The sequence below is a fragment of the Neoasaia chiangmaiensis genome (assembly GCF_002005465.1).
GTDB lineage: Bacteria > Pseudomonadota > Alphaproteobacteria > Acetobacterales > Acetobacteraceae > Neoasaia > Neoasaia chiangmaiensis.
The window spans coordinates 2,157,322-2,214,992 of the sequence record NZ_CP014691.1; the positions used below are offsets into that span (position 1 = coordinate 2,157,322).

56 protein-coding genes (2 of these 56 only partly in view) are annotated in these 57,671 nt (G+C 63.0%); 41 read left to right on the forward strand and 15 right to left on the reverse strand.

The annotated features are described in order from the left end of the window. The 33 genes from A0U93_RS10430 to A0U93_RS16220 all read left to right on the forward strand — a co-directional run. Positions 1-1,425 carry the 3' portion of a phage portal protein gene (locus A0U93_RS10430; RefSeq protein WP_245824816.1) on the forward strand. Its footprint begins 219 nt before the window's first position, so the window shows 1,425 of its 1,644 coding nt (coding positions 220-1,644); its start codon lies beyond the left edge, outside the window; it ends in the stop codon at positions 1,423-1,425. Positions 1,426-1,496: 71 nt separating this feature from the next. Then, entirely contained in the window at positions 1,497-2,285 is a 789-nt protein-coding gene (locus A0U93_RS10435) for a S49 family peptidase (protein ID WP_245824819.1), read from the forward strand. Positions 2,286-2,324: 39 nt separating this feature from the next. Further along, on the forward strand, positions 2,325-2,975 hold the full coding sequence (locus A0U93_RS10440) for a hypothetical protein (RefSeq protein WP_077807285.1): 651 nt from the start codon (positions 2,325-2,327) through the stop codon (positions 2,973-2,975). A 28-nt stretch (positions 2,976-3,003) separates the two neighbouring features. Beyond that, the gene (locus tag A0U93_RS10445; RefSeq protein WP_077807286.1) at positions 3,004-3,660 is read left to right on the forward strand and encodes a head decoration protein; all 657 of its coding nucleotides are present in this window, start codon (positions 3,004-3,006) and stop codon (positions 3,658-3,660) included. A gap of 98 nt (positions 3,661-3,758) precedes the next feature. Further along, positions 3,759-4,796 (forward strand): major capsid protein, encoded by a 1,038-nt coding sequence (locus A0U93_RS10450; protein WP_077807287.1) that lies wholly within the window; start codon positions 3,759-3,761, stop codon positions 4,794-4,796. Positions 4,797-4,800: 4 nt separating this feature from the next. Next, positions 4,801-5,214, forward strand: coding sequence for a head-tail joining protein (locus tag A0U93_RS16215; protein WP_147150833.1), 414 nt, complete (start codon positions 4,801-4,803; stop codon positions 5,212-5,214). After that, on the forward strand, positions 5,156-5,680 hold the full coding sequence (locus A0U93_RS10460; protein ID WP_077807289.1) for a hypothetical protein: 525 nt from the start codon (positions 5,156-5,158) through the stop codon (positions 5,678-5,680). Before A0U93_RS16215 ends, A0U93_RS10460 begins: the two co-directional genes overlap by 59 nt. Before the next feature lie 8 nt (positions 5,681-5,688). Next, positions 5,689-5,883, forward strand: coding sequence for a DUF2635 domain-containing protein (locus A0U93_RS10465; protein ID WP_077807290.1), 195 nt, complete (start codon positions 5,689-5,691; stop codon positions 5,881-5,883). Further along, entirely contained in the window at positions 5,880-7,370 is a 1,491-nt protein-coding gene (locus tag A0U93_RS10470) for a phage tail sheath subtilisin-like domain-containing protein (RefSeq protein ID WP_077807291.1), read from the forward strand. Before A0U93_RS10465 ends, A0U93_RS10470 begins: the two co-directional genes overlap by 4 nt. Before the next feature lie 10 nt (positions 7,371-7,380). Next, a complete protein-coding gene (locus A0U93_RS10475) occupies positions 7,381-7,764 on the forward strand; it encodes a phage tail tube protein (protein ID WP_077807292.1) in 384 nt (127 codons plus the stop codon). Then, a complete protein-coding gene (locus A0U93_RS10480) occupies positions 7,764-8,426 on the forward strand; it encodes a phage tail assembly protein (protein ID WP_077807293.1) in 663 nt (220 codons plus the stop codon). The genes A0U93_RS10475 and A0U93_RS10480 overlap by 1 nt, the downstream gene beginning before the upstream one ends. A 117-nt stretch (positions 8,427-8,543) precedes the next feature. Then, positions 8,544-10,433: a phage tail tip lysozyme gene (locus A0U93_RS10485; protein WP_077807294.1), complete on the forward strand. Its 1,890-nt coding sequence runs from the start codon at positions 8,544-8,546 to the stop codon at positions 10,431-10,433. 2 nt (positions 10,434-10,435) lie between these two features. Beyond that, complete coding sequence (locus A0U93_RS10490) at positions 10,436-11,734, forward strand: DNA circularization protein (RefSeq protein ID WP_077807295.1); 1,299 nt, start codon at positions 10,436-10,438, stop codon at positions 11,732-11,734. Further along, positions 11,731-12,876: a phage baseplate assembly protein gene (locus A0U93_RS10495; RefSeq protein ID WP_077807296.1), complete on the forward strand. Its 1,146-nt coding sequence runs from the start codon at positions 11,731-11,733 to the stop codon at positions 12,874-12,876. Before A0U93_RS10490 ends, A0U93_RS10495 begins: the two co-directional genes overlap by 4 nt. 8 nt (positions 12,877-12,884) lie before the next feature. Then, positions 12,885-13,382: a phage baseplate assembly protein domain-containing protein gene (locus A0U93_RS10500; RefSeq protein ID WP_077807297.1), complete on the forward strand. Its 498-nt coding sequence runs from the start codon at positions 12,885-12,887 to the stop codon at positions 13,380-13,382. A 10-nt stretch (positions 13,383-13,392) separates the two neighbouring features. Further along, positions 13,393-13,890, forward strand: coding sequence for a phage GP46 family protein (locus A0U93_RS10505; RefSeq protein WP_077807298.1), 498 nt, complete (start codon positions 13,393-13,395; stop codon positions 13,888-13,890). Continuing rightward, entirely contained in the window at positions 13,891-15,006 is a 1,116-nt protein-coding gene (locus A0U93_RS10510; RefSeq protein WP_077807299.1) for a baseplate J/gp47 family protein, read from the forward strand. A 3-nt stretch (positions 15,007-15,009) separates the two neighbouring features. Continuing rightward, positions 15,010-15,663, forward strand: a complete 654-nt coding sequence (locus A0U93_RS10515; protein ID WP_077807300.1) for a YmfQ family protein — start codon at positions 15,010-15,012, stop codon at positions 15,661-15,663. Next, positions 15,660-17,330, forward strand: coding sequence for a hypothetical protein (locus tag A0U93_RS10520; protein ID WP_077807301.1), 1,671 nt, complete (start codon positions 15,660-15,662; stop codon positions 17,328-17,330). The genes A0U93_RS10515 and A0U93_RS10520 overlap by 4 nt, the downstream gene beginning before the upstream one ends. Further along, positions 17,327-17,653 carry a hypothetical protein gene (locus A0U93_RS10525; RefSeq protein WP_077807302.1) on the forward strand — a complete coding sequence of 109 codons (327 nt, stop codon included), beginning with the start codon at positions 17,327-17,329 and terminating at the stop codon, positions 17,651-17,653. The genes A0U93_RS10520 and A0U93_RS10525 overlap by 4 nt, the downstream gene beginning before the upstream one ends. A 13-nt stretch (positions 17,654-17,666) precedes the next feature. Then, positions 17,667-18,041 (forward strand): hypothetical protein, encoded by a 375-nt coding sequence (locus A0U93_RS10530; protein WP_077807303.1) that lies wholly within the window; start codon positions 17,667-17,669, stop codon positions 18,039-18,041. Positions 18,042-18,053: 12 nt separating this feature from the next. Beyond that, on the forward strand, positions 18,054-19,007 hold the full coding sequence (locus A0U93_RS10535; RefSeq protein ID WP_077807304.1) for a hypothetical protein: 954 nt from the start codon (positions 18,054-18,056) through the stop codon (positions 19,005-19,007). Continuing rightward, positions 19,004-19,525, forward strand: a complete 522-nt coding sequence (locus tag A0U93_RS10540; protein WP_077807305.1) for a phage fiber-tail adaptor protein — start codon at positions 19,004-19,006, stop codon at positions 19,523-19,525. Before A0U93_RS10535 ends, A0U93_RS10540 begins: the two co-directional genes overlap by 4 nt. A 6-nt stretch (positions 19,526-19,531) precedes the next feature. Continuing rightward, on the forward strand, positions 19,532-20,119 hold the full coding sequence (locus A0U93_RS10545) for a hypothetical protein (protein ID WP_077807306.1): 588 nt from the start codon (positions 19,532-19,534) through the stop codon (positions 20,117-20,119). Next, the gene (locus tag A0U93_RS10550) at positions 20,116-22,530 is read left to right on the forward strand and encodes a hypothetical protein (RefSeq protein ID WP_077807307.1); all 2,415 of its coding nucleotides are present in this window, start codon (positions 20,116-20,118) and stop codon (positions 22,528-22,530) included. Before A0U93_RS10545 ends, A0U93_RS10550 begins: the two co-directional genes overlap by 4 nt. A gap of 74 nt (positions 22,531-22,604) precedes the next feature. After that, positions 22,605-23,021: a hypothetical protein gene (locus A0U93_RS10555; RefSeq protein ID WP_077807308.1), complete on the forward strand. Its 417-nt coding sequence runs from the start codon at positions 22,605-22,607 to the stop codon at positions 23,019-23,021. Position 23,022: 1 nt separating this feature from the next. After that, complete coding sequence (locus A0U93_RS10560) at positions 23,023-23,349, forward strand: hypothetical protein (protein ID WP_077807309.1); 327 nt, start codon at positions 23,023-23,025, stop codon at positions 23,347-23,349. Then, complete coding sequence (locus A0U93_RS10565; RefSeq protein WP_077807310.1) at positions 23,346-23,828, forward strand: hypothetical protein; 483 nt, start codon at positions 23,346-23,348, stop codon at positions 23,826-23,828. Before A0U93_RS10560 ends, A0U93_RS10565 begins: the two co-directional genes overlap by 4 nt. Positions 23,829-23,915: 87 nt before the next feature. Continuing rightward, a complete protein-coding gene (locus A0U93_RS10570; protein WP_077807311.1) occupies positions 23,916-24,359 on the forward strand; it encodes a hypothetical protein in 444 nt (147 codons plus the stop codon). A gap of 76 nt (positions 24,360-24,435) precedes the next feature. Next, positions 24,436-24,942 (forward strand): hypothetical protein, encoded by a 507-nt coding sequence (locus A0U93_RS10575; protein WP_077807312.1) that lies wholly within the window; start codon positions 24,436-24,438, stop codon positions 24,940-24,942. Between the two features lie 73 nt (positions 24,943-25,015). Next, entirely contained in the window at positions 25,016-25,765 is a 750-nt protein-coding gene (locus tag A0U93_RS10580; protein ID WP_077807313.1) for a hypothetical protein, read from the forward strand. Continuing rightward, entirely contained in the window at positions 25,762-26,397 is a 636-nt protein-coding gene (locus A0U93_RS10585; RefSeq protein ID WP_077807314.1) for a hypothetical protein, read from the forward strand. Before A0U93_RS10580 ends, A0U93_RS10585 begins: the two co-directional genes overlap by 4 nt. A gap of 61 nt (positions 26,398-26,458) precedes the next feature. Continuing rightward, positions 26,459-26,728 (forward strand): hypothetical protein, encoded by a 270-nt coding sequence (locus tag A0U93_RS16220; RefSeq protein WP_147150829.1) that lies wholly within the window; start codon positions 26,459-26,461, stop codon positions 26,726-26,728. Here A0U93_RS16220 and A0U93_RS10590 read toward each other — a convergent pair whose 3' ends face one another. From A0U93_RS10590 to gmk, 6 genes are all read right to left on the reverse strand, one after another. Next, a complete protein-coding gene (locus A0U93_RS10590; RefSeq protein ID WP_149026877.1) occupies positions 26,729-27,325 on the reverse strand; it encodes a hypothetical protein in 597 nt (198 codons plus the stop codon). Positions 27,326-27,489: 164 nt separating this feature from the next. After that, entirely contained in the window at positions 27,490-28,749 is a 1,260-nt protein-coding gene (locus tag A0U93_RS10595; RefSeq protein WP_077807316.1) for a Y-family DNA polymerase, read from the reverse strand. Further along, complete coding sequence (locus tag A0U93_RS10600; protein WP_245824821.1) at positions 28,749-29,135, reverse strand: LexA family protein; 387 nt, start codon at positions 29,133-29,135, stop codon at positions 28,749-28,751. The genes A0U93_RS10595 and A0U93_RS10600 overlap by 1 nt, the downstream gene beginning before the upstream one ends. A 314-nt stretch (positions 29,136-29,449) precedes the next feature. Continuing rightward, the gene (locus A0U93_RS10605; protein WP_077807317.1) at positions 29,450-30,196 is read right to left on the reverse strand and encodes a DNA/RNA non-specific endonuclease; all 747 of its coding nucleotides are present in this window, start codon (positions 30,194-30,196) and stop codon (positions 29,450-29,452) included. Between the two features lie 5 nt (positions 30,197-30,201). Continuing rightward, the gene (rfaE1, locus tag A0U93_RS10610; protein WP_077807318.1) at positions 30,202-31,650 is read right to left on the reverse strand and encodes a D-glycero-beta-D-manno-heptose-7-phosphate kinase; all 1,449 of its coding nucleotides are present in this window, start codon (positions 31,648-31,650) and stop codon (positions 30,202-30,204) included. A 5-nt stretch (positions 31,651-31,655) separates the two neighbouring features. After that, positions 31,656-32,300 carry a guanylate kinase gene (gmk, locus tag A0U93_RS10615; RefSeq protein ID WP_077807319.1) on the reverse strand — a complete coding sequence of 215 codons (645 nt, stop codon included), beginning with the start codon at positions 32,298-32,300 and terminating at the stop codon, positions 31,656-31,658. A gap of 246 nt (positions 32,301-32,546) precedes the next feature. Here gmk and A0U93_RS10620 point away from each other — a divergent pair, with 246 nt between their 5' ends. The 4 genes from A0U93_RS10620 to A0U93_RS10635 all read left to right on the forward strand — a co-directional run bounded on the left by A0U93_RS10620 (position 32,547) and on the right by A0U93_RS10635 (position 40,538). After that, positions 32,547-34,295, forward strand: coding sequence for a putative bifunctional diguanylate cyclase/phosphodiesterase (locus A0U93_RS10620; RefSeq protein WP_077807320.1), 1,749 nt, complete (start codon positions 32,547-32,549; stop codon positions 34,293-34,295). 49 nt (positions 34,296-34,344) lie between these two features. Then, a complete protein-coding gene (locus tag A0U93_RS10625) occupies positions 34,345-35,169 on the forward strand; it encodes an SDR family NAD(P)-dependent oxidoreductase (protein WP_077807321.1) in 825 nt (274 codons plus the stop codon). An 80-nt stretch (positions 35,170-35,249) separates the two neighbouring features. Then, complete coding sequence (locus A0U93_RS10630; RefSeq protein WP_077807322.1) at positions 35,250-38,549, forward strand: efflux RND transporter permease subunit; 3,300 nt, start codon at positions 35,250-35,252, stop codon at positions 38,547-38,549. 12 nt (positions 38,550-38,561) lie between these two features. After that, the gene (locus tag A0U93_RS10635) at positions 38,562-40,538 is read left to right on the forward strand and encodes an alpha/beta hydrolase family protein (RefSeq protein ID WP_077807323.1); all 1,977 of its coding nucleotides are present in this window, start codon (positions 38,562-38,564) and stop codon (positions 40,536-40,538) included. Positions 40,539-40,581: 43 nt separating this feature from the next. On the opposite strand, the gene A0U93_RS10640 is transcribed toward A0U93_RS10635, so the two are convergent. Continuing rightward, the gene (locus A0U93_RS10640) at positions 40,582-41,817 is read right to left on the reverse strand and encodes an NAD(P)/FAD-dependent oxidoreductase (protein WP_077807324.1); all 1,236 of its coding nucleotides are present in this window, start codon (positions 41,815-41,817) and stop codon (positions 40,582-40,584) included. A gap of 69 nt (positions 41,818-41,886) precedes the next feature. Beyond that, a complete protein-coding gene (locus A0U93_RS10645) occupies positions 41,887-42,807 on the reverse strand; it encodes a glutaminase (RefSeq protein ID WP_077808466.1) in 921 nt (306 codons plus the stop codon). A gap of 220 nt (positions 42,808-43,027) precedes the next feature. Between A0U93_RS10645 and A0U93_RS10650 the strand changes: the two genes are divergently transcribed. Beyond that, positions 43,028-43,558 (forward strand): DUF4142 domain-containing protein, encoded by a 531-nt coding sequence (locus A0U93_RS10650; RefSeq protein ID WP_077807325.1) that lies wholly within the window; start codon positions 43,028-43,030, stop codon positions 43,556-43,558. Positions 43,559-43,583: 25 nt separating this feature from the next. On the opposite strand, the gene A0U93_RS10655 is transcribed toward A0U93_RS10650, so the two are convergent. Next, positions 43,584-44,528: a nucleoside hydrolase gene (locus A0U93_RS10655; protein ID WP_077807326.1), complete on the reverse strand. Its 945-nt coding sequence runs from the start codon at positions 44,526-44,528 to the stop codon at positions 43,584-43,586. A gap of 19 nt (positions 44,529-44,547) precedes the next feature. Then, complete coding sequence (locus tag A0U93_RS10660) at positions 44,548-44,811, reverse strand: DUF3297 family protein (RefSeq protein ID WP_077807327.1); 264 nt, start codon at positions 44,809-44,811, stop codon at positions 44,548-44,550. A 132-nt stretch (positions 44,812-44,943) separates the two neighbouring features. Between A0U93_RS10660 and A0U93_RS10665 the strand changes: the two genes are divergently transcribed. From A0U93_RS10665 to A0U93_RS10675, 3 genes are all read left to right on the forward strand, one after another. Next, complete coding sequence (locus A0U93_RS10665; protein ID WP_077807328.1) at positions 44,944-48,300, forward strand: S41 family peptidase; 3,357 nt, start codon at positions 44,944-44,946, stop codon at positions 48,298-48,300. A gap of 380 nt (positions 48,301-48,680) precedes the next feature. Further along, entirely contained in the window at positions 48,681-49,835 is a 1,155-nt protein-coding gene (locus A0U93_RS10670) for a lipase family protein (RefSeq protein WP_147150827.1), read from the forward strand. 27 nt (positions 49,836-49,862) lie between these two features. Next, on the forward strand, positions 49,863-51,050 hold the full coding sequence (locus tag A0U93_RS10675; RefSeq protein WP_077807329.1) for an alpha/beta hydrolase family protein: 1,188 nt from the start codon (positions 49,863-49,865) through the stop codon (positions 51,048-51,050). 10 nt (positions 51,051-51,060) lie between these two features. Here the strand turns inward: A0U93_RS10675 and A0U93_RS10680 are convergent, their stop codons facing one another. The 5 genes from A0U93_RS10680 to ribB form a co-directional block, all read right to left on the reverse strand. Next, a complete protein-coding gene (locus A0U93_RS10680; RefSeq protein ID WP_077807330.1) occupies positions 51,061-51,594 on the reverse strand; it encodes a VOC family protein in 534 nt (177 codons plus the stop codon). A gap of 74 nt (positions 51,595-51,668) precedes the next feature. Then, entirely contained in the window at positions 51,669-53,132 is a 1,464-nt protein-coding gene (locus A0U93_RS10685) for a carbohydrate porin (RefSeq protein ID WP_077807331.1), read from the reverse strand. Between the two features lie 124 nt (positions 53,133-53,256). Next, on the reverse strand, positions 53,257-55,851 hold the full coding sequence (locus tag A0U93_RS10690; RefSeq protein WP_077807332.1) for an MMPL family transporter: 2,595 nt from the start codon (positions 55,849-55,851) through the stop codon (positions 53,257-53,259). Between the two features lie 125 nt (positions 55,852-55,976). Next, positions 55,977-56,456, reverse strand: coding sequence for a 6,7-dimethyl-8-ribityllumazine synthase (gene ribH / locus A0U93_RS10695; protein WP_077807333.1), 480 nt, complete (start codon positions 56,454-56,456; stop codon positions 55,977-55,979). Further along, positions 56,453-57,671 carry the 3' portion of a 3,4-dihydroxy-2-butanone-4-phosphate synthase gene (ribB, locus tag A0U93_RS10700; RefSeq protein ID WP_077807334.1) on the reverse strand. 86 nt of this gene lie beyond the right edge of the window, so only the last 1,219 of its 1,305 coding nucleotides appear in the window; its start codon lies beyond the right edge, outside the window — the gene reads right to left on this strand; it ends in the stop codon at positions 56,453-56,455. Before ribB ends, ribH begins: the two co-directional genes overlap by 4 nt.

The following is a 57,671-nucleotide window of genomic DNA, read 5'->3' on the forward strand; positions in this document are numbered from 1 at the left end:
GCGCGGTCACGAGACCTTTTCCGCAATGACGGCTGGGCTCGGGGGAGTGTTACGCGCATCACGGATAACGTGGTGGGCGCGCAATTTCGCTTGGTTTCCAATCCGGATTATCGTGCGCTTCGTTTCCGACACGGATCGGCATTTGATGCCGTGTGGGCGAAAGAGTTCCGACAAGCCATGGAAGCCGAGTGGCGGATGTGGTCGGAAAACAGCCAGTTGTTTTGCGACGCGGCCCAGAAGCTTACCGTGACGCAGATGTTTCGACTGGCGTTCATGCATCAGATGAAAGACGGCGAAGCCCTCGCCGTTTTGCGCTGGATGCCGGAAAATATCGAGATGGGCGCAGATTATGCGACCACGCTGCAGCTGATCCATCCGGATCGCCTATCAAATCCCTTCCAGCAGATGGACACCCACAGTCTGCGCGGAGGGGTCGAGATCAACAATGATGGTGCCCCGATTGCGTATCACGTTCGGCAGGCTCATCAGTTTGACTATTTCGACGCCATCCAGAGCATGACGTGGGATCGTCTGCCACGGTTCACCCCATGGGGGCGACCGGTCGTCGTCCACTCCTACGATTTCGACGACGCCGGGCAGCATCGTGGCCTGAGTGCATTCATCCCCGTACTCAGCCGTTTCAAAATGCTGGCCAATTACGACAAGGCAGAACTGCAACAAGCTCTGATTCAGACGATTTTCGCGACCTTCATCCAGAGCCCGTATGACCCGGAAGACGTGGAAAACGCTCTCAGTGACGGGGAATTGTCTCAATATCAGAAAATGCGTCAGGAGTGGCATTCGGAGAATAAGCTCACCCTGGGCGGCGCGCGTATCCCGGTCATGCCACCTGGGGAAGAAGTCAAAACGGTTTCTGCCACGCGGCCCAACAGCGGGTTCGACGCATTCCAAGGGACGTTCTTACGAAACCTTGCGGCAGGAATCGGAACGTCTGCCGAGCAGCTGAGCATGGATTATAGCAAGACGAATTACAGTTCGTCCCGCTCCTCCATGCTGGAAATCTGGAAAACGATGCATCGTCGCCGCAACGATTTCGCGGTCAGCTTGGCGAATCCGATCTATTCCGGTTTTGCCGAAGAGGTATTTGACCAAAAGCGCGTTCCGTTGCCGCGTAATGCGCCTGACTTCCTGGATGGCAAAACCGCATACACGCGCTGCTCGTGGATCGGACCTGGCCGCGGATGGGTCGACCCGGTGTCCGAACGTCAGGGTGCCGTCATCGGTCTCGACGCCGGGTTCAACACTCTCGAACGTGAATGCGCCGAACAGGGACTGGATTACGAAGAGGTCCTCGATCAGCGCCAGGTTGAACGCCAGATGATGGCGGAGCGAAACCTTCCTTATCCCCAATGGGCCATGGGTTCCCCCATGAACCAGGCCACAAAGAAACCGGACGCCGAATGAGCAGGTTACCCCATCTCGCACAGCGTCTCTTCAATACGCCGATCGCGATCCAGCCTCAGAAGGCCGAGATCGTGGTGGCGGCATTGGCGGATCGACTGGGCGTTACCCACATGTTCCGTGACGGATCCATGCGCGCTCTGTCACAGTCGTCGATGCTTCTGGCTGACGAGGACCGCGCCCCTGATCGTGCCTACCAGGTCGTGGCTGGCGTCGCGATTATTCCTGTAACGGGAACGCTCGTTCAGAAACTCGGTACGCTTCGGCCGTTTTCGGGAATGACTGGCTATGACGGCATCCGCATCAACTTTCTTGCTGCGTTGAACGATCCCGATGTCGAAGCCATCGTGCTCGATATCGATAGCCCAGGCGGCGAAGTAGCAGGGTGCTTTGATCTTGCCGACGCTATTTACAGCGCGCGCGGGCAGAAGCCGATTCACGCGGTTCTGAACGAGAGCGCTTATAGCGCCGCGTATGCGATTGCGTCTGCTGCTGACCGAATCACTGTGCCGCGCACTGGCGGAACTGGGTCGATCGGCGTGATCTGCATGCATGTGGATCTGACGAAGGCGCTTTCCGAAAGCGGTGTCGTCGTTACCATGATCCGATACGGCGCCTATAAAGCCGAAGGATCCGAGTTTGAGGCCCTGTCGAAAGATGCGCTTGCTCGGATGCAGGCAGACATCGATGAGATGGGCGAACTGTTCTGCGACACGGTTGCGCGGAATCGCTCGATCAAAGCCTCAACTGTCCGTGGCTTTGAAGCCCGGACATTTCTCGGCGCTTCAGGCGTCGATGCGAAGCTCGCGGATGCCGTTGCGGCACCGGATGCAGCATTCGCCGAGCTGCTTGGCTCGCTCTGATTTGTTGCGGCATCGCCGCATTTCTCAAAAGGACATTCCATGGCACGCACCCGCGATGCTTTGCTGGGCTCGAGTGTGAGCTTTGCCCATCTGATCGGCACCGGCGCAAGAGCCGCTCGTCGCGCGAAGCGCGCCGAGGACCGGGACGACGATCAGGAAGATGACGATGCCCCTGGCGCTGACGACGATGACGACGGCACCGACGCGAAGAGCGCCAAGGGCAAGCGCGCGAAAGAGGGTGATGAAACCAGCGACGATGACGCTGATGATGATGGCAGTGACGATGAGCCCAAAAGCCGGAAAACGGCCAGGGGAAAGCGCGCTGACGACGACGGCGATGATGCTGACGACGATGACGCTGATGATGAAGAGGATCCGAAAGCGCGTGCCGCCCGCAAGCGCGAGCGCGCCCGCTGCGCCGCGATTTTCGGCAGCAAGTCGGCCGGCAAGCGGCCTGACCTTGCTGCGCATCTTGCGTTCAACACGAGCCTACCGCGTCGCGAAGCCGTCAGCTTGCTGAAGGCAGCTGCTGCTGGCGAAGAGCCAAAGAAAACCGGTCTGTCCGCGCGGATGGAATCCTTCGGAGACTTCCGTGTCTCGGGATCGGCACCTTCGCCGAACCGGCGGCAGGCTGTCACCAGCTCCTGGGACGCTGCGGCGGCCAGCGCCGGCATCAAAACGCGCCGGTAATTTCATCTGACAGCAAAAGGATCTGACGATGGTCAGCCCTGTTCTGAACGAACATTTTTATACTGGCGCGTTCCTCGTCCGCGAAGCCAATGGCTTTCTGTCGCGCGACGAAGGCGTCCTGGTCAACGAGACATCTGCACCGATCTCCTTTGAAGGTGGTTTGATTCTCAGCTCTGCGACCTCCGTCACCGGTGAGTTTACCTTCAATGAAGGCAACACGGGCAACGGGACGATCGGCGCGATCTCTGTCGCAACCGGGACGGCGCCAGCCAATTATAGCATCGAATTTACCGATGCGACCGACTTCACCGTCACGGCGCCCGATGGGAGTGTCATCGGCACTGGCACGGCCGGGACAGCGTTTTCGGGCGGCGGCCTTGGGTTTACGGTGACGGCAGGCAGCACGCCTTTTGTCGCGGGTGACGGCTTCACCATTGTCGTCGTGGCGACGAGCGAGCCACAGTATGTGCCCTATACCGGTGCTGCAAACGCGGTGGGAGTCTTGTTCAATCGCCGGATCGTTGAAGCCGAAAGCGCCAGCAAGGTGACGGTAATCTCCCGCATGGCCGAGGTGAACGGCGCCGAACTGGAATGGGACGCCTCTGTGGAGGCCGCGGCGAATGCCGCGACGTTGCAGGCGCAGGCGCTTGCTCAGCTCAAGGCGCAGGGCATCGTCGCCCGCTAATCCCGTTGCCGCTTAGCGGTCAAGGATTTCCATAATAATTGGTCACCCGCCCACCTTCTTAGTGTGGCGGGCGTCGCACTGTACGCCCCAGGACGAACATGAGCGTTTTAGACGTATTCAATCAGGACCCTTTCACGAGCATGGAACTCACCACGTTCGTGGACCGGGTGCCGTTCCAGCCGACCGGCATCGGCGATCTTAATATCTTTGAGGATAAGCCGATCCGCACGACCGCGCTGATGGTCGAGGAACGTAACCAGAAGCTCGTCGTGATTCCGACCAGCGCACGTGGTTCGGCGGCAACCGAGCGTCAGACCGAGAAGCGCACAGCGCGTTACTTCGAAACTCCCCGCCTGTCGCATGGTGATACCATTTACGCGACTGAGCTCCAGAACGTGCGTCAGTTTGGCGAACAGTCTGTGCTGATGCAGGTGCAGACTGAAGTTGCGCGCCGACTTGCAGGACCGACCGGCCTGACCTCCAATATGGAATATACCTGGGAGCTGCATCGCCTATCGGCGATTCAGGGCCAGCTCCTCGATGCCGATGGCTCAGTGCTTTTCGACTGGTTTGATGAATTCGGCATCAAGCGGCCGACCGAAATTGGTTTCAACCTGAGTGCAGCAACGCCCAAGGACGGTGCGCTTCGTATCCTCATCAACCAGAAGGTCGTGCGTCCCATGATGCGGGCGGCGCAGGGCGCCTGGACGCCGTCCACGAAGATCTACGCCATGTGTGGCGATGAATTCTGGGACGCGTTGATTACTCACCCGGATGTGTTGAAAACATACTTCAACTGGGAAGCTGCCAAAGAACTTCGCAAGGGAACGGCCTTCGAAGCCATGGATTTCGGCGGCGTGAGCTGGTTCAACTATCGCGGTTCAAACGATAATTCGACTATCGCCGTGCCGACAGACAAGGCGAAGTTCTTCCCGGTTAATGCGCCTGGCGTCTTCCAGCGGGCACTGGCACCGGGCGAATCCGTTGAATGGGTCAATACGCCGGGCAAGCCGATGTATGTGATCCCGATTTTCGATCGTGATCGCAATTTCTGGTGGCGCCAGGAAGTCTATTCCTACCCGCTGCACATTTGCACACGACCGGAAATCCTCCAATCCGGCCGCCTGGGGAGCTGATTCGATGCCATTGGATTGGGACAAACTCGTCATTGGACCCTGTCAGCAGATTTTCAGTGACGATCCGATCCAATGGCAGTCATCGCTCTTGGGAGGTCTGATTCCCATCAGCGGAATCTTCGATGAAGGGTTTCTGGCGCTTCAGCCTCTTGGTGGGGAGGAAGACGGGCTGACCCCCGTACACGTATCCAGTGCCAAGCCTATTGTTGGCATACAGCTGTCGCAGTTCGTCCAATACGGCGTTGAACCGCAACAGGGCGATATTCTGATTATCAGAAAGCAAACCTACCGGATTCAGGAGGTGCGGTCTGATAGCCATGGTTCAGCAACGCTCATCCTGAACGATGCGGAAAGAGAAAATGACCCTTTACCGTTCGGACCTCCGCGAAATGGCGGCGCAGGCTTTGCGGGACGCTGACACGCTCGCCGGTGAGAATGTCTTTACCGCCCGGTCCTGGCCAGTGACCCCTGCCGCCCTCCCCACTATTCAACTTCAGGTTCCTGAAGATGACGGCGAGAGTATGGGGCGCTCTGCGCAAGGCTTCACTCGCGTTGCAAATCTTGCCATTCGAGCCAAGGTTCTTGGCGGAACGCCTGAGAAAGCAGAACTGACCGCTGAGGTAATTGGCGAGCAGATCGAAATGGCGCTGATGTGCAGCGCGGCTCTTCAAGAGGCGATTCAGCAGGTCACGCATCTTCGATCGAGCCTCGTTATTGATAGCTCGGGCAGGAATCATATCGCTGAGCTCAGGATCCTGATGGGCCTGGAATATTCCGAGTATTTTCCGCCTCCAGGCACACCGCTGGCCGAGATCAAGGGCCAGATGCAGGCCGAGGGCAATCCCGATTTCGCCGATATGGCGGTCCCATTTCCACAGAATTGAGGTTTTCCATGTTGGTGAAACCGGCACTGGGCCGCGCTGTGCGCTGGCCCGGCACGCGGCGTTTGCTCGCCGAGAGCGGGCAGGACGTTCCTGAAACGAGTTTCTGGCTTCTGGCCCTGCACAATGGCGATGTCGAGAAGGTCGATCCTTCTCCCGTCAAGGCGGTGTCGCCTCCTATCGAGACGCATGAGGTGTCGGCATGAGCGGGACCATCACAGTGCCGGGCTATAACGCTGCCAATCGGGTTCCCGGCTTCTATTTCGCGCTCGACAACTCCAAGGCCAACACAGCTTCGGCAGCGCGGCGCGTGCTGATCGTCGGGCAGCAGCTGGCAGGCGCATCGGCCGTGGCCGGTGTGGCGACGCTGTCGAACGGGCCGAGCGACGCGATCGCCAAATACGGCGCGGGTTCGCAGTGCGCCCGGATGGTGGCGCGCTATCGCAAGCTCGACAGCTTCGGCGAAGTCTGGGTCCTGCCTTTGGCCGACGACCCGAGTGCCGTTGGTGCGACGGGCAGCTTCACGATCTCCGGGACTGCGTCGGCCTCCGGTACGCTGCCACTGTATGTCGGCGATCAGCTGATCTCCACGCTGGTGACGGCGGGCGATACGGCGGCCACGATCGCGGCCAACGTTGTTGCAGCAGCTGCCGGCGTGACGAACATGCCGGTCTCGATCGCGATCGATGGCGCGCAGAGTGCCAAGATCGATGTGACGGCGCTCAACAAGGGTATGTCGGGGAACGATATCGCGCTCGGTGTCGCGCTGCTCGGCACGCCGGGTGGCCAGTCCGTCCCGGCAGGTGTGTCGGTGACGATTGGCGCCATGTCCGGTGGCACGACCAATCCGACGAACGTCGCCTCGGTCCTGTCGACGCTCGGCAACCGCGTCTATGACCTGTTCATCCATCCCTACACGGATGCGGGCAGCCTCAGCGCCCTCAAGAGCCTGTTCGATAATGACACGGGTCGCTGGTCGCCGATGCAGCAGCTCTATGGTCACGGGATCACCGCGTATCGCGGCACCTATGGGCAGGCAACGGCGTTCGGTCTGACACAGAACGATCCGCATCAGACGATCATGCCGATCTCTGACAGTCCGAACGCGCCGATGGACTGGGCAGCGGAAATCGGTGCGCAGGTTGCCGTGTCGATGCGTAACAACCCGGCGCTGCCGATCAGTGGTATTCCGCTGACCGTCATGGCGCCATCCGACGCGGGGCGCCTTACCTTCGATCAGCGATCCAGCCTGCTGTATGACGGGATGTCGACGCACACGGTCGCCGATGACGGTACAGTATATATAGAGCGGCTGCTGACGACATATCAGCAGAATGCCGAGGGACAGCCGGACAACAGCTATCTCGATATCGAGACGCTGCTGCAGGCGGAAGTCTGCCTGCAGGATATGAGCAGCTTCCTTGCACAGCAGGTGGGCGGTTCGATCCTGGTGGCGGACGGCACCAAGATCCCGGCCGGTGTGAAGGCGACCACGGCCCAGCTGATCGGCAAGCTCTGTGCGTCGCGCTATCGCTGGCAGGCGTCGCAGCTGTGGGTGCAGAACGCTGACACCTTCGCGGCGAACATCGTCGCGCAGAATATCGGCGGTGGCGTGGTCAAGTTGCTGATGCCCTACGACTTCGCCAATCAGCTCTGGGTCATCGCGGGCAACGCCCAATTCGTGAAATCGTAAGGAGGGGACCGTGTCCGGATCCGTTTATCGCGGGCCCCTCGCGGGCACCGCGACCTGCACCATCAATGGCGAGCCGTGGAGCATCGTCAGCGAATGCCAGTATCAGCCTTCGGGCGATGTCAACGAGACCCTGAAAGGGCAATCGGCGGTTGAAGGCTTCTCGGTCATGCCGCAGCAGGGCTTCGTCCAGATGACCCTGCGTGACCGGCGCGATCGCGACGTTTCGGCGTTTCAGGGCGCGTCGGGGCTGACCATCGTGATCGTCCAGGCCAATGGCAAGGTCGTCACCTGCACCAATGGGTGGCAGACCGAGGCGATCAATCTCAACACGCAGGAAGGCACGTTCGAGCTGCATGTCGAAAGCGACAGCGTGACCGTGGATGTGGTGTCCTGATGACCCAGCCGACTGATCAGGAACTGCTGGCGGCGCTGTCGCCGGTCGATGACGAGGTGAAGGAGGGCGTCGAGGAAGGCGTCTTCGTTCCCCCGAAACCGATCGAGACGAAGACGGGCCAGTTCACTGAACTTCGGCTGCATGAGCCGAGCGTCTTCGCCTTTCTTTGCGCAACGCAGGTGATCGGCAAGCGGGCGACACTCGAATCGGTCTACGATTCGCAGATCGATCTCGTGGCACGCGTCGCCGGCTGGCCCAAGACGGGGATTGAGCAGCTTGGATCCCGCCAGCTCGACGAAGCGATCGAATACGTCGTGAAATTCGAGCGTGACGCGCGCCGGGATCTGGACGAGACGCCGGATTTCTCCGAGCAGCTCATCCTGTCCTTCGATCCCCCGATCGATGGTGGTGGTCGGCAGCACGGCGAGATGATGCTGCGTGAGCCCGTCGTAGCGGAACGTCGCCGTTTCAAGGTGATTGAGGCCAAGATGACGGCCGAGGCCTCGTTCCGGGCCGAGATCAAGCTTGTCGAAGACGTGAGCGGCTGGCACCCGGCAGCGGTCATGCGACTGCCCATCAGCAAATTCGTCAAGGCGGCCGACTATCTCACCGGTTTTTTTACCTCTGGCCAGGCGATTGGGAGCAGCTCCCGGCTGACCTGAGCCAGATCTTCACCGGCTGGACGCGCGGCGACCAGGAAAGTCTGTCCGGCACGGCCATGATGGCGGCGGTCGCAGACGCACGCCGGATCGTCGAGCAGCGGCAGAAGGAAGCAAGGCGTGGGAACCGGCGTTAAGGTCGCGATCAGCGCGAAGGATCAAGCCAGCTCTGCGCTGGAAAGGATCAATACGCGCATCGCGCGGCTGCAGGAACCTGTCAGGCGGGCGCAGGCAGCGATGTCGCGTTTCGGCTCTCTGACCGGGCTCAATCGCCTCAGTGACGGCTTCTCGCGCGTCACACGCTCGGCGATGGGTTCGTATCGGGCGATTGGTCAGATCATTCCCGCGCTAAGCGCGATCACCAGCGTCGCCAGTATTGCCGGCGTTTTCAGCATGGCCCGTGCCTGGGGGCAGATGGGCACGAACCTGCGGACGTCGGCGCGTGCGATTGGCATGTCGCCTGCACGTCTGAAGTCGCTGCAGAACGCGACAGATCTGGCGGGTGGATCGGCCGAGGCAATGTCCGGCGCCCTGCAAGGCTTGTCGGAAACGCGGTGGCGGGCCGTCAACGGATACGCTCCAGAGGCGGTTGCGCAATTTAACGCGCTGGGCATCAGTCTTCAGGATCTGCACAAGCTGGCGCCTGAGCAGATGTTTGATCGAATTGCCAAGAAGCTGAGGGCTATCCGCGACCCGGCGGCTCGCACGATCGCGGCGACGCAGATTTTTGGCGGCGCGGCGCAGGGCTTGCTGCCGATCTTCCAGCAGACTGAGAAGGAATGGCTGGCGAACGTCGCGGCCGGCGAGAAAAACGCCGGGATGACGGACAAGAACGTCGAGGCGGCGGCCAATGCCGAGCGTTCATATCGAAGCCTGACGCAAGCGGCCGAGGGATTTCGAAACGAACTGGCTGAGGCGCTGAGCCCCGCCATTCTCCCCGTCATCCAGATGATGCGAGACTGGGTCGTTGCCAACCGAGACTGGATCAACACCAGTATCGCTCGGCATGTCCGCCAGCTTACGACCTGGCTGAAGAACGGCGGCTGGGCTGAGATCAAGAAAGATATCTTTGCCGTCGGAGACGCGCTTTTGCGCGTGCTTCATTTCATCGAGCGGCTGGACGATTCGCCTGCCTTCCGTCGGATATTAGGCGGTGGTGCCCCTGGGGCGGGTTCCTCTGAGTCTACCACGAGCTGGGGCGAATTTTTCGGCGGAACGGGCGCCATGCAGGGTGTGGGTGGCCCGTTGAATGCGCTGTATGAGCGCCGTCAACGCGCGCGCCTCGCCCAATTGCAGCTCGACCTTCGCGGCCCGCATTCTTCCGGCCCGTTGGGAAGCATCCGCAATTCCCACCTGCGTTCCGATCCGATTTTCTATCGAGACTATCAGTCTTTGAGGAAGCTGGGTCTGACGCCGGCACAGGCCTCCGGCATGGTGGCGAGTGAATATGCGGAAAGCGCCGGCAATGAGCGCGCCGTCAATGGCTCGCATTATGGTCTGTTCCAGTGGGATACTGAGCGTCAGGGCGATTACGCCGCGATGAACGGCGGCCGCAGCATTCTCGATGCGACGCATGACCAGCAGCTCAAATTCGCGGTCGATGAGCTCCGGACAACCCGTGGGGGTGCCGGGCGTCGCGTCCTGTCGGCGACAACGGCAGCCGATGCAGGACACGATTTCGCCTACTACGATGAGGTTCCCTACACCGACGAGGCGCGGCGGGAAGCCGAGTCGCAGCGCAGGGCGACCATTGCCAACCAGTTTTACGAGCGATTTGGCAATAACGATCGCTACGGCAGCAACTGGTTCGCCCGCGATCTCCATCAGGGTCTGTATGACCTCAAGGATATGGTTGGTGGTGGCCCGCAGAAACTGCGGGTCGAGGTTGCGCACACGAACGCACCGCCCGGTTCGTCCGTGCGCGTCACCGGCACCAGTTCTGGTCTGACGGTGCATAGCGTCAGTCAGCAGCGCGCCATGGATCCGATCAACACCGCCACAGGGAACTGAGCATGTCCGGAACGTTGACCCGCACGGCCGCTGAGTTCCTGCAGTGCTCGTTCCGAGGCGTCCCGTTCGCGGTGGTCGGTGGCGGCGGCTCGAACGGTCGGCGCCTGGCGTCGCATACCTACCCCTATCGGGACGGGATAGAGGTCGAGGACCTCGGCAAGGCCGCACGCTCATATCGAATCGCTGGCTTCGTGGTCGGTCCGTTCGCTTACGCGCAGCGTGACCTGCTGGTGACGGCAGCCGAGACGAAAGGCTCGGGCCTGCTGATGCATCCGACGATCGGTGTCGTGCAGGCGCATTGCGTTCGGTTCGAGTGGCGCGAGCGCGACGGTGTGAAGAACGTCGTCGATCTCGACTTCGAGTTCGTCGAAAAGACGAACTACCTCAGCAACATGATCCTCACGTCGCTGCATGCGGCGATCGGCGTCGCGGCGCTGGCGATGTCCGTTGCGGCGGCGTCCGATTATGCCTCGAATACCAGCGCATCGTTTGCCGAGGGAAGTTCGGTCAATCGGGCGGCGGTCGCCGTGGCATCCGGATGGTCGACCTCTGCGACGCAAGCAGCGAATTCGCCTCAGGCGTTGTCGTCTGCGGCATCGGTCTTGCCGGGTAACAACGGACGATACGCTGCCGGAAATGGTGGTCTGACGGATCCGAATGCGACGGAAGCATCTGTGATCGATGAGCTGACGGCCGATCGGGCGACGATTGCAGCGGCCGTTTCCAATGTGGCGGCTGCGAACGGCGCCTCGGAGATCGCCGCGGCGGTCTTCGCGCTGACGGAAGCGGTCCGGGCATCCCTCGCGGATCCGGGCGCGCAGATCGCCTTGTTGCTGCCGATGGTCGCTTGTGCGCCGGTCGTCACGACGTCCAGCGCGCCGATCGGTGCAGCGATCGCCACGGTTCAGACAGCCACGGCTGCACTGTGTCGTCAGGCGGCGCTGTATTCGATCGCGCAGGCCTGCTCGGACTGGACGCCGGCATCGTCGGACGACGCTCAGGCACTGTCCGCGCAGGTGGCGGCCCTGTTCGATGCGGAAGCAACGATCGCAGCGGATGCGGGCGACGATGCAACGTGGCAGGCGATGCGCGATTTGCAGGCGCAGGTGACGCAGGATCTTGCGAACCGGGCGGCGCGTCTGCCCGACATCGTGACGATCACGCGCAACGCGCCGCTGCCTGCCCTTCTGCTGGCGCAGCAGCTTTACGCCGATGCGACGCGCAGCGACGAGCTGATCCAGCGCGCCGATCCGATCCATCCGGCGTTCATGCCGACAGAATTCAAGGCATTGTCATCGTGAGTGGATTTATCAGCGAGCTGAAAAGCATTCTGGGCTGGGATGCCGCCACGTCGGAAGTCGCCTCGATCAAGGTGGGCGGCCAGATCATCAGCGGATGGACGTCGGTCGTGATCCGCTGTGGCGTGGACATCATGCCCTGGACAGCAGATTTCGGCATGACGTCGTATCAGCCAGCAGACGGCACGACCGTCGATATCACGTCGGGCGCGGACTGCGCGGTCTATATCGGCACGACGCTGGTGCTGACCGGCTATGTCGTGACCGTGGTCGAGGACCTCGACGGCGATAACCATACTCTCCAGATCTCGGTCGCCTCTAAGAGCATCGATCTTGTTGATTGCGCGGCCGAGTTCTCGACCTATCAGATGAACGGCACGAACGCTCTTGCGATCGCCCAGCGGGTCAGCGCGTTTGCCGGGATCAATGTCGCGTCGATCAACGGCGCGGGCAATATCGATGTCCAGCAGTTCTCGATCATCCTGACGGAAACAGCCTACGAGGTCATCGAACGCTTGAGCCGCCTTGCGGGTGTGCTCTTCTATGACCAGCCGGACGGCAGCATCGCCCTTTCGGGGGTCGGTAGCTCCCGATCGGCCTCCGGCTTCCAGATCGGGCGGAATGTCGAACGGTTCACGCGCGTGGACAGCCAGGCTGGGCGTTACTCCGACGTGACGGCCATCCTGGCCACCACCATCATGCTGTTCACGAAACCCGGCGACCAGGGTTATGTCGATCAGATGAAGGCGCTGACGGCCGGGCCGGTTGCAAAGGATCCCGGCGTCACGCGACCGCGTCACATGCTGATCCCGGTCGAGCTCGGCGATCCAGGTCTGTCGCTGCCGATCACCACGAAGCGAGTGCAGTGGGAAGTGGCGCGGCGTTACGGTCGGTCGCAGCCCGTCAATGTGACGTGCGACAGCTGGCGCGACACGGAAGGCAAGCTTTGGCAGCCGAACATGGTGGCCCCTGTCACCACGCGCTCCGGGCGTTCGGTCGATCTTGTCATTGGCGAGCTGACTTTCCGTCAGGATGACAACGGCACGCACGCAGACGCTGTGCTGATGCCGAAGGAAGCCTTCCTGCCGGAACCGATAATCCTGCCGTTCCAGCAGAATGAGGGCATTGCCGCGCTCAGCAGTTAGGATTTTCCATGTCCATGGTCATGACGCGCCTGGCGCGGCGCATTTCGATGGCGCTCGGCATCGGGCGCCAGACGGCGGACACGAACGAATCCACTAGCACACCGACCGTGCAGGTCGCCCTGAATGGCGGTGAGCTGCGGTCAGATGTGCCGATGGTGCAGCTCTACGGCTTTGCCAGCCGATCGGTGCCGGGTTCGGATGTCATCGTCGTCTTCCAGGACGGTGACCGCTCGCGTGGCGTGGCGGTCGCAACCGGCGATCAGCGCAACCGGCCGACAGATCTCCAGCCGGGCGAGGTCTGCGTGTTTCATCCGCAAACCGGCAGCCGGATCTGGATGAAAGCAGACGGCTCCATTGCGATCGTGCCGCATAACGGACAGGCGCTGCTGGACGGCACCCTGACCGTCACGAAGGACGTCATTGCGAACGGTGTTTCGCTCGTGAACCATCTGACCAGCGACGTGCAGCCGGGATCCGGCCAGTCTGGACCGCCCGTCGCCACCTGAACGGAACATCATGGATATCGCGATTACTTGGAACGTGCGCGAGTGTCGCGGCGACTGGTCCATCGTGTCGAGCGATCTGGCGCTGGATAATCCGTTGCGTACGGCAGTCATGGTCAGCTTGTTCACGGATCGCGTAGCGCCCGAGCAGCCATCATCCGGCGATCAGGCGGTTGGCATCGCGGCGCCGGGCAATGCGGCCAACAGCGGGATGAGCGATCGGCGAGGGTGGTGGGGTGATGCTTACGCGGATCTGCCGATTGGCTCGCGTCTCTGGCAGCTGCGCCGCGCGATCAAATCCGGGGATCACGCCATTCCATTAGAACTCGAAGCGATCTGCCGCGAGGCCCTGCAATGGCTGATCGATGACGGCGTGGCCAGCGGGGTGACCGTGAATGCGGCATGGAGCGCGCTCAGCAGCAGCACTGTCGAGTTTGCCGTGACGATCGCCGAGCCGACCGGCTCGACACAGACATTCTATTATTCCTGGGCTTGGGAGGGCCTGACCTGAATGGCCTACCAGCGTCCGACTCTCGCCCAGCTGCGGCAGCAGGCCCTGCAGGACGTGCTCAACGGTGGCATCCCGAATGTGGTCGCCGTGTTGCGCTTCTCGGTTCTCTACGTGTTGTGCATGGTTTTGGCTGGGCTGGCGAACCTGCATTATGGCTACCTCGACTGGATTGCCAGGCAGGCGGTGCCGTGGACAGCCACCGGTATATTCCTTGAGGGATGGGCGGCTCTCAAGGGAAAGACTCGCCAGGCCGCCACGGCGGCCAGCGGATCCGTGACATTCGTCGCCAGCGGGACGGATGTCATTCCGCCCGGCACGACAGTCCAGATCACCGGGGGGCTGTCCGCGACCACGACCGCCGACAGCGTCACGGCAAACGGCAGCACTGTTGCCGCCTGCACGATGGGCGCGACAGGCGCGGCCGGTAATCTTGCGGTCGGCGCTGTGGCCACGCTGGGTAGCCCCGTGCCGGGTGTGCAGAGCGTGGGCGTCGTCAGCGCGCCGTTTACCGGCGGCGCCGATATCGAAACGGACGACAGCCTGCGCAACCGGATGCTGGATGCCTTTGCGGAAGGCGGACAGAACGGGGCGGCGGACGACTATGAGGGATGGGCTCTCGATGTCCCCGGCGTGACGCGTGTCTGGGTCAATCCGCTCGGATTCGGTGCGGGAACGGTCGTTGTCTATATCATGCTCGATAATGCCGAAGCCGCCAATGGCGGGTTCCCACAAGGAACAGACGGCACCGCGAGCAAGGACCCGCGCTATGTGACGGCATCAGGCGACCAGCTTACGGTCGCCGATGCGATCTACGCCGTGCGTCCGGTCACGGCACTCGTCATTGTCTGTGCGCCGGTCGCCCAGCCGGTCAACTTCACGATCTCCAGTCTCGGCAGCAACAATACATCGGCGACGCAAGCCCTGATTACTGACGCACTGGCGGACATGTTTACGCGGTTGTCATCACCTGGAGGGACGATCTACCCCAATCAGTGGAACGAGGCGATTGCGGCGCTTGGCTTGTCGCAGTTCAATGTGTCTTCGCCATCAGGGCCGGTTACTGGCGTGAACGCGGGCGCCATGCCTACGCTCGGCACTGTCCAGTGTTCGGCGTAGCGCGTGAGCAATATCACGTTCTCGGCGGAGGCGTTCCGTCAGGCGTTGCTGCGGTTGCTGCCCTCCGGCGCAATCTGGTCGCGCGATCCCGATGCCCTGCCGAGCCGGCTTGCCGGCGTCTGGGGCAGGACCTTCTTTCGTAATGGCGCGCGTGCCGCCAACCTCCTGACCGACGCTTTCCCGGCGACTGCCGTGGAGCTGTTGCCGGAATGGGAGGCTTCTCTCGGCCTGCCTGATCCGTGCGCGGGCACCGATCCAACGATCGCATCGCGTCAACGCCAGGTCGTCACGCGGCTGACCGACAGTGGCGGTTCCTCGATCGCCTATTTCACGGCTTTCGCGGCATCGCTGGGCTACGACATCACGATCACCGAATTCGTGCCGGCGCGTGTCGACATCATGACGGTCGAGGAACCGCTCTACGACGAATCGTGGGCGTATGCCTGGCAGGTCAATGCCCCGGCGAGCGTGGTCAGCTATTTCGAAGTCGATCAGTCCTATGTCGAAGAGCCGCTCGCCAGCTGGGGCAGCTCCGCGCTGGAGTGCGAGCTCCGTGCGCGTGTGCCTGCGCACACCATCATCATCTTTTCGTATTCGGGCCAAGGGGCCGTCGGCATCTGGGATGCCGGGATTTGGGGCAGGGACAGCTGGGGATGACACTTGCTGTAGGACAGCCGATCGAACTGTCGGACGTGCAGAGCCTGGTCAACGGCCGGCTGTCGCCGACGGGCGTGGGCTCGGGGCTGCTGTTCACCGTCACCGGCGCGCCATCGGCGGCGACCGGCTACGAGATCGTCGCCGACGAGCATCTGATGCGCGCCTATGGCGCCACCTTCGACGGCAGCCACGACGATTCCGGGGCCATTCAGGCGATCATCAACGCGTCCCGCACGCTGACACCGGCGCCGATCGCGCTGCCGACCATCCTGTTCCGGTTTCCGGCATGCGGCAGCCTGATCGCCAACCGGATCACCAGCGGCGCGCATAACATCTCGATCACCGGGGCCGGGCAGCAGAACACCGTTCTGGAAATGATTTCGGGCGGTGCCGGCGGATGGCAACATGGCACACAGTCGGCACCGGCAACCGGCTATTTCCAGTTCTCCAATGCGATGCTGCAGGACGGCAATCCGCATGGTTCGGGCTCTATCGGTATCGAGATCAACGCCGCGCCGAGCAACTTTCCGAATTGCCTGACCACCACGGATTTCACGCTGTTCAAGTGGGCACGCCCGATGGTCGTGCGTAACGTGCCGCGAGGATGGGAGTGCCGAAACGGCTGTTTCTTCGGCCCGGATTACTCCGTCCAGCAGTATGGTGCGATCGACGTCGTCAGCAACAACACCGGGCATGGCTGCTTCAGCTACACCTTCGCCAACGTCATGACCGTCAACTACTTCTGGGGGTGGCGTTACAATGTGGCGTGGCAGCTGGAAGGGCAGGTCTTCTATTCCTGCCGTTCCTATTCCGGATGGGGCATGGTGCAGGCGAATGTCAGTCCGTCAGCTCTGGGGTCGGACATCGCGGATTACCAGTCGCCGCTATGGTACTTCACCGATTGTGACTGGCAGGGCTACGGCTACGGCTACGATCTGAAGAACGTGCGCAACGTCCGCATCCGCGGCGGCTATCTGATCAGCAATGCGCTGGACAACACCAGTGGCTCGGTCCTTCCGCCTGCGCCGGGCGACACGACGAACACGCCACGCACACGTCGTGCCTATGTATCGCTGATCGACTGCGCCGATGTCGTCAGCGACGGCCTGTGCTGCGATTTTTCCGACGCCAACGGCGGCGACACGTCAATCTTCTATACCGACAACAAGACGAATGGCGCCCGGTTTCGCGGGACGTCGTTTCTTGCCGCGACGAATCCCTACACTGCCTTCGAATACCAGGCAGGGGGCACCAGCAATCGGGCAGGCGATTTCGATTCCGTCTTCCTGCTCTGGCCTTCGGGTGTCCAGCGGGTGCAGGACGGCAGCAACAACCAGATGGTCCAGTCGTTGCTGCGGCCGCTTGCCGGACAAGGAATTCACGCGGACGTTAATGAAAACGGCACGATGACCGTTGCCACGGTGGCCATGAACCAGGTCATCGACAGCAACGGCAATATTGCTGTGCCCTTCCCGACGCGTTCGAACGGTGCGCCGTTTTTCCAGAGTCCCTCGGGCCCGACCGTCACGCACGATCAGCAGAACGCGCTCGTGCAGGTCGGTTACGGCTCGCAGGTGTCGGTCACCAATACCGGATTCGTGCTGAACTTCGGCAAGTCGTCGGCCGGGACCCAAATGAATATTCCCTACATCGCAAAAGGTGAATGATGGCGCTTGAAAAGAACGTCACGGACCCGGTCACGGGCGTCAGCGCCAGCTACTGGGCGATCCGTGAGGACAAGATCATGGGGGCACCGGTCAACCGGCGTCAGGTCTGGCTGGGCGGCTATGACGGATCCGCGGCGGTGGGCATCAGCCCCGCGCGTCTGAACCTCTGGTTTCAGTTCGCGGCGTCCGATCTCGGTGTGTCCGACGTCTCGGAGGCCAGCTGGGCCCAGATTTATGCCGCGATCCTCGCCCTCGCCAATGCGGCGTCCGACAACGCCGTCAGCCTCGATGTCAGCGCCCTTGCGGGCGCGCAGACCGTATAAGGAGCCCGTTCTCATGGGACTGCTCAAAGATGTCTCGGTGACCAATGGGACGCGTCGGCGCCTCCAGCGGGCAGACACGGCCCCGCCGCCTTTCCCGACAGCGACCTACTGGCGCATCCACGCCGTCACGGTCGAGCATGGCACCACGCCGCGCGTGTCGATCGCCATGTCCGGCTACACGGACAAGGAGGCCAGCGATCGTGGTGACCCATGGTGCGCCGGCCGCAAATTCATGTTTTCCGCGGAGGATCTTGGGCAGGCGGATCTGCATACGCTCAGCACGGCGGTGCTCTATCGCGCCATCGTTCGCAAAATCAACGCCGCGCCGGAGGGCGACATGACGCCGGCTGTGGCACGTGATGCGCTGTTCGGCGCGACGGCGGCATAAGGAGAGCGCTTCATGTTCCTCAATGACGAACCGAGCAGTGTTGCCGACATGCCGGCGATGCCGGCGGCAACCGGCAATACGCCCGGCTGGTTCACGGGCGGCAACCCTGCCTCCGGACAGGGGCCATCGCTTGTCCGATTCTGGCACGTCAATCAGCTCTTCGCGGAATTCAAGGCGTTTCTCGATGCGGCCGGGATTGCGCCGCAGAAAGGCGCTCTCAATCAGGTTCTGACGGCGTGTCAGCAGATGTTCGCACCGGCCAGCGCCGTTCAGGGGCGCCTCCTGCGTACGCAGATCTTCAACGGCGGAACCGGCTTCGTGTCTCTCCTTTCGACGACGCGTCTGATCCGCCTGTCCATGGCGGCTGGTGGTGGTGCCGGCGGCGGCGTGGACGCCAGTCAGAGCAATGGTGCCTGCGCTGGCTCGGCGGGTGCAGCCGGTGCGGAGATCGTGGCCGATATCCTGGTATCGGCATTTGCCAATACGTCGGCGATTCCTTTCATCATCGGAACGGGCGGCGTTGGGCAGTCCGCCGCCAACGGGACGAATGGCGGTGCAACATCGTTCGGTTCATCCACATCGGGGCCGTATTTCTCTTGCGGAGGCGGCAACGGCGGCGTCAAGGGCGGCAATGTCGGTCCGGGCACGTCGGGGCAGACAGGGCAATCGATCGGCGGGCAGCCGACGATCACGAACTGGAGCGGCACCACCCGGCGCGCGAAGTGGGGCATTAACGGTCCGAACGGACTGGTCATGGCCAATAGCGGCAATGCGGCTGGCGTTGCTTTGTCCGGCATCGGGGCGCCCAGCTCTTTTGCATCGGGCGGCTTCAATACACGTAACGGCGTCGGCTCGAATGCCACCGGCTACGCGGCCGGCGGCGGCGCTGCGGCATCTTTGGACGGTAACGCGTATGCCGGCGGCAACGGAGGCGGGGGCATTCTGATCGTCGATGAATACTCGTGAGCGCGGTGCCGTTCAGCGGATGGACGGTGGCGCCGTCGCGCACTCTTCCGCTCGCCGCGCCAAGCCAGCGCCCGCTGGTCGGATTGCGTCAGGCGGCGCTTTCGCTTGTTTGGATACCGAAAGCGCCGACCGATCTGCTGGATTTCGCGCTAGATCCCACGGACTGGCTTGCCGATAGTGGCGATATGCTGAGCAGTATGCAGGTCGTGCTACCAGCTGCGCAGATCATGGGGGATCTGGTGGCGCTGTGGGCGGGACCGCTGAATGGGATGGCCGCTGTCTTTTTGGCCGGGGGCCAGCCGGGCACGAACGTCACGATCGCCGTGCAGATCGAGACGGCGGCGGGGCGTCGCCATACCGAGCAGGTTTCAGTGCAGATCAATGCGGCGACCAGTGCGGGTGCGGTCGCGAGCGCGCCAATCCTGTCGGGTGGCTATGGCATCGCGCCCAATCTGCTTCGTCTGGCCGATGGCACGTTTCTGACCGATGCCGCCGGTCGCCCCTTTGCAATATCGTGAGATGACATGTCCGGAAGCACGACGACGAACACAGGCGGCGCGACCGCCACCGTGCCGGGCGGCACGGCATTTTCCGCTCTTCCACAACAATCGACGCCACCCAGCTCAGGCGATGGCTTTCTGGGTGTGTTTGGCGGTCAGTTCCAGTTTCTGACGGCTGAGCAGGCCTGGGCGGGTGCGGTGCCGATCGCGGGTGGGGTGTCCCTGACAGGGTCGCTCGGTGGCATAGCGCCAACTGCTCCAGCCCATCTGACGACCAAGGCTTATGTCGATACGGCGATTGCCAGCGTGACTGGCGCAGTATCACAGGCTGCTGGCCAGGCGCAGGTCTCCGCCACGAACGCTGCCAACGCCGCGGAAGGGGCTGCCAATGCCGCGACACTGGCGGTGACGGCCAAGATCGGCAAGGCGGGCGGCGCGGCGGCCTTGTCGCCGGACGGCAATCTCATGCTCGGGACGGTTGAGTTCCTTGGCGTATCGTCCAGCGGCCTGCCGCTTCTCATTATCGATGTGCCGGACTCGGATCCGGGCGTGGCGAACGCGCTCTGGAGCAACGGTGGGGCACTGTGGCTATCGCCTGGAGCATCTACATGATCGGCAAAACCCTGCGGTTTCTGATGGCGGCTTCGGCCGCCTTTTTTGTGCCTCCTGCCATGGCCGCGCCGGGCATCCTGGCGCAGGCGACCAGCGCCGCGCAGTCTCTTGGGCGCTATGCGCCGATGAAGCCGCCGGGTGGGCTTGATCTGGCCACGCCGCTGGGTGGTGCAACCGGTCCAGCCCTCCAGGCGTTGGTTCAGACGGTAAATAATTCAGCCCAGCTGGATGCGAATCAGAACGTGACGAATCCGCTTCTTTCGACGCAGGCTCAGATCAACGTCAACGGCTCGGCGTATTCGCAGATGGCGTCGGGCGATCTGTCGGCGATCGGCGGCGGATACGACGTGTCGTTCATCGGCGGGATCGCGGCCCAGACCTTGCCGGGTTCGCCTTATGGTTCCGGTTATGCGCAGCCGGGACACTTGATTATCACCGGCAATCCGTCCGGTCCCTATGACGCCGGTTGCGTGCTCTGCCTTGGAGAAGACCCAACCGTTCATCCAGGCATGCCGATCTCCGGCCAGGACTATCGCGGCGGTTTCGTCTCGACGCATGACGCCGTGCAGTTCGAGCAGGTGCCGACGAACGCCATGGCGCGCATGATCCTGGCTGTCGATCACTACACCGCGACAGCCGTCGTGCTGAAAACCGCCCTGACGGCGGCCCAGATCGCACAGATCCATTCGGGCATGTATATCGTCACCAACTCGGTGCCGGGCGGGGCCACGCAGACCGCGATCGGCGATGCCAGCCTGAACGGTGCGCTTCCTTCGTTCCAGAATTATGCCGGAAACGTGCAAAGCGTTTCGGAGGGCGGCACGACAATCAACGTTTATGGCTGGGCGCAGGAGCAGCAGCAGGGTGGCGCGGTGCCGAGCACATCGTCGCTCGATACGGTCTGGGACCCGGCCACGACATCGGCGGTCGTCTATCTCGGCATGCCGAACAAGACCTTCGGCCAGAACGTCTACATGACTTACGACGGCAGCCGCGGCGGTCAGGGCGGCAGTGCCGCCACGTCCCTGATCCATCAGATGGAGTGGAACGAGGTCGATGAGATCGTCAACAACACCGCCAGGGACCGGGAGGTCAGCGTCCACGGCCTGACACTGACGACGAACGCGAGCGGCCCGAACCAACTGACATCGGACAGCTATCATCTCAAGCTGGCGGGCGGCCAGCAGAACTATATCATAATGCAGCCGCAGTGGTGGACGACGCTGATTAGCGGCGACAACCTGTATGTCGGCCAGCCGCAGGGACCGGCGCTGACGGCCAATACAAGTTCTGTCCTGTTCCAGGTGGCGCAGTCCACGAACACCGGGAGCGCGACATGGGCGTCCCACCACATGATCCGGCTGATGGCGTGGAACAAACGTAACACCGCAGACGATGGGACGAGCTATACCAATATTACGACGAACCTCGGCGTGGGCGTCGATGGCACAGCCAGCACCGTGCCAAGCCAGATACAGGGACACCTTGAGTTCACGCCGGCCGCCAACCCCTACGGGCTGTCAATCTGCTCGAGCGGGCAAAGCGGCGCGACGTGCAGCATCCAGCTCGATAACTATGGCAACCCCAACGTCATCCAGCAACTCAACCTCACAAAAGGCGGCTGGCTTAACTTCGCCGACAAGTACGGCAACGAAGGCGGCTGGATACAGCCGCCAAATGGTTCGGATACGACCGGGGCGACGCCTGTCAATGAGGTGGATGTTCACTTCCCGGCGGATAACGGTCTGCTCAACATTCTCGGCACCGCAAGGACATACGCGCTATCGGTAAGCGCGGCCGCGTATAATCCAGCCACGACAAGCGGTTCTACCACGACAGCGGCGTCGGTGTCCGGCCAAGGCACCTACCAGACGTGGAACCAACTGCACTCCGGTTCAGCCAACACGGAAATCATCAACATCGCCCCGAGCGGTGTCACCGGGGGATTTTCATTCTATGCCGTCAACTCCGGCGTGGACCCCACGGCAGCCACGGCCCTGTTGAGCATGTCAGCACAGAACGCGCGTTTCAGCACGGATGTGTTCGTCGGCAACGGCAAGGCGATCCATCTGCCGGATGCGCAAGGTGGCGACGTTTACATCTACAATGACGGGGAAAGCACGGTTGGGTTTGGTGCCGTCAAGCTGCAATTTGGCTCGGATGCTTCCGTGAGCGCCAACGGCACACAATGGAATTTCGCCGGGCCGATTGCCGTGCCGGAAACAGAGGTATCCGGAGCCGTCCAGACACTGTCCCAGATCAAGGCCGCAACGCACTTCGAGGGCGACGAGGTGTGGTGCCACGATTGCCTCAACAGCGGACAGGCGACCGGCAAAGGAACGGGACGGAAGGTCTGGCGGGATAGCGCCGGAACGTGGCGCACCGGAGATGGCGCGGTAGCCGCGAACTGACATCCAGCCGCCCCATCCGGGCGGCTTTTTCATATCTGGAGGATCGCCATGCGCGACCTGATCGGGTGCGCGGCATGATCCGGCGCGCTCAGGAATATCTGCGTCTCATCATCCGACGCGAGCACTGGTGGGCCGAAGCATGGTCCGCGATCGCGCTCCTGACCTTCGGGCTGGTATCGTTGCGCCGAACGCATGACGCGTTGCATGCGACACCCTCGACCCACAGCTTCTTCATCCTCATGCCCAACGGCCTGTGGCAATGCCTGTTGATCCTGGGGGGCGCCTATCAGCTCGCGGCGCTGTCGTTCGAGACGCGCTGGTGGCGTTGGTGGCGCGGCAGTGCTGCGGCCCTGGCGGCCTTCTTCTCGGCATGGGTCGCCGTCAGCCAGGTCATCTACACCTTCGGCTTCAACCCGATCGTTCTCTATGTCGTGGCCTGGTGCGGCGTGAACCTGTTCGCTCTCAGTCGCGCCTTCGGAGGGCTCCGATGACATGTCGTTTCTCTCCGAACTGTGGCCTTCGCTCCAGCCCTATGTAGCGCAACATCCGTGGCTGGCGCCGGTCATCGCGGGCTGCCTTGTCTGCTCTTTCGTCCTGCGGGGACTTTCTGTCGCCTGGGCACAGTATCGAAACCAGCAGCATCAGGCCGAGGAATTCGACCACACGCAGCAAATGGACCTGCTGAGAGCGCTGCGCGACCAGCGCGACGCCGCCATGCGGGACCTGACCAGCGAACGCAAGGCCCACGAAGCGACACGCCGCCGCGCCGACCAGGCCGAGGATGCACTGCGCGCCTTCCAAGCGAGAACGCCATCATGAACTACCCGATCATCGTCGGTCAGGTGAAGCACCAGTGGGTCATTCCGACCCTGGGGCGCCTGCCGGCCTACCTGAACTCACTGTCCTCGACCAACCTCGTGACTGGCACCGGTGCCGACGAAAGCCAGTGGTTCCAGTATGTGAACCAGAACGGCGGTCCTGCGCTCGGTCCCTGGAACATGGAGCCCGACACGCACGATGACTGCTGGCGCAACTTCATCCGCTACCGGCCCGACATCCAGAAGGCGCTGAACGAGATCCTTGGCGGCTCGACGCCGGATGCCGGGCTGATGTCGTTCCGGATGGATTATGCGATCGCCATGTGCCGGGTGAAATATTTCCGCTCGCCGCTGGCCCTGCCGGCCGCAGGAGATGCCGCAGGGCTGAGCCGGTATCACAAGGTCGCCTACAACTCGTCCCTCGGCGCGGCCGATCCGGTCGCTGACCTACCTTACTACCAGGCTGCCATCGCCGCTTGACGGCGCGCCTTTGGGCGCTGATCAGGCGCCGCATCCTGCTTCGCCGCCTGATGGGCTGGCATTCCCGATAAGAGGAAATCTAGAAACATGGACCCGACGCAAATTGCGACGGATGCGGGCCTGCCGCAGCTCGTCACCTACATCCTACAATATGCCGTCGGTGTCGGCTGGCTACCGGCGAAGACGATGGCCGCGATCGTCTCGCTTTATGCGTCCCTCGTGACCATCGCGACTCATATCGGCCCGTATCTCAACCCGCCACCAGCGCAGCGTCCAGCCTGGACCGTGACCGGATCCTCAAAGCTGGTGCGATTCGGCGCGCGAGTCGGATGCGCTCTGCGCCTGGCGTTCTGGTGGGCTTGGCTCGTTCTCTACCGGGTTGTCACCTTCCTGCGCCGCGATGTGAAGGCGACAGCCAATGTCCGGCAGATCGGCCGCAGTGCCGCGATGGTGCCGGTCGACAAGCGCGGATCCGCACGAAGCGAGATTGCAGACAGCCTCGGCATCCCGCGAGACCAGACCAAGCCCTGAACCGCGACTTGCGATTTGGCGCAAGTTCGCACGCTGACCGCCCTTGAGGCGGTTTTTTCATATCTGGAGCATTCCCATGAAATTTGCACGCCGCTTCCTCGCTGCCTTTGCTGCACTCGCGCTGACCGTATCGGTCTCGGCCTGCTCGACCTCTGGCAGCACGACCACCTTCAGCACGGCCGAGCTGAACAACGATGCGACGGCCATCGCCTATGCGGTGCAGGCGATCGAGAACATTCCCGGGATCGAGAGCCATCTCACGGCCGCGCAGAAAACGCAGTTCGTCGGACTGGTCGAGCAGATCAAGAGCGTGACCGCGCAAATTGCCGCCAACTCCAACGGTTCGGTTTCGTTCGACACCGGCAAGGACTGGGCGAAGCATCTCGGCGACGACCTGCAGACGCTGCTCTCGATCGCAACCCCGATCGTTCAGGCCTACGACCCCACGGCCGCCGGATACATGAGCACGGTCTCGCAGATGATCCCGCTGGTCGAAGCCCTGGCCGGTGTCGCGTCTGTCGAGGCGAAAGCACTGCCGGATAACGCGGCGCAGGTGCGGGCGCGCATCTATCAGGGCGTCTGATGGACGAGACCAGCGCGGCGGGTTTTCTGCTTCTCGTCGCGTGCTGCTTCCTTCTTTTCTGGAGACGCTATCGATGAGCGTACGCAAGCTCGGCAAACGCCCAGCGCGGCACGACGCGCGCACCTTCCGTCTCGGTGCGCCACTCGCTGCGCGGTTGATCGTGCCACCGACTGCCGTCAACTGGGCACCGAACGATGTCTGGCCGGTGTGGTGCAACGATACGATCGGCTGTTGCACGCAGGTATCCGTCGCCAGTGCGATTCGCACCTGGACGGGTGCCGCGCAGGCGCCGGTCCTGCTGTCGGATGCCCAGGTGATCGACAATTATAGCGCGGCGAGCGGTTACGTGCCGGGCCAGGCGCAGACCGATCAGGGCGGTATCGAGCTCGACGTGCTCAACCGCTGGATTCGCGAGGGCTACGCACGGCCGGGTCAGCCAGGCCGTGACTACCTGACAGCGTTCGGTGTCGTTGACGTTCGCGACCGGCAGTCTGTCATGCGCGCGATCGCCGCATTGGGCGGTCTTTATATCGGGGTGCAGATCCCGAACTACATTATGCAGACGGGTGGCGATTGGGCGCTGAACGCGGCCGGCGATCAGACGGTGGTTGGCGGCCATGCCATCTGGTTGCACGGCTACGATTCGGACTGGCTGCACTTCAACACGTGGGGCGAGCGCAAGCGCATGTCCTGGGACTGGCTGACCACCTATTGCGACGAGGCCTACGGGCTTGTCAGCCGGCAGAATTGGCTGGGAATCAATGCCCTGTCGCCGAATGCCGAGGACGTGGATGCGCTGGTCGCCGAGATGCGGGCGGCATGATCTGGCGTTTCGGTTTACAGATACGCGCCGTTCCCGGTCTTTTCGCGCTGTTCGGGTTTACAGGCTGCGCTCTTGCGCCCAGTCCCGCGACCACGATCAGTGCCGCGATCGCGGGCGTGCAATCCGATCTGACGGCCGCGCACGTCGTCAGCACATCGCACGCTGGCGACTGGGATTTGGCGCAGGTCGCGCGCTTTGATGCCAATGTCCTGGCGTTGCAATGTTCGCAAGAGACCAGCGATCCGGTCGTGGCGATGATCGCCGGGCCGGTGACGATGAGCCTGACCGGGAGTTTCAGCCAGTCAGGCTCGTTTTCCGTCTCGTCACTGACCACCATGCCGGTGTTTGGCATCGGCGCCGATGCCAGTCGAACGCGTGGGCAGGGATTGAGCCTGCCGGTGCAGTTCGTGCCGCTGGCTTCGCTGCCGGATGCAGAGATGGCGCGGGAGGTCGAGTATGCCGGGACGCTACTGTCGCAGAATGATGAAGTGCGGCATGCGATGGGGGCGCGGATCGATGCCGATCGGGCGGCGCTTGCGTCTCGCGTCGAGCTGCTGCTTCAGGACTATGGCCTGGCGAGTTGCCCGAAGCACGGAGAGATTGCGCCGTTTGTTGGCGCAGAGCGGAGATAAATAAGAAATCATATTGTCATTTGGCGAAATTGTTTCTTCTATATGATAAAGGAGAAACAGCTTGTCCGAGTCGCAGCACATTTTATTTCGTCTAAACGAAGAAGAGCGAGAGCACCTGCGGTCCCAAATCGGAATAGGTGGCTTTCAGCAGAAATTTTTTGCTGACAAGAATCGGCTCGATGCCGAAACTGGAGAAATTCGTCTCACTGATTGCGAGCTCGGAAAAATTATCCGATATTGCAGCTACGGCCCAGGCGGCTTCCAAAACGAACTCCGTCGCATCTTCAAACGCTCAATTGACGATCTTCTGCGGGGCCAAAGAGAGAAATAATTAGAGACGCCGGAAGATCGTGATGCCCCGGAAGCGGTGATTGGTGCTTTTCCACATGCCAATCGTTGCCTCCACGGCAAACGCGTCCTTGCGATACATTGGCAAGACTTGATCTAGCCAAACGACATGCGTCCCTGAACGTAGACCTTGCAGCGCTCGCATGACAGAGTTCCTTTTCACCATACTGGTGCCGTAGTGCTCGCAATCCTCGACTGAATACGGTGGGTCAGCCAACACGATATCGTATTGGTCGAGCGGAACAGTCAGGAGTGTCTGCGCGTCATCTAGGTAAGTGGGCGAGACAGCGGGATTGATATCCACTGTATCGCCGGGGAACGTCACCAGATCGACTTTCCCGCTGAAAACGTGCAGGGCGCGCTTCTTGTCAGGGAACAGAGCCTTGATTCGTCGCAGATAGGTTGCCGGATAACCACCGTAATAGGTAGATTTTACCCTATAGTCGTTGCCCATGATCCAAGTTCCGACGACGCGGCCATCTTCTCCCATGAACAGATTGCGAGGAAATCCCGTCGCTTTGACGTAATGATCAATTCGACTTTCCCAAGAGAGTGTCGGGGAGGATGGCATGTAATTCATGCTGCGAATCTAGTACGTCGAAAAACGAATGGATAGGGGCCGTGCATCAGTCATGCAGCTTCTGCCATGTACTGCATGCAGATCAAACTGGCATGCCGATTCCTTTGTATCGCTATGTTGGCTGTCAGTTCGGCACGCCTTACTATTTTCAACTCACCTAGATTCTACCAACTCCGAACCCCCACGATCTCACTCAACCTCGTCGTATAGCGCGCCGACAGCAATGCCTGGCGCGTTTCCCACGTCTGCTGAATGCCCGTCGAGGCGGTCCTTACCATGCCGCGACCGTAGCGGGCGTTGATTATGTCCATCGCTGCCATCACGCGTTCGGACATCTCCGGGTTCTGGCTGGCAAACATGACGGCCTGCATGCCGGCCGGCGACAGGTCGGTCAGGATTACGCCCGCCTTGAAGTAGCGGTGTCCCGGTCGCCATAGCTTTGCGAGCAGGCGCGTCGCACGCTTCACCAGCGCCCGCGTATCATTGGTTGGTTCGATCGCGGATGAATGTTGGTTGGAATACCAGGGATCGCCGTTGTGAGGGTTGGTCTGCAAAAACACCGACATATGCCCGGCATAGAGCCCATCTGATCGAAGCTTCTCCGCCGCGCGCGATGCATAATGCGCCACAGCCTCGCGCATGTCCGACCATTCCATCACCAGGCGCCCGAAGGTGCGTGTCGCGGCCACACTCTTGCGGGCTGACGCGACGTCGGACAGTGGAAGGCACGATTGCCCACGCAGTTCGGCCTGGATGCGACCGCCCACGACCGTCAGCATGTCACGCGTCTTGCGTGGATCCATCGCAATGAAATCGGCAATCGTCTGGATGCCCTCCCGGCGCAGTTTCTCTACTGTCTGGCGCCCGATACCCCAGACGTCGCCGATCTCCGTCCGGGCATACCAGACCGCGCGGACCGCCGGGTCGGTGAGGTCGCAGAGCCCGTCCAGTTCGGCATGATCCTTGGCGAGGCCATTCGCCAGTTTGGCAATTGTCTTCGTCGGGCCCCAGCCGACGCAGGTGGGAATCTTCGCCTCATGCAATACGGCCTGTTGAATCCGGCGGCTCAGGCCATGCAGATCAGCACCCATGCCGGTGTAGTCGAGGAACATCTCATCAATCGAGTAAGGCTCGACCCGTGGCACATGCCCGCTCAGGACCTGAAACATGCGACGGCTCATATCGGCATAGAGCGCGTAGTTGCTCGAATACCAGACCACGGGCTTCGTCTCCGGGCGCTTGCGGGCCATATGCCACGGGTCGCCCATCTTGATGCCGATCAGCTTGGCCTCGCGCGTGCGGGCAATGGCGCAACCGTCGTTGTTGCTGAGCACGACGACCGGCAGGCGGCGCAGGCGCGGCTCGAAAGCGCGCTGACAGGAGCAGTAGAAGCTATTGCCGTCGATGAGCGCGAAGAGAGGCATTAGACATCGGTGCGGACAAGGCCGGACACAACCGCCCAGATTGAGACGTCTGTCGCCTCGTCCACGGCAATATCGGCACTGCCCGGCGTCGAGGTGCGCAGCCACCATTCGCCGTTGCGCTGGGTCAGTTCGCAGACGCGCAGTTCGTCGCCGACACTGGCAACGACCACGACGCCGGGACGAGGGGCAATCGCTGCATCGACCACAAGGATATCGCCATGCCGGATCGACCGGTTGAGCAAGACATCGCCCTCAACGCGGACCGGGTAGCGGCTGGGTCGGCGCAGATCCAGCGCCTCGCTCATCAGGTCGATCGTCCCTTCAATGTCGTCCGCCGCCGGTGACGCGAATCCCGTCGTCCTGTCGCCCTGATATGCCATGCTCATCGTTGTTGCCTCCCTCAGTGCGGGAACATAACGAGAACATGGCAGCGTGTGTCAAGCTGGTTGTTGTTTATCTGTTTGGCATTTGGCCACCAGCTACTGGAGGAACTCAAGCTATGGGGAAGGATTTTTATCTGCAAACCTCGCCCTTAGATCAAGCAATCCAGCGAGTCGTTTTGCGCAGTTTATTGCCAACGACTCGCTGAAATCTTAGGAAAACCTGGCTCCTTCTAAGCTGTGGGTCGCTGGTTCGAATCCAGCAGGGCGCGCCAGATTCTCCCGATGATAAAATTTCCTCACGACTCGCCTTTGTCGCATCAGCGCGTCGTTTCCTTCGTCCATGCGGCAATCGACAGGCGATGCGTTCGTGCCGATGACGGTGCGCCGGGGAAGGGGTCGATGCCCGTCACGCGATACAGGGCGGCAAGATCGACCTGATCGCAGGTCGGGTGCGTCGTGTTCTTGCAGACGATGACGCCGATGGCGTTCGCCGCCGGGTCGTAGGCGGCCTTCCAGACGGAGGACGGCACGCGCACGTCGTCGATGCCGATCGTGCCGCGATCTTCCCGGAAGGCAGGGCCGGTCACGACATAGATTTCACCGTCGCGCAGTGCCTGCTGTCGCACGGCGTGTTCGATATGATCCCATGCGCCGGAATTCAGTCGTGCGGATTGCGGCACGATGTTCGATAGGGCGTAGGTTTCGGCCCGTGCCTTCGGGTCCGGCATGTCGCCGCTCGGCGTCATGTGACCGCGTGACCAGCCGGAACGCTTGTAGTCGGCCAGTGTGGCGCGCGCCGCCATCGGCAGGCGGTCGTCGGGGTGGAAATCGTCTCGCCCATGCAGTGCGGTCGCGGCGCGCACGCTGGCGCGTGTCAGATGTTCGGCGGACCAGATCGGGTCGCGCGTCTCGGGCGAGACCTGAACGGCATAGGCGTGGTTGCAGAAGATCGGGCCGTCCTGCGCGACGCTCGGCAACCGGTCGGCAGGGCCGATGCCGGGACAACCTGCCGCCACGGCACCGAAAGGCATGACCGCCAATAGGAACACGAGACGTGACAGCATGCGGTCTAGCGACCGGCCCTGGTTAACATGGCGGTCGTCGAGCGCCCGGGCGTGAGCGTTGCCAGCAGGACCCTGCCGCCATGCGCCTCGACCACATCGGCGCCCACGACCTGATCGCGCGTGTAATCCGCGCCCTTCACCAGCACATCGGGCAACAGGCGTTGGATCAACGCAAGCGGTGTGTCCTCGTCGAACGCCGTCACGGCGTCCACATGGCGTAATGCGCCAATCACGGCCGCACGATCCGCCAACGGGTTGACCGGCCGGCTCGGGCCTTTCAGGCGCTGGACGCTGGCATCGGTGTTCAGCGCCACGATCAGGCGGTCACACGCAGCGCGGGCTTGCGTGAGCAGGGCGATATGGCCCGGATGCAGCAGATCGAAGCAGCCATTGGCAAAGCCGATCCGCAGGCCCTGCGCCCGCCATCGCTCCGCCAGTGCCGATGCGCCCTCGCGGTCCAGAAGGGGGCAATCGACCGGCGCCACACCATCGGCCGTGGTGTCCAGTTGGGCTTCGAGTTCGGCGGTGACCTCCTGAATGTCCGCCGTCGCGGTGCCGAGCTTGCCGACCACCACGCCCGCGGCGGCATTGGCGATATGCATGGCCTGCTCCAGTGAGGAGCCGGCGGCATGGGCCAGGGCCATGGTGGCGATCACCGTATCGCCCGCGCCGGAGACATCGAACACCTCGCGTGCCCGGCTCGGCACCGCACGGATGGGCGCCGCGCCTTCCACCAGGGCCATGCCGCGTTCCGAGCGTGTCGCCAGGATGGCGTCGGCGCCAGCCTGCGCCATGAGAAAACGCGCGGCCTGCTCGACCGCGTCGAGTGTCTCGGTGGGGAAACCGGCGGCCTGTCCGAGTTCGCGGGCGTTGGGCGTGATGCAGGTCGCGCCGTGGTAGCGTGTGAAATCCAGCGATTTCGGATCGACGAAGACGGGCGTTCCGCGTTGGCGCGCGGCGTCGATGACGACCGACAGGATATCGGGGTGGCACACGCCCTTGCCGTAATCGGAGACGATCACCGCCTGCGCCTCCGGCAGGGCTTGCAATGCCGCTTCGCGCAGCGCGGCCAGTTCCGGCGTGGTCAGCGGTGTCAGACTTTCCTCATCCGCGCGAATGACCTGCTGGTTGGCGGCGATGAAGCGTGTCTTGCAGGTGGTCGGCCGCGTGGCGCTGACGGTTGCGCGGTTCTCGATGCGTGCGGTTTCCGCCAGTAGTTGCCGCAATGCATGGCCCGGCGCGTCGTCGCCGGTCAGGCCGAGCAGGATCGCCCGACCGCCGAGGCTGCGGATGTTGTTGGCGACATTGCCGACGCCACCCGCCATCTCCCGCGTGCGCGTCAGGCGCAATACCGGCACGGGCGCTTCGGGCGAGATGCGTTCCATCGCGCCGTAGATGAAGCGATCGAGCATCAGATCGCCCAGGCACAGAACAGTGACGCGTGAGAAGTCCATGATGTTTATGGCTGGGCAGATGGCACGGGCCCGAAGCTCGCGACGACGTCCGCCAGGCCGTGCTGGCGAACCGTGCGAAGGCGCGCGGCCGTCAGCACAGCGCGCGCCTCGCTGACGGCGCGATCGAGTTCCTCGTTGACGATGACATGATCGAACTCCGCCCAATGCGACATCTCGTCGCGCGCCGCCGCCATGCGGCGGTCGATCTCCGCCGCATCGTCGGAGGCGCGGGACCGCAGGCGGCGCTCCAGTTCCGGGAGGGAGGGGGGCAGGACGAACAGGCTCACGACGTCATCGGGCAGGGCGTTGCGTAACAGGCGATGGCCCTGCCAGTCGATATCGAACACCATGTCCCGTCCGGCGGACAGCGCGGCTTCCACGGGGCCGCGCGGCGTGCCGTATCCCCGACCGAACACTTCCGCCCATTCGATGAGCTCACCGGTTTCGGCCATGTTCCGAAATGTCTCGATGTCGCGGAAATGATAATGCACGCCCTCGCGCTCGCCGGGGCGTGGCTGGCGTGTCGTGACCGAGACGGAATGGCTCAGTCGCGGCTCCGACGCGCGCAGGGCATTGGCGATGGTCGATTTCCCCGCGCCCGAAGGTGCGGAAATCACAAGACATACGCCGCGGCGGGCAATGAGCGTCATGCGCGGTTCTCTCCGAGTTTCCTGTCCGGGCCCTGACATACAAAATTCGCGTCGTTGCGTCACCTTGGCCGATTGCTTTTCGATTCGCTCCGGAGGGGCGCAATTAATTGCCTCGAATGAAAAAGGCTGAGTTTCCGCAATCTTATTTACGGAATGATAATTAAAATGACGTAGTTTGAATCATGAAGTCCGATGTGTTATCGTAAAAGAATGGATACCGAAATTATTGAAGGCAAAAAACCTTAGATGATTGATGTTCTATTTCGAGAGAAAAAAATAGATGAGAAAAGTATAAGATTTCTAAGAAATTCGATTAATGAAGTTCTTATTGTTGCAATAACGAATACAGATGGAATTATTGAAGGAGTCAATAAAAAATTTTGCGACATCAGCGGATATTCCGAAGAAGATTTAATCGGTAAAACCCATCGGGTCGTCAACTCAGGGTACCACAGTAAAAAGTTTTTCCAGAGAATGTATCGTACTATCAGTAGCGGTCATATCTGGCGGGGAAATATATGTAACAGGTCGAAAAGCGGTAACCTGTATTGGGTCGCGACGACGATCATTCCCAAAATAGGGGCCGATGGCCGCATTGAAGCCTATGTTGCCTATCGCTTCGATATCACCGCGGAAATCGAGGCACGCAATCAGATGAAACGTCTGGCGCGTCAGGATCCGCTGGTCGGTGTCCTGAACCGCATCGGCTTCAACTTGCACCTTGCGAGCGCCCTGCGACACCGGATCGACGACTCGGCGATGATCGTCCTGGTGATGCTCGATCTGGATAATTTCAAGGAAATCAACGATATATACGGCCATGGTGCCGGCGATGACGTCCTGCGGGAGATCACGTGTCGCATTACGGCGCAATGCGGCGATCATGCCGTCATCAGCCGTCTGGGGGGTGACGAATTCGCCCTGATCCTGCACGCGAAGCAGGATGCGCCGGATCTCGCCGGACGGCTGGACGATCTGCGGCACAACATCGAAAAGCCCATGAACATCGGTGACGTGCAGATCGCGATATTCACCAGTATCGGCTACGCGACAGGCGTGCCCGTGCTGACGGATGCCGAAAAGCTGATGAAGGAAGCGGATCTGGCATTGCTGGCCGCCAAGAAGGCCGGCGGCCACCGGACGGTGATGTTCGCGCCCGAGATGGGCATTGCCGCCCTGCATCGCCAGATGTTGATGGCCGAGGCACGAGATGCGTTGCGACTGGGGCAGTTCCGTATCTACTACCAGCCGGTAATCAACCTGCACAAGGGCGGTGTTGAGTCGTGCGAAGCTCTCCTGCGCTGGCATCATCCGGAGCGGGGTGTCCTGACGCCGCAGGTTTTCAGTGAGGTGTTCCAGGATTTTCGCCTGGCGACGGGTCTTGGACGTTTTTTGCGCGAAACGGTGATGCGCGATCTGTCGCGCTGGCGCGCCGAGGGCGTTTTCGCCGGGAGCGTGGCCATCAACCTCATCATGACGGATTTCGAAGGCGATGGCCTGGTCCATGAGTTGGCGCAGTTGCTTGACGCGCATGGCCTGGATTCATCGAGTGTGATCCTGGAGGTGACGGAAACGATGTTTCTCAGCTCCGGTCGTGCCGAAAGAGTTCGGCGCGACCTCATCACGCTGGCGGAACGCGGGTTCGTCATCGCGTTCGACGACTTCGGCACGGGGCACGCCTCCCTGACGCATCTTCGCGAACTTCCATTGAACTACATCAAGATCGATCGCAGTTTCGTCGCGACAATGCGCACCGACGAACGTAACCGGCAGATCGTCATCGGGATCATCGAACTGGCGCATCGGCTTAACCTGCAAGTCGTGGCGGAAGGCGTGGAGGACGAGGCGCAGTTCCGTATCCTCCGTCATTTCGGGTGCGACGCCATTCAGGGCTACATGTTTTCGCGCCCGATCCCGATGGACAAGTTGCCTCAGTCGGCGTGTCGCGCGGCCGACACGCTGGCGCGGCTCGTGTCGGAACCGTCCGATATGTGACGGCAGCGGCTGATTTCGTTCGCATGGATAATGTTCTATCCATGCCTCCATGACAACAAAGACGGTTCTGATTACCGGTGCCTCCTCGGGCATCGGACGTGGTATCGCGCTGGCCACCGCACGGTCGGGCGTTGTTCTGCATCTCGGCGGTCGTGACGCGGCACGCCTGAAAGCAGTGGCCGATGAATGCAGCCGTCGTGGTGCGACTGCCTGCTGGCGGTCTCAGGACGTCACCGATCGCAGCGGCATGGCGGACTGGCTGGCGGAGGCCGGGCGCGATCGTCTGGACATGGTTTATGCCTGCGCCGGCGTGACCGGAGGGGCGCGTGCACCTGATGTCGACGGTGCCGCGTGGGAGCCGGCAGCGCAGGTGCGGCGCATGTTCGCCGTCGATCTGGACGGCGCCCTGAACACCATCCTGCCGGCGCTTGAGATCATGCGGGCACAGCCGCGCGATGCGGAGGGTGTGCGGGGACGCATCTGCGCGATCGCTTCCGTCGCGGGACTGGTCTCCTATCCCGGCACGGCATCCTATAGTGCCGCCAAGGGCGCGCTGGATCGTTTCGTGATTGCCAGCGGCGCCTATGCGCGGCGGGCGGGTATTCATCTGACCAGTGTCTGCTGCGGTTTTGTCGATACGCCCATGGTGGCCCAGAACCGTTTTCCCATGCCGGGCCTCGTCAGCACCTCCCACGCCGTGCGGAAAATCCTGCGTGGAGTGGCGCGGGGCCAGCGGCGGGTTGTCTTTCCGGCATGGCTCGTCATGGGATCGCGGCTGATGGACATGCTCCCCATTACGCTGGCGCAATACTATTACCTGCGTCAGGGTACGGGCCGTCCCGGGTCGCTGACTGCGCTGGATGACAGGGATTGACGACTGTCAAGGTCATGCGCTGACAAAATATGTCGATACCGTCATGATATTCTCGTCGAAAATCAGGTTATAGTTACGAAATGAATCTATGCCGCCTGTTTATTCTCCGACCTGTCATGACGACCTTACTGGCGGTGTCTCTGCTGGCGGCGGGGCTGATCTGCTATCCGCTCATGCCGGTCGCGGACATGCCGGATATCAGCGCATCGTCGATCAACGTGCGGGTGCAGCAGCCGGGCAGTAATCCGGAACAGATGGCGACATCGGTCATCTCGCCACTGGAGCGGCATCTGACGTCGATCGCCGGTATCGAATCCATGGAATCGGACAGCGACAACGGCTCCGGCGATATCCGCATCGACTTCGTGTCGTCACGCAATATCGACGGCGCCCTGCGTGACGTGCAGGCGGCGCTGCGTGCCGCCCACGCTGACCTGCCGAACGGCACGCTGCAGAACGATCCGGAAGCCTACAAGGAGGATCCGACCTCCAACCCGGTCTATCTCTTGTCGCTGACATCGGACGTCATAACGGTGCCGCAGCTCTACGACATCGCGACAACCCGCGTGAAGCCGATGCTCGCACAGGTGAAGGGGGTCGGATACGTGCAGGTGGTCGGCTCCGCGCAGCCTGCCGTGCGTGTCGAGCTCAACCCGATGACGCTCTTCAAATGGGGTATCGGGTTCGAGGATGTGCGGCAGGCGCTGGCCTCGGCGAATGCGAACACGCCCAAGGGTTTCATCGAGGCGAACGGCCAGCGGCTGATGCTGGCGACGAATGACCAGGCGACGAATGCGGACCAGTATCGCGACCTGATCATCGGCTATCGCAACGGGCTGTATCCGGTGCGGCTGGCGGATGTCGCGACGGTCGACGACAGCGTTCAGGACCTCTACCAGGCCGGCTACTTCAACAACCACGCGGCCATCACCATCATCGTCCGGGGGCAGCCCAAAGCCAACACGGTTCACATCGTCGATGGTATCAAGGACCGCCTGTCGTATCTGCGCGCGGCGTTGCCGGCCGGCGTGACCATGACGACGGCCATGGACCTGTCGAACAGCATTCGCGCTTCCCTGGCGGATACGCAGGTGACGCTGCTGGTGTCGGTCATCCTGGTCATCGGCGTGATCCTCGTCTTCCTGCGACGCCTGCGCTCGACGCTGATCCCGGCCGTGACCGTGCCTGTCGCGCTGATCGGCACGATCGCCGTCATGAAGATGATGGGCTTCACGCTCGACATCCTGTCGCTGATGGCGCTGACCATCGCCGTCGGCTTCGTGGTGGATGACGCGATCGTCGTGGTCGAGAACATCGCGCGCCATATGGAAGACGGCATGGACCGGCTGGAAGCCAGCCTCAAGGGTTCGGCCGAAATCGGCTTCACCGTGCTGTCGATTACGGCATCCCTCGTGGCGGTGTTCATTCCGCTGATGTTCCTGCCGGGGCAGCCGGGCGCGATTTTCTTCGAGTTTTCGGCGACGATCGTCGCGGCCATCGTCATTTCGCTGATGCTGTCCCTGACATTGACGCCGATGATGTGCGCGTACTGGCTGGACGTGGATCATGACGCGGAAACCCGGCAGGGCTGGACCGGGCGCCTGTCGCGCGGGATCGAGCGCGCGCTGGATGCGGTGGTGGCGGCCTATGGCTGGACGCTGCGTTGGGGACTGCGGCATCATGTCATCGTCGCCCTGTCGCTGCCGCTGAGCTTCATCGTGCTGGTCGGCTCCATCATCGAGATGCCCAAGAGCGGTATTCCGGCGCAGGATATCTCGTTGCTGATGGGTTATGTCGGCGTGGACGACACATCCTCCTTCGCACAGATCAGCCGCCGCCTGCGTCAGGTCGGTGCGGCGATCCTGAATGACCCGGACGTGGTGGGCGTCACCAGCTGGAACAATGACGACGCGGATGGCGAGGTTTTCGCCACGTTGCGCGACAAATGGGACCGCGTGGCGGACGATGTGGTGATCGAGCGCATCCGCAACCGCCTCGGTGAGGTGCCGGGCGTGCATTTCGGCCTTTTCTCGGCGGGCAACCCGAATGGCGGTGGCGGCCAGCGGCGCACCGGCACCTATCGCTATGTTCTGCGCGGGCAGGATCCGGCGGCGCTGTATGCCTATCTCCCGAAGCTCGTCACGGCGTTGCGCAAGAGTCCGGTCATGCAGAACGTGACCTCGAATTTCGAGGGGCATGGCGCGTCGGTGCATGTCGAACTCAACCGCGACATGGCGGCGCGCTATCTGGTCACGCCGCAACTCGTCAGCAACGTCCTGTATGACGCCTACGGCCAGACGATCGCCTCCCGCATTCATACGGACATCACGACGCATGCCGTGGTCATGGAAGCGGCGGCGGCTTATCGCCAGTCGCCAGACGTTCTGAAGAACGTCTGGATCTCCACCTCATCCGGGACGCCCTCGGGGGCGGCGCGCTCGAACCAGATACGCGTGCAGAACACGAACAGCACGACGAGCACCAACACGGCCGCGGCATTGAGCGCGGCGTCGCTGCGCAATGCCATTGCCAACCAGATCACCGGCAACGGCTCCAACGGTGCTGCGGTCGCATCGTCGATCGAGACGATGGTGCCGCTGGGCAACGTGGCGACGCTGACGATGCGGCCGACACCCACCGAGATTTCGCATCGGGACGGTTACATCGCGACCTCGATCAGCTTCGACGTGGCGGCAGGCAAGACTTATGCCGATGCGCAGAAGGTGATCGATGAGACGATCGCCCAGACGCAGGCCCCGATCGGCGTGACCGGCAAGTTCTCCGGTCTGGCGGGCGACACGCAGAAGACGCTCATCAACGAATTGCTGGCGTTCATCGCGGCGGTGGCGACGATGTATATCGTGCTGGGCATCCTCTATGAGAGCCTGATCCATCCGCTGACCATCATGTCCACGCTGCCGTCGGCCGGTATCGGCGCCACGCTGGGCCTGTGGCTGTGCGGGGAGGAGTTCACGCTGATCGCGGCGATCGGCATGATCCTGCTGACTGGCATCGTGAAGAAGAACGCGATCCTGATGGTCGATTTCGCGCTGCACGCGGAGAACGACCTTGGGTATACGCCACGCGATGCGATTTACGCAGCGTGCCTGACCCGCTTCCGCCCGATCCTGATGACGACGCTGGCGGCGGCGTTCGGTGCGGTACCGCTGGTGATCGGGCATGGCTACGGTTCGGAAATGCGCCGTCCGCTGGGCATCGCCATCATCGGGGGCATGGCGATGAGCCAGCTGCTCACGCTCTATACGACGCCTGTCGTCTATCTTTATATGGACGCCATCGGCGGTTTCGCGACGCGGCTATGGCGGCGCCTCGTGCCGCAATCGCGCGGGCCATCGGGTTTGTCCACTGCTTCGAACTGAGCTTTTCTATCGATGAAATCTTCTTTTTTCCGTGCGGCACTTCTCGGCGGCCTGTCCTGGAGCCCGGCGCTGGCCCAGGCCCAGCCCCAGCCCCAGGCCCAGCCCCAGCCATCGCCGCGCGCCACCATGCACGACATCAAATCGCCGGTCATTTCGCCTGACGGCACGCATGTCGCGACACTGGAAGGCGACGAAAGCGCCAATCCCGGCGAAAGCACGCATTTCCATGTCGTTCTGCGCACGCTGCCCGGCGGTGCGCCGGTGGCGGTGGGCACGGATTGCGCGACCTGCGATCCGTCGGGCCTCGCCTGGAGCACGGACAGCAAGCGTCTGGCGTTTGTGCTGCGCGCGCCGAAGCAGCAGAGCCGCCGGATCGTTTCCGTCGATGCGAACGGTATCAACCAGCAGACGCTGCTCTCGTTCGACGGCTCCCTGCAGGACCTGCGCTTCGGTCCCGACGGGACGCTGGCCGTTCTGGCCATTGCCGGTGCGCATCGCGATCCGGGCGCCCTGCAGGCAGGTGCGCCACAGACCGGCGAGATCGATGCACAGGAAGACGAACAGCGCATCGCAACCGTGGCGGATGGCCGCCTGACGTGGCAGTCGCCCGCCGATCTTTACGTGTACGAATATGACTGGCGGGCCGGTCAGGGAGCACGTTTCGTCGGGACCGCGGCGACCGGCAACGGGGACGACCACTGGTGGCTGGCGAAGCTGTACGGCTTTGCGGACGGCAAGGCGGATGTGCTGTATGCGCCGCCTGTCTCGCAGCAGCTCGGTCTGCCGCGCGTGGCGCCGGACGGACGGTCGGTGGTGTTCATCGGCGGCCTGATGAGTGATTTCACGTTCTTCGGCGGCGACGCCTTCACGCTGGACCTGACGAAGCCGCATGCCGCGCCGCATAACCTGACGCCGGGCATGAAGGCGACGGTGACAGGCCTGTCCTATTGCCATGGACAGTTGATCGGCAGTGGCCTGGCGGGCGCGCAAAGCACGTTCTGGACGTTGGACGGCGCACCGAAGATCGTGGCGCAGGCCGACGGGCTGATTTCGGCGACCGGCGGTTTCCCCACCCTGTCATGCGGCGGCGATCGCAGCGTGGCCGTGCAGCAGAACTTCACGCGTGCACCGGAACTCGTGGCGGGCACGCTTGGCCAATGGGCGCCGCTGACGCACGACAACGACGCGATGCCGGCCAATGCGAACGCCCGCAGCGTGACGTGGCGCAGTGACGGCTTTACCGTGCAGGGCTGGCTGCTGACACCGCTGACGCGCAAGGACGGCACCGTGAAGAACGGCAAGGTCGCGATGATTACCGACGTGCATGGCGGCCCGGCGGCATGGGCGCCCCCGCGTTACCTGAAGGCACGTTCGCAGAACAAGGCTTTGCTTGACGCGGGCTATGACATTTTCCTGCCCAACCCGCGCGGCAGCTACGGCCAGGGCGAAGCGTTCGCGCGCGCCAATCGCCGCGATTTCGGCCATGGCGATCTGCGCGATGTGATGCGCGGCATCGATGCGGTCGAGAAGATCGAGCCGGTGGACGATGGGCGGCTGGGCCTGACCGGCTATTCCTATGGCGGCTACATGACGATGTGGACCGTAACGCAGACCAACCGCTTCAGGGCCGCGGTCGCCGGCGGTGGTATCGCCAACTGGCAGTCCTATTACGGCCAGAACGGGATCGACGGCTGGCTGCCGCCGTTCTTCGGCGCGAGTGTGTATGACGACCCGGCGGTGTATGCGAAATCGTCGCCGATCACGTTCATCAAGAATGTGAGGACGCCGACCTTCATCTATGTCGGCGCGAACGACGAGGAATGCCCGCCGCCGCAGAGCCAGGAATTCTACCACGCACTGAAGACGCTTAACGTGCCGACATCACTGGTGATCTACCCCGGAGAGGGTCACGGCATGCGCGACCCGAAGCACTGGGACGATGCGACCGCGCGCACCATCGCATGGTTCGACCGGTATCTGCATGGCTGATTGAGGGGCGGCATCGCGTTCGGGCGATGCCGCTGCCCGGGCGTCAGGCCGTTTCGATGGCCTTGTGCGGCACTTTCACGTCATAGCCGCGCAGCATCAGGTTCCAGTACAGGCGTGGGAAGCCCTGCGTCTTGAGGAACCATGCGAAGCGGCTCGGCGACCGCTGGTCGTATGGGAAGCTGGGGGCAGGCTTGCCGCCATAGAGGAATTCCGCCAGCACGACCTTGCCGTAGGCGACGGTCAGCGGGCACGCGCCATACCCATCGTAGGTTGCCGTCTGCGGACGACCATCCAGCGAGGCCAGCAGGTTGGCGACGACGACCGGCGCCTGAACCCGCGCGGCGGCGGCCGTCTTGGCATTGCTGGTGCCGGCGGCGTCGCCCACGCTGAAAATATCCTCGTAGCGGACGTGGCGCAGTGTTGCAGGATCGACATCCACCCAGCCGCCCGCATTGGCAAGCGGGCTGGACTTGATGAAATCGGGCGCGCTTTGCGGCGGCGTGACATGCAGCATGTCGAAGCGACGCGTCACCGTCTCCTCGGTGCCGACACGCTGGAAGGTCGCTTCCTTCTTCGCGCCATCGACGCGAATGAGGTTCTCCTTGTAGCGGACATCGACGCCGTAATAATCGACCATCTTCTGTAGCGACGGCACGAAATAGGGCACGCCGAACAGGACGTCGCCGGCCAGCGCGAATTCCACATGCGTCTTGTGCAGCCGCCCTTCCTTCCGCCAGTAGTCCGAGGCGAGATAGACGATCTTCTGCGGCGCGCCGGCGCATTTGATCGGCATCGGCGGCTGGGTGAAGATGGCGACGCCACCATCGAGCTGCTCGATGCATTCCCAGGTATAGGCGCAGGATTCGCGTGAATAGTTGCTGGTCACGCCGTTGCGACCGATCGTTTCCGCAAGGCCCTCGACCTTGTTCCAGTCGAGTTGCAGGCCCGGTGCCACGACAAGCCGGCGGTATTCCACGATGCGGCCGCTTTCAAGCGTGCAGGTCTTGTCGTCCGGCTGGAACGAGACGACGCGATCGCGCAGCCACGTCACGCCATCGGGAATAAGGCCACCTTCCTGCCGCAGCGTTTCGGCCAGCGACATCACGCCGGCCCCCACCAGCGTCCAGCCGGGCTGGTAGGCATGGGTCGTCGAAGGCTCCACGATGGCGACCGACAGGTTGGGGCGTTGCCGCTTGAGTTGGGCCGCCACGGTGATTCCCGCCGCACCGCCGCCGACGATCAGGACCGTGAAGCGATCCTGCGTGCTGGTTTCCGCCATCTCCGGTTCTCCTTGCCTGGCATATGATGACGACAACGCTAGAATACGCCGCTGGTGGCGGCAAAGTGTTCATGGACAATGCGGCGTGAAGACCGACCAGCCCGTGGCGCGCACAAGCTTTTCCAACGCCAGCGTGCCGAGCAGGGAATTGCCCTGCGCATTCAGTCCCGGCGACCAGACGGCGATGGATGCGATGCCCGGCACGATGGCCAGGATGCCGCCGCCCACGCCCGATTTCCCCGGCAGCCCGACGCGCACGGCGAAAGCGCCGGAGCCGTCGTAATGGCCGCACATCATCATCAATGCCAGAACGGTCGGCACGTGGCGCGAGGCGGGTTCGGCCGTCCGGCCACGCATCAGGCCCCGACCTGTCCCGGCCAGCTGGCGGCAACTCATCGTGACCGAGCATTGCAGGAAATACTGCTTCAGGACGGCATCGACCGGGTTCTCGATATTGCCGAACGTGCGCATGTAGTTCGCCAGCGCCGCGTTCCGGAAACCGCTTTCATATTCCACGCGCGCCATGTCCTCATCGAAGGCGATGGGGGGCAGGGCATCGTCCCGGTCGCGGATGAACTGGAGGAAGCGCGCACGCGCACCTTCGGCGCCGAACCGGGTTAGCAGGATATCGGCGATGACCAGTGCACCGGCGTTGATGAAAGGGTTGCGGGGGATGCCGTGCTCGCTCTCCAGCTGGACGATCGAATTGAAAGCCGTGCCGGAAGGCTCCTGCCGCACCCGTTGCCAGATCGGATCGCCGCATGTCTCCAGCGCCAGCATCAGGGCGTAGACTTTCGAGATGCTCTGGATGGAAAAGGCCTCGTCCGCATCGCCGGCGACATGCATCCGCCCATCCGCCATCGTGACCGCCATGCCGAACCGTTGCGGGTCCACCTGCGTCAGGGGTGGGATATAGCCTGGCAGCATGCCGCGATCGGCGATGCCGCGCATCTCATTGACGATGGCCCCGAGTATGGCCGCGATATCCATGGAACGGATGAATCCTTCTGTCTGAACTGGCAATCCGACCGGGCGGATCGCGGGTTGTCGGACCTGCATAGACGCTCGGCGGATGGCCGTCGCATGAGCGTTCGGCATGGCTGCCGTCACAGCGGAAAGATCGACGGGACATCCAGGTATAACAATATCGTTACCGCTGGCGTCTTACGGCATATCGCACGTTATGTCGGCTTCCTGTGAGGTAACGACCATGAAAAAGCTTCTTCCGATCGCCGCTATACTTGCGTTGTCGACATCATATGGCCACGCGCAGTCGATGGCGGAAAAGAGCGGGGTGAATTCGGCGATGGGCGTAGCGCCGGCGACGGCGGATTTCGTCAAGGAAGTCGCGGTCAGCGACATGTTCGAAATACAGTCGAGCAAGCTGGCCCTGGCCCAGCATGATCGTGCGGCGCATTCATTCGCGACCCAGATGGTGGCCGATCACCAGAAGACCTCCAGCCAGCTGAAGTCTCTGGTGCATAGCGCCAACATCAACGCGGATGTGCCAACGGCCCTGGACAGTTCGCATCAGGACATGCTGGACAAGCTTCACAAGCTGCATGGCAAGGAATTTGCCGCGCAATACCGGCAGGACCAGATCGACGGTCATAACGACGCGGTCTCGCTGTTCAAGCGCTATGCCGATAGCGGCGACAATGCTGCCCTGAAGAGCTGGGCCGGGCAGACCCTGCCCAAGTTGCAGCAGCATCTCGCGGAAGCGCAGAAACTGCCGCAGTAACGAACCCGCGCGCCACCCCGATATGTCAGGGAAGGCGCGCGATCCGCTCGATCAGCAGGTCGAAGAAGCCTTCAGCATCGGCGTCACGGCAGTAGAACGCATTGGTGGGTCGCCCTGTGACCTGCCAGTAATCCACCACCGTCTCGCCCACGCATAAGGCGCTCTGCGTCTCCACCTCGATATTCACGTCGCGGCCCTGAAACAGTTCGGGTCTGAGCAGCCACGCGATCGTGCAGGGATCGTGCAGCGGCGCGCCGTCCGATTCATACTTCTTCAGGTCGAACCGTTCCGAGAAGCACAACATGCCTGTCACGCACGCGCCGGCGCGATTGCCGAGCGCTTTCAGCCGGGCCTGACGCGGCTTGGTCGTCAGGATCTGATGCGTGACGTCCAGCGGCAGGACGACCATCGGAATGCCCGCGCCGAAAACGATCTTTGCCGCTTCGGGATCGACATAGGCGTTGAACTCGGCATTGGGCGTGATGTTGCCACCTTCGAAACAGGCGCCGATCATCGAGACGATCCGCGCGATACGCGATGCGATATCCGGCGCCTTGCGCAGTGCCAGCGCCAGATTGGTCATCGGGCCGAGGGTGACGACCGTCAGTGCGCCGGGCGGCTCGGCGCGCAGCTTGGCGATCAGGAAGTCCACGGCATGCTGCGCCTCGGGCTGCTTGGCCGGGCGGGGCAGGTCGGCACCGTCCAGTCCCGTCTCGCCATGCACATGTTCGCCGCGCACGGGCGACCGCAGCAACGGCAGGTCGCAGCCCTGATAGAGCGGAATGTCCGCACGGCCCGCCAGCTCGAGGATCGCGGCGGCATTGCGCGTTGTATTGGCGATGCCCGTGTTGCCGCCCACCGTCGTGATCGCCTCGACCGTCAACTGCTCGGGGGAGGCCAGCGCCATGAGGATGGCGCAGGCGTCGTCCTGGCCCGGATCGGTGTCGATGATGATGCGCGTGGGGCTCATGGTCTCGCGGCCTTTCGGATCAGGCTTCCGTGTCGGGGGATGTCTCCGTGCCCTTGATCCAGACCTCGACCGGACCGCTGACCTTGATCGTCATCGGGCGGCCCTTGCGGTCCAGCGTCTTGCCAACGGCCATGCGCACCCAGCCTTCGCTGATGCAGTATTCCTCGACATTGTTGCGTTCCTCGCCCTTGAAGCGCACGCTGATGCCGCGTTCGAGCAGGGCTTCGTCATAATACGGGCTTCCGGGCGTGGCGCTGAGCCGGTCGGGAATGGTGTCGCTCATTGTCGGCGTCCTTGCTGTCGTTGCAGTGGTTTCGTCCCGCATAGCGTCTGATGGCGGATACGGGAAGAGATGGCGTCTTGACGGCGGCTTCCCGCTCCACGACCTTGGCGCTGATCCGGGAGAGAAAGCCGCATGACACGAACCGTCCGCCTGTTACGTCGCGCCAGACTGCTGGCGCTCATGCCGCTGGCTCTGGCGGCGCCGCAGTTCGCGCGTGCCGAGGCTGTGCAGGCGGACGCACAGCATACGTTCATGCGCTATCCGGCGTTGCATGGCGATACCATCGTCTTCGTGGCGCATGGTAATCTGTGGCGCGTGTCGCGCAACGGCGGCGCGGCACAGCGGCTGACGAGTGAGGCGGGCGACGATATCGCCCCGCGCTATTCGCCGGACGGTAAATGGATCGCGTTCACGGCGTCCTATCAGGGCAACGACGATGTCTACGTCATCCCGGCGGAAGGTGGCCCGGCGCGGCGGCTGACCTTCCATTCCGACATCACCGCCCACGCGCCGACGCGCTGGGGACCGGACAATCTGGTCGTGACCTGGACGCCGGATTCCAGGGCCATCGTCTATCTGTCGCGCCAGCGCGCGTGGAATTCGTGGATCACGCAGCCTTACAGCGTGCCGCTGACCGGCGGGCTTTCGACGCCGCTGCCGCTGGACCGTGCGGGTTTCATGACGTTCGGTCCGGATGGGCATACGGTGGCCCTGACGCGCATCTTCCGCGATTTCCGCACATGGAAGCGCTATAACGGTGGCCTGGCGCAGAACATCTACAGCTACGACCTGAACAGTCACGACCTGAAGCAGCTCACCGACTGGTCCGGCACCAGCACGCAGCCGATGTGGTTCGGCCGCAAGGTGTATTTCCTGTCCGATCATGACAGGAACCGCCGTGCGAATATCTGGGTGCTCGATCTCGACACGCACCAGACGCGGGAGGTGACGCATTTCACGGATTACGACGTCGACTTTCCTTCGCTGGGCGATAATGGGCTGACATTCCAGCAGGGCGGGTCGCTCTGGGTTCTGGACCTGCCTTCCGAGACGCTGAAACACGTGGACGCCACCGTGCCGGATGATGGCGTGCGCACCATGGCGCGACCTGTCGAAGCCTGGCGCACGATCCGTGCCACCGACTATGCGCATCGCCCGGATTTCGCCCTGTCGCCCAACGGCAAGCGGGCGGCGATGATCGCGCGCGGCGATCTGTTCACCCTGCCAAGCGAGCATGGTGCGGTACGCAACCTGACGCATAGCAGCGACGCCAACGACGACCATCCGGCATTTTCGCCGGACGGAAGCCAGATCGCCTACACGGCGGATACGGATGGCGAGCAGCAGATCTACCTGCGTCCCGCCGGTGGTGGCCCGCGCAAGGCGATCACGCATTTCACCGACGGTTATCGCTACGGCCCGGCCTTCTCGCCGGATGGGCATCGACTGGCCTTCACCGACAATCTGCATCGTCTGTGGGTGATGCCGATCGGGGGGGAGCCGGTCCAGGTCGCACAGGACCAGCAGCGCGAAATTCATGAGTTCGATTTCTCGCCGGACGGGAAATATCTCGTCTTCAGCATGATGCGGGCCAATCACCTGCCCGGCCTGTTCCTCTACGAAATCGCCACGTCACAGCTGGTGCCGCTTGGCGGGGCTGATGCGGATTCCCAGCCGCAGTTTTCGGCGGACGGTAAAAGCCTGTATTTCGTCTCCCAGCGGCTGGAACACCCGTTGCTCGACGAACACGAGTTCAACGCGTTCTCGGCGCAGAGCAGCACCATCTACGTGGCCCCGCTCACGACCACGGCGGCCTCCCCGCTGCCGGTCCAGTCCGATGAGTCAGGACCGGCTCCCAAGCCGCCCGCGCCGGAGCACAAGGGCGACATTCCGGCCAATGGCAAGGTTGCGGCCATCGATTCCTACGGCATCCTCGCGCGTGCCGTGCCGCTGGCCAATGTCGCGCCGGGCGTGGACACGCTCTATGTGCGCGGCAAGCACCTGCTCTACACGACGTCGCCATTGGAATCGCTGGACGACGCCAAGCCGGACGGCGGCAAGGCCGCGCTGCACAGCTACGATCTCGACAAGCGCAAGGATGAGACGCTGCTCGAGGATTTCGGGCATATCGCGTTCTCCGCCGATGGCGATTTCATGATGTTCGACCGGCACAACGACTGGTTCATCGCCGAGACGAAAGCCAAGGCGGAAACGCACAAGCTGCCCACCACACAGATGATCGCGACGATCGACCCGCCGCAGGAATGGGCGGAGATGTTCAACGAGGCATGGCGGCTGGAGCGGGATTTCTTCTTCAACCCGCAGATGAACGGCACGGACTGGGCGGGTATTCATGACAGCTATGCGAAGCTGCTGCCGCTGGTGGGCTCGGATTCCGATTTCGGCTATCTGCTCGGGTCGATCCAGGGCGAACTCGGTAATTCGCATACCTATGCGCAGGCGGCACGGGATGCGACCACGCCGGAACTCCGTTTCCCGACCTATCTGATCGGCGCGGATTTCAGCCTGGACTCCGCCTCCGGCCGCTATCGGCTGGCGCATGTGCTGCGTGGTGACAACACGCGGCCGGATTATCGCGCGCCGCTGGCGCAGCCGGGCATGAACGTGCAGGACGGCGATTACCTGCTGGCCGTGGACGGGGAGGAGCTGCGCGCCCCGACCGACCCCTACAGCCTGTTTGTGGGCAAGATGGGACCGGTCACGCTGACCATCTCCTCGCAACTGGCGGGCAAGCGGCGGGATATTCTGGTGGCGCCCGTCAAATCCGAGATGTCCCTGCGTGAGCAAGAATGGATCGATCATAACAAGGCGGTCGTGGATCGGCTGTCGCATGGCCAGATCGCCTATATCTATCTGTCGGATATGGAGGCGCTGGGGATGCAGCAGTTCATCCGCCAGTTCTATACGCAGCTCGATAAGCGCGCCGTCATCATCGACGACCGCTGGAACGGCGGTGGCAATATCGACGAGATCCTGCTCGAACGGCTGCGTCGCATGCTGGACGGTCTCAGCACCAACCGCGAGGGTTCGCCCTCGACCATGCCGGAGCAGTTGATCGTCGGGCCGAAGGTGACGCTCATCAACCATTATTCGGCGTCGAACGGCGACATGTTCCCGTTCTATTTCCGCGAATACAAGCTGGGCAAGCTGATCGGAACGCGCACATGGGGCGGCGTGCGCGGCATTCGTGGCATGCTGCCGTTGCTGGATGGCAGTTCCATCACCGTGCCGGAACACGCGCTTTACGATCTGAAGTCGCAATGGGTGATCGAGAATCACGGTGTGGACCCGGACATCGTCGTGGAAGATGAGCCCGCCGATCTCCTTGCCGGGCATGACAGGCAACTGGAAACGGCTGTCTCCACGCTGATGCAGCAGATCCAGGGCCAGCCGACGGCACTGCCGGCCCATCCGGCGTGGGTGCCGCCTTATCCCCCCGGCAACCCCGCCGACACGCATCACGACTGAGGGCGCCGCCGGTGGGATATTCCGTCGAAAACATGCGCGATGGATGTTGCACGCGCATGCCATGGCCGCCGGTCGCTCAGGAGGCGTGGTTCGACATCGCCGCCGAGGACGCGGCGAACCAGACGGACCGTCGGGACGAAAGAAAAGACCGTTCGGAAGGCAGATTATGGCGGGCCCGCGAGCGCATCACGACGGATTATCCCGATGCGCCCCCGGTAACCGCGACCGGTCAACGATCCTGCGATACCGGAGTGCGTGCAGGGGGATCAGGCTTTCCTGCGGGCATACCGTCTGGAAAATCCGGACAAACAATCCATCGAGGCGGCGTCGGCCCTGATCCGGCTGCATCAGATCCGTTCAGACAACAACAGGAATCCCGCATGATGCGATCCGTATGGCTGGCCCTTGGCATCACGATGTTCGGGCTTGCCGCCTGTGCGACGGAACCGGATGAGGACGCGGAGTCCTTCTACGCGCACGTCGCCGCCGGGCAGGTCATTTCGCTGAAGCATCAGGCCAGTTCGGCGCCCGGCACGACCTATCGCATGGCCTATCGCTCGACGGATGCGCATGTCGCCAACAAGCTTGTCGCCGTGTCCGCGACCGTGCTGGTGCCGTACGGCACGCCACCGGCCGGCGGCTGGCCGGTCATGGCCTGGGCGCATGGCACCAGCGGCATCGGCCTGACCTGCGCGCCGTCGATCATGGGCGTCGGCGGTCCGCAGGCCAGTTTCTATGGCGCCTGGCTGCGGCGTGGTTTCGCTGTGGTCGCCACGGATTATCCCGGACTGGGCGAACCCGGCACGCCGCTTTATCTCAACGCGCGCTCCGAAGGGATGGCGGTGCTGGACTCGGTTCGTGCCGCCCGTCGGGCTGTGCATGGCCTGAGCCGCGATGTCGTGTTGCAGGGTCACGATCAGGGTGCGCATGCCGTCATTTCGGCGGCGGGGCTTGCCGCATCCTACGCGCCGGACCTGCATGTGAAGGGCACGATCGCCGTCGGCGCGCCGAACTTGCAGGACGACGATACGTTCTTCGACGGGCAGCATGGCACGCGGCGCTTCTCGCCGAACGTGGTCTATGCGTTGATGCTGGGTGCGTCGCTGGGGCAGGCGAACCCGGCCTTCGATCCGTCGGATGCTTTCTCCACGCGCGCCCTGCCGCTCTATCGCAAGGCGGCCACCGAATGCCGTAGCGACCTGTTCGTCGATGTCGAACATGCGGGTCTGACGCCCGGCAACAGTTTCGAACCCAGCGCCCGTGTGGCGCTCGCACCGGCGCTCGACTGGGCGCGCTATCCGACGCTGACGCTGGCCCAGCCGCTCTTTCTGGGCATCGGCACGGGTGATACGCAAATCCCCATCGACACGCAGGAGGGGCTGGCGCGCAAGGCCTGCGCGGCAGGCACGCGTGTCACGCTGCACCACTACCGCGGCGCGGAACATACGCCTGCGCTCAACGACGCCCAGACGGACGCGCTGGCTTTCGCGCGTCAGGTCGTCGATGGTCAAACCCCCGCCGACACCTGTCGCTGACAACAAGGGAGCCAACCGCTCGTGCCGATGAAACGCGCTTTTCCCCTCGCTGCCCTGCTGGCCGTCACAGCTCTCGCCGGTTGCGCGCATAAACCCGTCGCACCGAAGCCGGTGGCGGCGACGCCAGCGCCGGCGCACCCCAATCCGGGTGAGATCGTCTCGCGTGCGCCGCTTGCCACGACATTGCCCGGCGTGGCGGAGCGCATCATCTACCGCATGACCGATGCGTTGCATCCCGATCGTGTCACGACCGTGTCCGGTGTGTTGCTGACGCCAGAGGGACCGCCACCGGAGGGCGGCTGGCCGGTCGTGAGCTGGGCGCATGGTACGACCGGGCTTTCCTATGTCTGCGCGCCATCGGTGACAGGCATCGATCACGGCCCTTACGCACCCTATCTCACCAACTGGCTGCGGCACGGCTTCGCGGTGGTCGCCACGGATTATCCCGGCATGGGCGGACCGGGGCCGGACCTGTATCTGAACGCGCGGGCCGAAGGGATGAGCGTGCTGGATGCGGCGCGGGCGGTGACGGCGGTGGATTCCCGCCTGAGCCAGAACGTCATCATCGCCGGGCATTCGCAGGGCGCCCATGCCGCGATCGCCGCCGCGGCACTGGCCCCGACCTACGCGCCGGACGTGCATGTCCGGGCGACGATCGCCGTTGGCACGCCCTATTTCAACGCGGCGACGACGCGGGCCTTGCTCGCCCCCGCGACAGGCGCCGCCGCGACACATTTCGCGCCGAAACTCGTCTATATGCTGCTGATGGGCGCGTCCCTGGGCGAGGCCGATCCGGGCTTCGATCCGGACAAGGTGTTCACGCCGCGCGCCATGGCTTTCTACAAGCAGGCGACGCAGCTCTGCATCGGCAATTTCTACGGTGCGGTGCAGAAATCAGGCCTGACACCGGGCAATGCCCTGCAAGCGAACGGCGCCGTGGCGCTGAAGCCGGTTCTGGACTGGTCGGCTTTTCCGGACCTTCACCTCACGGCGCCTCTCTTCCTGGCGACCGGGGGTGACGATACGCAGGTCGCGCCGGCCATGCAGCACATGCTGGTGCATGATGTCTGCGCAGCCGGCACATCGGTCGTCGCCAGGGATTATCGCGGCCAGAGCCACATGGGCAGCCTCTACGCCGCCATGGGGGAGACGACGGCTTTCGCGCAGAATGTGCTGCGAGGGCAGGCGCCTGCCACGACCTGCCCGGCGAAATAGGCGGGGCGCGTCAGGCCAGCGGCGGTGGCTGATAACGCCGGACGGGCGAGACAGCGTCGAATTTCTCGCGACTGGGCGTCGAGAGGAGTTCGACGATCGATCCCCACGGCGTGCGGCCATAGAGGAAGACATTGCCCGGCCCGGCTTCGAGGTTGGGCTGGTCGGCCGGACTGTTGAGTACGATACCGCCGGCCTTCTCGAAACGGGCGAGGGCGGCGGCCATGTCGTCCACATAAACGGCGAAATGCTGCAAACCGAAATCGCTGGGGCGCACCGGCGCCTGTTGATGCGGGCCATGCATCTCGAACAGTTCGATGCCGGGCCCGTGGCCCAGGCTCATCATCCGCATATGCACGACGCGTGTGCCCGGGGCGAGGTCGAGCGTCTTTTCCGCCTGCGGACCTTCCTGCGGCTGATCGTCGGCGGCGATGTTGTCATACAGGGCGACGGCCCCGAAAGCGTCCGTCAGGAATCGGGAAGCCACTTCGAGGTCCGGGACCGTAATGCCGATATGGTCGATGCCGCGTGGTCGATCGTTCGCCATGCTCTGTTGCCTTGTGCCGTTGGTGTCTGGAACACGCAACGGCATGCGACATATCTTGTTGCGGTCGGGGCAGATCACATGAACTGGATATGGCTCTTGAAGCCGAGCAGCGCCGCATCCCGCAGATTGCGCTGCGCGTTGGGCCGGAAATAATACTCCAGCAGCGGCGTGAAGATGACGCCGCGCATGACATGGATGGCGTAGTTGGCTTCCATCACCATGGCGTGGCGCTGCACGCCGGTTGCGTGGTTCGGCAGCGTGCGGCCGAGGTCCAGCAGGTCCTGATCGGTCATCGTCACGCCGCGGGCGATCTTGGTGTAGGTGAATGACAGGCCCATGGTGTCGAACGGGCGCGAAGCGAAATAGCCGCGATTGATTAGCGCGCCATAGGCCACGTATTCGCGCAGGGAGGTGTGCGGATCGTTGTAGATCACGCCCCAGAGCGCGGTCAGGCCTGAATCCTTGTCCTTGTAGTGCAGCAGGCGTTGGTCGAACATCGCCCACGTGGACCAGGAGGCGCTGTGCTGCTTCTGCTTCAGGCGCGTCAATGCATAGGAGCCGCCGTAGAGATCGAAGAAATTGTCGTTCTGCGGTGTGCTGAAGACCTGGGCGCCGAGCTTGTAGTGGCCCGGCAGCGTGCCATGCGCGAAGGATGGCTCCCAGCCGGATTCGATGGGCGCCGCATAGCCAATGATGTTCGCGCCGTTGAACTTGAAGCCGGTGCGGTGTTGATAGACCTGATAGATGCCGTTCTCGATGGGGTAGACGCCGGTCTGCACGTAAACGCTGCGTGTTGGGCGGCCGCGGACACGGAAGCCCCAGGTAGCCGCCGGATATCCGGCATCGTAGTTCGTGTCGGTGATGCCTTTCGGGCGTCCGCAGAAGCTGCCGTTCTGGAAGTTGCAGAAGAGCGGGCTGGCGGCGAAGTCCGAGATTTCCGACATACGGCCCGCCGCGATCGCCAGGCGGCCGCCGAAGAGCGTCTCTTCGCCGTAGGCATAGACGAGATGGACCACCACGTTGCCGCCGCCGCCGTAATCCTCCGAGGCGTGGTTGAGCCAGTCGCCGAACATGCGGTTCGCCGTCGTGCCGTAACGGCCGACCGTAATCATATGGGTGGCGAATCCTTTCAGGCCCGCCAGCTTTTCCCAGTTCACATCGAGCTGCATGGCATACTGGCCCGCGTTGCTCGCGCCCTGTTTATAATTGTTGAAGCCCGGCGTCCTGCCGCGTGTCGGCGGCGTGATGGCGCCGGCGAACTCGTTGGTGTTGTCCAGCAGGTAGTTCAGCCCATGCGCACGCAGCCAGCGCGATACCGGATTGGGAAAAAGCGCTTCCGGATGTGAGAAAGGCGGCACCGATGTCTGGAAGGTATCGTTGTTCGGCAACGGCAGATCGACGCGCTGGCTCGGTGCGGAGCCGATATTGTTATCGGCGACCTGCGCATGCGCTTGGGGGGTGATGATACCGCTGAACAGGATAGTCAGAAAAAGCGCGCATGACAGGGCACGCGCAGAAAAGCGCAACAGAATGGACATAAGGGCTCAAGGCTGGAGAGACGAGGAGAGCCCTCATAGCATCCACGAAAGTGGCCGTCTTGCTGCGGTGGGACGCGATCGGGTCATTACGGCTCGAGATCAACCATATGTGACCCGATTTGTATCATTCTTTGTCAATGTCGCGTTTCGGCAACAGGGCCGGAATGAAGATCAGCGTCGAGAGCAGGGTGCAGCCCAGCGACATCAGGAGCAGGCGTCCCATGCTGGCGGTGCCGGGATGTTGGGATGCCGCGAGCGAACCGAACGCCGTGCCGGTCGTCAGCGCCGAGAATAGAACGGCGCGCGCGGTGGGCGATGTCAGCGGTCCGCGCACGCCGGCGCGCCAGTTCATGACGAAGTAGATGTTGAACGAGACGCCCACGCCCAGCAGCAGCGGCAGGGCGATGATGTTGGCAAAGTTGAGCGTCTCCGGCACGGTGACGATCAGGATGACCGTCAGCAGTGCCGAGAGCACGAGCGGCGCCATCACCAGCGCCATGTCCAGCAGGCGGCGCAGCGCGACGAGGAGGATGATCGCGATCATGATCAACGCCGAAATGGCCGCGACCACGAAAGCATGCACCAGCGTGCGCGCGCTTTCATAGATTTCGAGCGCCGGGCCGCCGATGTTGGGGTCGACGCTGCGCGTCTCCATCAGGAAGCGACGCAGGACTTTGTTGTCCGACAGGCGCCCCTTTGGATGGATGCTCAGCTTCGCCCGCCCGTCCGGCAGGAGATATTCGTCGGCGATGTCGTGCGGGATGCTTTGATAGGTGACCGGCGTGGGTTGCAGAACGTCGCGCAGTTCCGCGAGCTGATCCGGCAGGAAGCGCGTGAGCGCCGTATTGGCGGCCAGCAATGTCGCGTCCGGGGCCTGGCTCAGGCGCTGGAGCGATTGCTGGATGTCGCGCAGCGGATCGTTCGGTCCAAGCCTGCCGTCGACGGCGCCAAGCTGGTCGGCGGCCTTTCTGGCGGCGTCGCGCAGGGCGTTCGCATCGGGCGCCGGGGCGACCTGTTCCGGCACGATGGTCGGCAGGAGGATCGAGGCCGTATCCTGGATCATCGCCAGCTTGGCCTGCTGATCCTGCGGAATATAATCGCCGAGCCACATCACCATGCTGACGCTCGGCAGCTTGTCGAACTGTTCCGCCTCGCGCGCGGCGACGTCGAGGTTGGGGACGAGCAGATCGGCCGTATAGGGCGACGATCGCGGGTCCTGCTCCAGGAAGTGCAGGGCGCGCATGCCCTCCGAATGCGGGTTCTTCGTATGCAGCGGGTCGGCGTCGAAATGCAGCGTCGGCACGAGCGCCGCGCCCGTGAGGCCCAGGATGGTGAAGACGGCGAGCACCGGCTTGCGGTGTTCACGCAGGAAATGATCGACCGGGGCGGCCCGTGCGAATCCGGGCGCGCGCGCGCCGAGATCGGCACGGAAGACATGCAGCAGCGCGGGCAGGAAGGTCAGTGTGCCGATGAAGGCGATCAACATGCCGAAGCCCGCGATCAGCCCCAGCTGCGCCACGCCGACGAAGCTGGTCGGCACGAAGGCGAGGAAGCCGACCGCCGTGGCCAGCGCGGCCACGAGAATCTGGTGGCCCGTTTCGGCACCGGTAAGTGCGAGCGCGTCCGGTAGCGGCATCGGCCGGCCACCGGGCAGTCGCTGGCCGCGCAGGCGCACGCAGAACTGGATGGCGAAATCCACGGCGATGCCGACGAACAGGATGGCGAATGCCACCGAGATCAGGTTCAGCGTACCCACGGCCAGCGCGGCGAAGCCCGTCGTCAGCAGCAGGCCGGTCACCAGCGTGATGAGGATCGGCACGATGACGCGTGGCGAATGCACGGCCAGGATCAGCCAGAGCGCCACCAGCACGAGCGAGGTGATGAGGCCGAGGGTCATGCCCTGGGCGACGGTCGCGAACTCCTCGTCCGACAGCTGGACCTCGCCGGTGATCATCACATGGGCATTGCCGCTTTTGACGAACGGCAGCTGGGCGATGGCGCGGCGCATGGCATTCGTCGCCGCGCCGCCGGGCTGGAAGGACTTGAAATCGAGGATCGGCTTGGCGATGACGAACTCATATCCCACGCTGAGCTTCGTCAGCGGGCCGGCCAGCAGGTTCTGCCATGAAAGGTCTTGCGGATGGCCGTTGGCCGCCGCCTTCAGCGACTCTGCGAAGCCGCGCAGTTCCGGCGCGAAACTGTCCGGCACGCCGTTGCCAGACTGGATGCCCTCGCCGATCAGGCCCAGCGCGCCGAACAGGCTGCGCGCGGAGGGATCGGCCGCCAGCGTGCCAAGGAACGGCTGCGCTGCCGTGATGCTGTCCAGCAGGTCGCCCAGCGCGGGCTTGTCCAGATACATCAGGCCGTGATTGTTGAGGAACGGCTTGTCGTCCGGAAGATTGACGATGGTGAAGTGGCGCCGATCGGCCGAGAGAGCCTGCGCGAGTTGCCGAGCGGTGGCGCGCCCCTGTTCCGGAATGTCGGAATGGATGACGGCGACCAGCGTGTCGTCGTTCTGCGGGAAAAGGCGCGACAACTCGGTGTTGCGTTTCTTCCATGGCAGGTCGGCCGAGAACATCTTGCCCGTGTCGGTCGTCACGCCGAGGCGCGCCATGCTGACGAGTACGCTGGCCACACCGAGCAAAGCGAAAATCGCGATAATGAGCCAGGCGCGCCGGGCGCAGAAAGTAACGATACGGCCGATCAGGGAGGAAAGCATGATGGGGTACGCAAAACCTTGTCATGGAAACGGCGCGTACGGCCGCGATCTGCGCACGGTGTAGAACATCGGCCTGAAATAGGGAAACGCCGTCTTGGCCAGGGCCGCGCGGCGTCACCTGTTTGTTACGATGCGATATCGACCTGGCGGATGAAAGCCAGGGCTTCCACGCAGGCGGCTGCCGCCTCGCGTCCCTTGTTTTCCGCGTCGTCGCGCGAGCGGGCTATGGCCTGCTGGTCGGTATAGGTCGTCAATATGCCAAAGGAGATCGGCACGCCCGTTTCGAGCTGCGCCTGCATGATGCCCACCGTGGCGCCCAGGCTGATGAACTCGAAATGCGCCGTGTCGCCCTTGATGACGCAGCCGAGGCAGATCACGCCTTCGTAGCGCCGGGTGCGCGCCAGGGTCTTGGCCATCAGCGGCAGTTCGAATGCACCGGGCGCATCGAAGACGTCCGCGTCCTCGATGCCGCGCTCGGCGAGCCAGGCCAGCGCGCCATCGCGCAGGCCATGCGTGACGTTCGTGTTGAAGCGGCTGACGAGGATCGCCAGCTTCGGCGCGGGGTTGAGGCGCAGGTCCGGGGCCGTGGGAATGGTCTTGCTCATGTGGTCTCTCTGTCTTTCATCGATCCGGCGTTCATGAATCCGGTCAGGGCTTCGGGCCAGGCATCGCTCAGCTGATGCCCCATGCGCGTGCGCTTGGCATGCAGATAGTCGCGGTTGAAGGGGTTGGCGCCAGCCTCCAGACGTTCCTGCCGCGCGATGCGCAGCCCTGCCGCCGTCAGTCCTGTCGTCTTGTTCGGGTTGTTCGTCAGCAGCGTCAGCGTGGTGACGCCCAGATGCTGCAGGATCGCGGCGGCAGCCGACCAGTCCCGCGCGTCGCCGGGCAGGCCCAGCTCCAGATTGGCATCCAGCGTATCGTAGCCGCGATCCTGAAGCGTGTAGGCGCGGATCTTGTTGCCAAGACCGATGCCTCGTCCTTCATGGCCGCGGAGATAGACCAGCACGCCGGATTCGGCCTCGGCAATGCGGCTCAACGCCTCACGCAATTGTGCACCGCAATCGCAACGCAACGAACCGAGCGCGTCGCCGGTCACGCATTCGGAATGCAGACGCACCAGAGGTTGTCCGCGCGCCGGATCGCCTTTCACAAGCGCCACGTGCTCGATGCCGTCCGGGGCGCGGAAGGCATGGATGCGCAGGTCGTCGCCGCCGTACAGGCTGGGCAGCGCGGCTTCGGCGATGAATTCGATGGCGGGGGCCGGTGCTTCGGTGGCGACGGGCTTCGCGACGGCTTCCCGCCCGTTCGCGCGGACCCATGCGGCGAGTTCGGCGATGGTGATGACCGGCATGTCGTGCCGTTCGGCGAATCGGCGCAGTTCCGGAAGACGGGCCATGGTGCCGTCCGGGCTCATCACCTCGCAGATCACCGCCGCGGGCGTCAGCCCTGCCAGCCGCGCGAGATCGATCGCGCCTTCCGTGTGGCCGTCGCGCGCGACGATGCCGCCGGGATGGGCGCGCAGGGGGAAGATATGGCCCGGCGTGCTGATTGCCGCCGGATCGGCCTGCGGATCGGCGGCGACCTGAATGGTGCGTGCACGATCGGCGGCGGAAATGCCGGTGGTGATGCCTGTCGTGGCCTCGATCGACACGGTGAAGGCCGTGCCGCGCGGATCGTGCCCGCGTCGCGGTTGCATCGGCAGGTCGAGACGGTCGATCTGCCCGGCTTCCAGCGGCAGGCAGATCAGGCCGCGCGCATGGGTCGCCATGAAGTTGATGGCATCGGCCGTGGCGAATTGCGCGGCCATGACCAGATCGCCT

Coding starts and splice junctions, on each gene's coding strand:
- A0U93_RS10440 (WP_077807285.1), top strand. CDS start 2,325: ATGGCACGCACCCGCGATGCTTTGCTGGGCTCGAGTGTGAGCTTTGCC.
- A0U93_RS10445 (WP_077807286.1), top strand. CDS start 3,004: ATGGTCAGCCCTGTTCTGAACGAACATTTTTATACTGGCGCGTTCCTC.
- A0U93_RS10450 (WP_077807287.1), top strand. CDS start 3,759: ATGAGCGTTTTAGACGTATTCAATCAGGACCCTTTCACGAGCATGGAA.
- A0U93_RS16215 (WP_147150833.1), top strand. CDS start 4,801: ATGCCATTGGATTGGGACAAACTCGTCATTGGACCCTGTCAGCAGATT.
- A0U93_RS10460 (WP_077807289.1), top strand. CDS start 5,156: ATGACCCTTTACCGTTCGGACCTCCGCGAAATGGCGGCGCAGGCTTTG.
- A0U93_RS10465 (WP_077807290.1), top strand. CDS start 5,689: ATGTTGGTGAAACCGGCACTGGGCCGCGCTGTGCGCTGGCCCGGCACG.
- A0U93_RS10470 (WP_077807291.1), top strand. CDS start 5,880: ATGAGCGGGACCATCACAGTGCCGGGCTATAACGCTGCCAATCGGGTT.
- A0U93_RS10480 (WP_077807293.1), top strand. CDS start 7,764: ATGACCCAGCCGACTGATCAGGAACTGCTGGCGGCGCTGTCGCCGGTC.
- A0U93_RS10490 (WP_077807295.1), top strand. CDS start 10,436: ATGTCCGGAACGTTGACCCGCACGGCCGCTGAGTTCCTGCAGTGCTCG.
- A0U93_RS10500 (WP_077807297.1), top strand. CDS start 12,885: ATGTCCATGGTCATGACGCGCCTGGCGCGGCGCATTTCGATGGCGCTC.
- A0U93_RS10505 (WP_077807298.1), top strand. CDS start 13,393: ATGGATATCGCGATTACTTGGAACGTGCGCGAGTGTCGCGGCGACTGG.
- A0U93_RS10510 (WP_077807299.1), top strand. CDS start 13,891: ATGGCCTACCAGCGTCCGACTCTCGCCCAGCTGCGGCAGCAGGCCCTG.
- A0U93_RS10520 (WP_077807301.1), top strand. CDS start 15,660: ATGACACTTGCTGTAGGACAGCCGATCGAACTGTCGGACGTGCAGAGC.
- A0U93_RS10525 (WP_077807302.1), top strand. CDS start 17,327: ATGATGGCGCTTGAAAAGAACGTCACGGACCCGGTCACGGGCGTCAGC.
- A0U93_RS10530 (WP_077807303.1), top strand. CDS start 17,667: ATGGGACTGCTCAAAGATGTCTCGGTGACCAATGGGACGCGTCGGCGC.
- A0U93_RS10535 (WP_077807304.1), top strand. CDS start 18,054: ATGTTCCTCAATGACGAACCGAGCAGTGTTGCCGACATGCCGGCGATG.
- A0U93_RS10545 (WP_077807306.1), top strand. CDS start 19,532: ATGTCCGGAAGCACGACGACGAACACAGGCGGCGCGACCGCCACCGTG.
- A0U93_RS10550 (WP_077807307.1), top strand. CDS start 20,116: ATGATCGGCAAAACCCTGCGGTTTCTGATGGCGGCTTCGGCCGCCTTT.
- A0U93_RS10555 (WP_077807308.1), top strand. CDS start 22,605: ATGATCCGGCGCGCTCAGGAATATCTGCGTCTCATCATCCGACGCGAG.
- A0U93_RS10560 (WP_077807309.1), top strand. CDS start 23,023: ATGTCGTTTCTCTCCGAACTGTGGCCTTCGCTCCAGCCCTATGTAGCG.
- A0U93_RS10565 (WP_077807310.1), top strand. CDS start 23,346: ATGAACTACCCGATCATCGTCGGTCAGGTGAAGCACCAGTGGGTCATT.
- A0U93_RS10570 (WP_077807311.1), top strand. CDS start 23,916: ATGGACCCGACGCAAATTGCGACGGATGCGGGCCTGCCGCAGCTCGTC.
- A0U93_RS10575 (WP_077807312.1), top strand. CDS start 24,436: ATGAAATTTGCACGCCGCTTCCTCGCTGCCTTTGCTGCACTCGCGCTG.
- A0U93_RS10580 (WP_077807313.1), top strand. CDS start 25,016: ATGAGCGTACGCAAGCTCGGCAAACGCCCAGCGCGGCACGACGCGCGC.
- A0U93_RS10585 (WP_077807314.1), top strand. CDS start 25,762: ATGATCTGGCGTTTCGGTTTACAGATACGCGCCGTTCCCGGTCTTTTC.
- A0U93_RS10590 (WP_149026877.1), bottom strand. CDS start 27,325: ATGAATTACATGCCATCCTCCCCGACACTCTCTTGGGAAAGTCGAATT.
- A0U93_RS10595 (WP_077807316.1), bottom strand. CDS start 28,749: ATGCCTCTCTTCGCGCTCATCGACGGCAATAGCTTCTACTGCTCCTGT.
- A0U93_RS10600 (WP_245824821.1), bottom strand. CDS start 29,135: ATGAGCATGGCATATCAGGGCGACAGGACGACGGGATTCGCGTCACCG.
- A0U93_RS10605 (WP_077807317.1), bottom strand. CDS start 30,196: ATGCTGTCACGTCTCGTGTTCCTATTGGCGGTCATGCCTTTCGGTGCC.
- rfaE1 (WP_077807318.1), bottom strand. CDS start 31,650: ATGGACTTCTCACGCGTCACTGTTCTGTGCCTGGGCGATCTGATGCTC.
- gmk (WP_077807319.1), bottom strand. CDS start 32,300: ATGACGCTCATTGCCCGCCGCGGCGTATGTCTTGTGATTTCCGCACCT.
- A0U93_RS10620 (WP_077807320.1), top strand. CDS start 32,547: ATGATTGATGTTCTATTTCGAGAGAAAAAAATAGATGAGAAAAGTATA.
- A0U93_RS10625 (WP_077807321.1), top strand. CDS start 34,345: ATGACAACAAAGACGGTTCTGATTACCGGTGCCTCCTCGGGCATCGGA.
- A0U93_RS10630 (WP_077807322.1), top strand. CDS start 35,250: ATGAATCTATGCCGCCTGTTTATTCTCCGACCTGTCATGACGACCTTA.
- A0U93_RS10635 (WP_077807323.1), top strand. CDS start 38,562: ATGAAATCTTCTTTTTTCCGTGCGGCACTTCTCGGCGGCCTGTCCTGG.
- A0U93_RS10640 (WP_077807324.1), bottom strand. CDS start 41,817: ATGGCGGAAACCAGCACGCAGGATCGCTTCACGGTCCTGATCGTCGGC.
- A0U93_RS10645 (WP_077808466.1), bottom strand. CDS start 42,807: ATGGATATCGCGGCCATACTCGGGGCCATCGTCAATGAGATGCGCGGC.
- A0U93_RS10650 (WP_077807325.1), top strand. CDS start 43,028: ATGAAAAAGCTTCTTCCGATCGCCGCTATACTTGCGTTGTCGACATCA.
- A0U93_RS10655 (WP_077807326.1), bottom strand. CDS start 44,528: ATGAGCCCCACGCGCATCATCATCGACACCGATCCGGGCCAGGACGAC.
- A0U93_RS10660 (WP_077807327.1), bottom strand. CDS start 44,811: ATGAGCGACACCATTCCCGACCGGCTCAGCGCCACGCCCGGAAGCCCG.
- A0U93_RS10665 (WP_077807328.1), top strand. CDS start 44,944: ATGACACGAACCGTCCGCCTGTTACGTCGCGCCAGACTGCTGGCGCTC.
- A0U93_RS10670 (WP_147150827.1), top strand. CDS start 48,681: ATGATGCGATCCGTATGGCTGGCCCTTGGCATCACGATGTTCGGGCTT.
- A0U93_RS10675 (WP_077807329.1), top strand. CDS start 49,863: ATGAAACGCGCTTTTCCCCTCGCTGCCCTGCTGGCCGTCACAGCTCTC.
- A0U93_RS10680 (WP_077807330.1), bottom strand. CDS start 51,594: ATGGCGAACGATCGACCACGCGGCATCGACCATATCGGCATTACGGTC.
- A0U93_RS10685 (WP_077807331.1), bottom strand. CDS start 53,132: ATGTCCATTCTGTTGCGCTTTTCTGCGCGTGCCCTGTCATGCGCGCTT.
- A0U93_RS10690 (WP_077807332.1), bottom strand. CDS start 55,851: ATGCTTTCCTCCCTGATCGGCCGTATCGTTACTTTCTGCGCCCGGCGC.
- ribH (WP_077807333.1), bottom strand. CDS start 56,456: ATGAGCAAGACCATTCCCACGGCCCCGGACCTGCGCCTCAACCCCGCG.